The organism is Streptomyces sp. H51 (assembly GCF_035656535.1).
Taxonomy (GTDB): domain Bacteria; phylum Actinomycetota; class Actinomycetes; order Streptomycetales; family Streptomycetaceae; genus Streptomyces.
On record NZ_JAYMHD010000028.1, the window covers coordinates 1 to 55,074 of the forward strand.

Genomic DNA, 55,074 nt, shown 5'->3' on the forward strand with positions numbered 1-55,074 from the left:
ACCCGGCCCTCATGGCAGACGGCGCGTTCGTCCACACGGCGGCCATCTCCGGCCCCGAAGGGAACTCCCCCACCCCCTACGTCCACGCCTACAACGCAGCAGGCCAGGAGATCTACAACCAGCAGACGGAACCCACCGCCAAGCAGTAACACCCGTCACCGCAAGCCCTCACTGCGGCCCCGGCACTCTGCCCGGGCCGCAGCGACCACAACGACCACACCCCCACCCTCAAAACACGGGTCCGGTGCGCCCAGCCCTGCTCCCCATCCCCCTCGGGAGCCACTGCGAAGCTTCGGGCGCCATGGCCTGTCACCGCGACGGTGAACCACCACGCCCCTGCCTCGTGACACCCCGTCACCACACCACAAGAAGTGGACCAGAACCGGAACTCGTGAATAAAGCCATTCTGGACGCCTTCGCCGCGGCGCTGAGCGTGCGCACGGGCGATGCGGACGTGGCCCGACGGCATCCAGTGGATGTACCCGGTGGGCACGTGGGACGAGGCGCACCCGGAGGTGGCGCTCATGCCCGGCGGCGAGGAGGTGTGGCTGCGGATGTCCACCGACCGCTCCAGCGTCGCCGTGTGGACCGTCGAGCAGTGGTGGGCCTTCTCCGGGGAGCTGCCCGGCGCAACGCCGCCGCAAGCCTGAGACGCGAGGCCCACGGCGGTTCGGACGGGGCACGGACGGCGGAGGCCGACGTGGCTCCGGCGGGCCCGTGTCGTTGAGCATCCGGCCGCGCCACAGGCCCTGCGGTGGGCTGGCCGCCGTAGCAACGCGAACGAGGACCGATGTCGCACGCCTCCGGGGACGATCAGGTGGACCACTACTCGAACACGGCGCTGTGCGGGTTCTACTGGGTGAAGGGCGACAGTCCGCGCCGCGTGGAGGGCCTGCCGGACTGCCCGGGGTGCCGGCGCGAGGTCCAGCTCGGTGCCGAACGGCCCCGCGGCAGCTGGTGACTACCGGTTGCCGCCCGGGTGGCAACCGGTGGATACGGCCGTGGCTACGATCGGAAACGCCCTGACCCCGGCAGTTGCGATGCCGGGGTCATAGCGCCTGCACGGGTGGCTGTCCGAGCCGGGTGATGGTGAGGACGGACAGGCGGCGCAGGGGGCGGTTCACCCAGTAGGTGAGTGAGAGCTGGCCGACGGAGGCGTGACGGACGTCCTCGCCCTCGGGGTCGTCGGTGTTCCACTGGCCGAAGCCCCACGGATCGCCGGCGGCGGCGTCCGGGACGTCCCACACCATGTCTTCGACGTGCTCGGGCAGGGTGTCGAGGACCTTCGCGGCCGGGGCGGAGAAGCGAACCGTGTAGGGCTGTCGGGTCACCGGCGCCTTCCCCGCAGCTCCGCCATGTCGATGAAGTCGCTGTCGTCGTAGCCGGAGGCGACGAACGCGTCGACGGCCGGGGCGGAGGCGAGCCGGCACTGCCACTCCTGGACGACCTCGTACAGCCCACCGAGGGAGAACGTGCGCCGGGACTCCTCCAGCGCGGCCGCCCACTCCCGCTCGAAGGCCGGCACCCAGGTGTCCGCGCGCCGGTCGGCGCGCAGCTGGGCGAGGAGTTCGGCCGGAGCTCCCGGGGCGGGAGCGTACGGCGTGACGGGGGCGTGGTCGGGCTGCGCGCTCATCTGGTCCTCCCGGCGGGTCGTCACTTCACGGTACGCGGGCCGGATCGCCGTGGATGCGGGCATGGGCAGATCCCTACGGGGTGAGCGGGCGGCACGAGGGCCGGGCCCCGGCAGTTGCGATGCCGGGGGGCCGTCGGCCGGGGCCGGAGCACCGGTCGGGTTGTAGAACACCTCGCCGGTGCTGCTGCCGGGCAGCGGGGGAAGATCTCCCTGTTGCCGGGCGGTGGGCAGTTGGCCGAGCGCCAGGAGCAGCGGCCGGTCCGCACGGGGAAGGCGCTGCAGGTCGTCCTCGAGCTCGCGCTGGTCGGATGTGGTGCGCAGGTAGATGAACCGGCGCGGTGTGCGGGGTCTGTCGGGCCATTCCGTCCCAGCTTGGCAAAGGAGCCGGCAGCGTCGTGTGATGAGGGACAGCTGTCCACAGCCGTCCCGCGCGGATCCGGCTTTGCTCACCTCGCTGGGCATCTGCTGCAAGAACGCCCGCCCGTATCGGCGAAGACGAGACCGTGGTGGAGTGACGCAACATCGCGGCCTCCTGAGGACTGTTCCCCTGCGGGGGGACGATCTCGTCGCCGATCTGCCGCATCGTGAGCCGCTACGGGCTGGAAGCGAAGGTGTTGCGCTCGTGCTGGCGGTGGCGCAACTGCCCGCCCGCGCATGAGGGCGGCGGTGCCCGGGCCGATGCCGAGGTCTTGCTGAACACGGCCGGACAGGAGGTCCTGGCAGAGCTGTGCGGTGTGGGACAGGACGTTCTGGCGCGGGCGTTGCCGTCATGGGGGCGGGAGGACGCCAAGCTGGCCGCCGGGCAGGACGGGGCGCCGGCGGCGGCGTGGCGGATCGGCGGTGCGGTCGCCGGGCCGGTGGCGTTGGGCTGCCGCCTGTGCGCCGCCCGGCGAACCGGTGCGGCCGTGCGGGTGGTGCGGTACGCGCCGCTCTGGTCCCAGGTGCGTTGCAGCTAGAACGCGCGGGGGCTTGACAACCGTATTGGTCTGGACCAAATTGAGCGCGCTCCACCCCTCCAATTCCCCCATGCCCGGAGGCCCTTGTGGATCGCCCTAGGTCTATCGCGCGCCGGCCCCTCGTCGCGCTGCTCACCGCCACCGCCCTCGCCGTGACCGGAATGACCGCGCTGTCGTCGGCCGCCCGGGCGGCCGACGTGGACCTCGCCAGGAACGGCGGCTTCGAAGCCGGCCTCGACGGCTGGAGCTGTTCGGCCGGTACGACCGTGAGTTCGCCTGTTCATAGCGGGAGTTCGGCTCTCATGGCGACCCCGTCCGGTATGGACAACGCCCGTTGCTCGCAGGTCGTCACCGTCAAACCGGACTCCCAGTACACCCTCTCCGGCCAGGTCCGCGGCAGCTACGTCTACCTCGGGGCGAGCGGCACGGGCACCACCGACGTCTCCACCTGGACCCAGTCCGCGCCCGACTGGCAGCCGCTCACCACCACCTTCCGCACCGGCCCCTCCACCACCCGCGTCACGATCCACACCCACGGCTGGTACAGCACCGGCGCCTACTACGCCGACTCCATCACCCTCGTCGGCCCAGGCGGCGCGACCGGGCAGCCGCCCGCCCCGCCCACCGATCTGCGCGCGGGCACCGTCACCTCGACCAGCGTGGCCCTGTCCTGGTCGCCCGCCGCAGGCGCCACCGGCTACGCGGTCTACCGCGACGGCACCCGGGTCCAGACCGCCACCGGCACCTCGGCCACCGTGTCCGGACTGTCGCCGAAAACCGCCTACTCCTTCCAGGTCACGGCCCTGAACGACGCGGGAGAGTCGTCCCGTTCGGCCACCGTGACCGCGACGACGGGTGACCCCGGCTCGGGCGGCGGCCCCTCCGGCCTCCCGCCGCACGCGCTGGTCGGCTACCTCCATGCGAGCTTCGCCAACGGCTCCGGCTACACCCGTCTCGCCGACGTCCCCGACAGCTGGGACGTCATCGACCTGGCCTTCGGCGAGCCGACCTCCGTCACCTCTGGCGACATCCGCTTCAACCGCTGTCCCGCCTCGGAGTGCCCGGGTGTGGAGAGCGACGCCGACTTCAAGGCGGCCATCAAGGCCAAGCAGGCGGCCGGGAAGAAGGTGCTGATTTCCATCGGCGGTCAGAACGGCCAGGTGCAGCTCGCCACCACCGGCGCCCGCGACATGTTCGTCACCTCCGTTTCGAAGATCATCGACGAGTACGGACTCGACGGCCTGGACATCGACTTCGAGGGCCACTCGCTCTCCCTGGACACCGACGACACCGACTTCAAGAACCCCAAGACCCCGGTGATCGTCAACCTGATCTCCGCGCTGAAGACCCTCAAGGCCAAGTACGGCGCCAACTTCGTGCTGACGATGGCCCCGGAGACCTTCTTCGTCCAGCTCGGGTACCAGTACTACGGCACCGGCAAGTGGGGCGGGCAGGACCCGAGGGCGGGCGCGTACCTGCCGGTCATCCACGCCCTGCGCGACGACCTGACCCTGCTGCACGTCCAGGACTACAACTCCGGACCGATCATGGGTCTCGACAACCAGTACCACACCATGGGCAGCGCCGACTTCCACATCGCGATGACCGACATGATGCTCACCGGCTTCCCGGTCGCGGGCGACGCCAACAACGTCTTCCCGCCGCTGCGCGCCGACCAGGTCGCCATCGGGATGCCGGCCACGACCCAGGCGGGCAACGGCCACGTCTCCCCGGCCGAGGTCACCAAGACCCTGGACTGCCTGACCAAGCGGACGAACTGCGGCTCGTACGCCACGCACGGCACCTGGCCTGCGCTGCGCGGGCTGATGACCTGGTCGATCAACTGGGACCGGTTCGGCGGCTGGGAGTTCCAGCGGACCTTCGACTCCTACTTCGGCTGACGGCCAGCCGCACACCGGTGAGCAGCACCGCGCCGGGGCACCGACTGGCCGCCACGTCCAGCGGCCAGTGGTAGCCCCGGCGCACCAACCCGTACGAGGCGCCCAGGACCAGCGCGTAACAGAGCACGACCGGTCCACGGCGTACGGCCGGCGACCGCAGCAGCGGTAGGAGCAGCAGCGTCGCCGCGCCGTACGCCACGACGGCGGTGGCGGTGTGGCCGGAGGGGTGGTAGCCCACGGCCGGGGTGCCCTGGCGGTCGGGGTCGACGACTTCGCCTTACGCCGCCGGCACCGCTACGCCACGAGCATCATCAACGCCCGAAACAGGCGAGCGCACCGATGTACTGCCCGGCCGCGAGGCCGCCACCCTCACGGCCTGGCTGTGCGGGAAGAAAGGAAGCGAGGCCGTGTGCCGGGACGGCTCGGCCACCCACGCCGAGGCGATCCGCCGGGCACTGCCCGACGCGGTCCAGGTCAGCGACCGCCGGTACCTGTGGCACAACCTCGCCGAGGCCGTCCGCAAAGAAGCCGCCGCGCACAGCACCTGCCGGGCGACTGCGGGCCCGCCTCCGGTTGAGGGGAGACAGGCCGCCACCACCCGCGAGCGCCGGCATCAAGTCCACACCCTCCTCGACTCCGGCGCCGGCCTGCTCGACTGTTCCCGCAGGCTGAACCTCGCCCTGAACACCGTCAAAAGCTGCGCCCGCGCCCCCGAACCGTCCGCGGACCGCATCGCCCCCGCTACCGGCCCACCCTGGTCGACCCCTACCGCGACCACCTGCGCCGGCGCCGGTCCGGCAATCCGGCCGTCCCCGTCACCCACCTCCTGCACGAGATCAGGGAACTGGGCTGCACCGGCAAGGGGAACGGTCCCCCGCACCCTCCCCGCTCCCGGGTGGCCCCGGGGCCGGACGGCCAGTCGTCTCCCGGCGCCTGGCACGGTGACTTCGTCGTCCGTCCCGCCGGACGGTCCCCGGTCATCACGGCTGGATGCCCCGGCCGGGACCGGGCTGCGGGTGCTCGTGCTCCTGGCGGCGCGGATCGACCGGGTCGGCGGCCGGGGCCAGGAGCTCCCAGTCCTCGAGGGCGCGGCGGCAAGCGTCGGCAGCGCGGGTGATGGCGGCGAGCCGCTCCAGGCCGGCCGGTGTGCGCATGCACGTCGCCGGGTCGGTCGTACGGTCCTCCAGGTACTCCTCGGGCATCGCGGCCTGCTGCTGGGTGTGGACGGCGGCGGCCCGGACGGCGGCGGCCCGCTGCGCCGGGGTGAGCGCGGCGTCCCGCCCGGGGTGATCGACGCCGTGCGGCGCGCCGGTGTGGTGGTCGGCGGGCGTGGCGGCTGGCGCGGTGTGAGCGGCACGGATCACGTTCCGCACGGCGAGGCTGGCGGCCCTGGCCCGCTCGTAGCGGGTGGCGGCCCGCGGCGGCTTGCCGTCGGCACCGGCGATCCGCCAGCGGCCGGGCCGGGCGAAGTCGGCAGTGCAGGTCAGCTGGTCGAAGGACGGGGTCCGGCGGCCGGGCTGGGAAACGGTGAGCTGACGGGAGTGGTTCCGCGACATCCTCACACCTGTCCGATGCGGCTTCGCTCGTGCTCCCGCCCGCGCCGCGGTTGCGGCGCGGCTGCGGCGCGGGCGGCGCTGCCGGGCGCGGGCCGTCTCAGGGCCGTCGAGGCGACCCTCAGTGTGTGGCCGACACGGGTGCGGCGGGGTGGTGCGCCCGACGGCTCGGCCGTCTGATCCGCCGCGCTGCGGCCGGCTGGGGCCTGCACGCGGGGCGTGATCCAGGGCAACCCACCGGTGAGTTTAGCTGCTAAACTCACCGCCGTGTCCGAAGACTCCCTCTCTCAGATCCACGGCCTCCTGATCGGCCTGCTCGACTCCGTCCTCTACTTCGACAAGAAGCAGATTGCGGAGGCGGGGGGAACACGGCTCCATCCATCCGAGACGCATCTCCTGATGTGTGCGCTGGACGGTATGAACTTCACCGAGATGACCCGGCGCTTCGGCATCTCCAAGGGAGCCGTCTCGCAGGCGTTCGCGCGGATGGTGGCCAAGGGTGTCGTCACGGTGGAGAAGGACCGGTCGCTGAAGAACGCAGCACGGGTGACCCTGACCCCGCTGGGTGAGGAACTGCGTGTCCGTGTCGAGGCCGTGCGGGCCGAGCTCGGCAGCCGTCTCGGCGAGCACCTGGCGGACTACTCCGAGGCCGAACTGGCGACCGTCATCCGCTTCGTCCACGACCTGCAGGCCTTCATCGACCGCTCGATGAACCCCCCTTCTCACACCCAGAGGTGAACACCCGTGAACAACCCGGTGCGACTGCTGCACATCGCGTACTGGACCGGGGCCGTCGCCGACGGTGCCATGCTCGTTCCGCTGCTGGTACCGAAGGCCGCCGGGGCGATGCTGGGCATCGATCGGTTCGCCCCCGGCTCCGACTACCGGTACGCCACGGCCGTCGGCGCCGCGCTCATGGCCGGGTGGACCGCCCTGCTGGTCTGGGCCGACCGCAGGCCGGTGGAACGGCGCGGAGTGCTCCTGCTCACCGTCTTCCCGGTACTGGTCGGGCTGGTGGCCGCCGGGGTCTACGCCGTCACCAGCGGATTCGTCGAGTTGCCTTACCTCATACCGGTCTTCGGGTTCCAGACAGGTGCCTGCACCCTGTTCGGCGTGGCCTATCTGCGGGCGCGGGGATTCGAGCACGCCGGCCCGCCCGCCGACAACCCCACCGCTCGCGGTTGATCTCCCGGTTGGTGCAGCCGCCGGCCCCGGCCGCGCTACCTCGCTCCTCGGCTCGACGACCCCGCAGAGGCTGAACGCTTGCGGTCACGGGCCATGTCCCCCGTGCCGAGGTGATGGCGGAACCGGTCCCTGTCTCCGCACCAGCACTTCAGGGAGTCCCCATCCCGCAAGGCGTGGACGTCAGCGCGTACCAGTCGTCGTATGACACGGATGGGCTCTCCTTCGCCTTCGTCAAGGCGAAGGAAGGGCGTTCGTATGTGCACCCCGGCTCACCGCCCAGACGAAGACCGCCCGTGAACCAGCGTTCCACCATGTTGAGCCAGGAGGACCCGGTGGGTGTGAAGTGCAGGGGGAAGCGTGGATGGGCCGGCAACCAGGTCTTGATGGCCGGGGTCTTGCGGGTGGCGTGGTTGTCCAGCACCAGGTGCACGTCCGGGCCCTGCGGGACCTCCTGGTCCAGCTTGATGAGGAACTTCTTGAACTCCTCGGCCCGGTGCCAGGCCAAGAAGCCACCATGGACGCGGCCCGCCGCACCGGAGGCCCGGCCAGGACCAGCCAGCCGGTCAGGCGGATCACGTCCCGGAAAAGCCTATGGACCGCTGCACGCCGCCCAGGCAGCCAGACCCACGGCGAGCAGCGGCTCGAAGAGTCACGCTTGTGGCTGCGGCAGCACGCGCCGCCCCAGCCACAAGCGTGCGGATCCTCCTGGGTCAGGAGTAGTCGCCGCGTGCGGCCCGGCGCAGGATGTCGCGTTCCCGGCCGGTCTGGGTCTCCAGTGAGTCCTCGTGGTCGATGACGATGGTGTCGTCGGCCGGTCGGGCTCGTACCTGGGCTCCGTAGGCGTCCGTCGCCGCCAGCGAGGGCAGGTCTGCCGGATCGTCCATGAAGGACGTCACGAGCAGTTCACCAGAAGGGCAGTTGCATGAGATCTCAGCGATCTCTTCCCAGCCCGGGGCAGGGTCGGTCCGCTGGGACCGCCGACACTGCTGCGGCTGAGTCAGCTGTCCTGGCAGCCGTGCCGGGCGCTGGTCAGGCTGGACCGGAAGCCATGGCGCAGACGGCCGCGGAAGACGGAGCCTCGGGATGTGACAGAGCAGCCTGTTCATCGGGGTTGAGCTCGACCGCCGGCTCCAGGGCCGGCGCGCAGGCCGTGTACTGGGCGCCGGGAGTGCCGGCAGCATCCTTCATCCGCTCGTCGCAGGTGACCTGCTGACCGGCGATCAGCCCGGCGCGCTCTCCGTCCTCCGCGGTTTCCGGGGCCGCCGCCGGTTCCCCGACCGCACTGTCCGCCCCAGCGCCGAGTCTTCCGCCGAAGGGACGGTCTCCGGATCACCGTCGATGGCTTCCGGTGCCGGTGGTGATCCGTCAGCGGCTGCATCGGCAGCGCCCACACCCGTGGTCAGTGAGGTGTTCGCAGCCGGGTCCGGGCACGCCCGCCGCCCGCGCGATGCCCAGAAGGCCGCCCAGCAGCCCCGCGAGGTCGGCGGCCGTAGGGGTGGCGGCGTCGCCCTGGCCGACCCTCTCGAGGCATCGCGCACCCGCTCCGTCCCAGCCCGCGCCAACAGTCAAGTGGGGGTGCACGGTCACTCGCAGGTCACCGGAGTCGGCGCCGGAGCGTCGCGTCCTCTTCCGGTCGGGTGCGTGGGGGCCGGTGGAGTTCGGCCACGGCGGTGATCGCGCGGGCGGCATGCCGCACGACCTCCAGGACGGCCGCGGCCGCCCGGTCAAGGAATGCCTGCGGATGCATCCGGGACCTGACGGAGCACCAATAGGACCCGTCCGGCAAACCGTGCCGGGCTCCCCCTGGGCACAGCCGGTGCTGTGGCGCTTGGCGGCGCTCCCGGTCAATTGGGTCGACGCCCGGTTGCGACCTGCGGGAAACTCCTCGCGATGACTCGACGAACCGACACGCCTCCCGCGTGGGACGAGCGTACGCAGCTAGTCACCTTCCTGGACTACGCCCGTGACACCGCGCGGGCCAAGTGTGAGGGTGTGTCCGCCGAAGACGCCCGCAAGGCCCCGCTTGCGGGTTCACCGCTGATGACGTTGTGCGGGCTGATCAGCCACCTGCGCTGGGTCGAGCACTACTGGTTCCAAGTGATGTTTCTGGGCGAGGAGCTCGCGGGGCCGCTCGCTGACGCGACCGATCATGATCCCGATCCTGAGATGCGGACGGCGGTCGACATCCCGTTGCCCCAGCTTCTTGCCGAGTACGAGGAACAGAGCGCCCGCTACCGTCGTCTGGTGTCAGAGCACGACCTGAACTCAACGGCCAAGCGTTCGATCAGCGACGGCCGCCACGTCGACCTCCGCTGGGTGATCCTCCACCTCATCGAGGAGACGTCCCGCCACAACGGCCACCTCGATGTCGTACGTGAGCTCGTCGACGGGCAGACCGGGGCCTGAGACCTGTCGGTCACGTCCGCTGGAGTGGTGTACCGACGGCCACTCGGTGATCTCGTGTCGAGGCCATGGGTGGCCGTTCGTCTGTGCGGGCCTCATCCCGGTGCCGGAGCAAACCTCCGGCCCAGGTCGAACCCGTACACCGCTTCCCCGGACGCAATCCCACGCAGGTCGAGAGAGCCGAAGCCGGTCGCCGTCGGTGCTTCCGTCTCCTGAAGCGGCGGCCCTGAGGCGGGACCAGGACGGGCCCGCGCAGGAATACGGCGATCAGGTGCGGAAAGACGACGGCTTCTCACCGGGACCGCTCAGGGGGCCTGACGCCTGGGCGGGGTGTGGATGTCGAATACGGAGCGGCGTTGCAGGCCCACGTGGCAGGGGGCCTGGCCGGCAGAGACGAGTCCGAGATCGGTGAACACCTGGCTGTGCGCGGATTCCACGTCCGCGCCTTCCAAGGTGAGGGGTTCGTGCCACACCGAATAGCATCCGGTTCCGGTTCCGTCGCGGCGGTCGTACCAGCCGAGGGCGGGATCAGTCAGTATCCGGCTGACCTCGTCGGCGGTGGCGAAGCCGGCCGGCGGCGGCGCCGGCCGACCCGTGCCGCGCAGTGTGACCGCAGCTGCTCCCCAACGGCCGTCAGCGTGCAGTCGCCAGGTGCGGACCTTCTCGTCCTCCCAGGCTGCCTGGACGTCGACGGTTTCGTGGTGCCAGGGCATCTTCCATGCCGTGGCCGGCAGGTGAACAAGTCTGCTGGCCAGTGAGGTCCCGAAGAACCAGACCCCGGTCCGCCCCTTGTGCCGCACGTAGGTGCGGTAGTTCACCTGTCCTGCCGTGAGCCTGATCTGCCGGGCGAAGCGGAAGTGGAAACGGTGGTCGCGAAAGGCCACCAGGGACACCAGTGTGACGCCCTCTCGTACGTCGGGCTCGAATCCGTCCGGGAGTCGGGCCGCGACTCGGTCGGGGTCCGCGGCCCAGCTGACCATCGCGAAGTCGGTGAGGTCGGCCGAAGCATGATGCCATCGGACCTTCGGTCGCTTTTCCACGGTTGTCCTCTTCTCTTCCGGTGCGCTGAGTGCAAGCCCGATGCCCGGCCCGGAGCCGGTGTCGTCCGACACTCGCAGGACCCACCCGCGCTTTCCCTGCCCCGGCTGGGCGCCGGGCGGAAGGCATCACAGGTCGGATTCTTCCCGCGCATCGAAGTCTTCGCGTGCGGCTTCGATGGCGGGCATGTTCTGCGAGGCCCATGCCAGCAGTACGTCGATGGGGTGCCGAAGTGTCTTGCCGAGGGGAGTGATCCGGTAGCTGACCGCCACCGGGCGGGTGGAGACGACCTCGCGCTCGATCACGCCGTTGCGTTCGAGCCGCCGAAGCGTCGACGTCAGGGACTTCTGCGTGACCTGGGGGATGGCCCGGCGCAGTTCGTTGAAGCGGCAGGGGCGTTCACACAGTTCGTTGAGGACGCTGAGGGACCACTTGTCGAGGATCTGGTCGAGCAGTTCGCGGTGTGGGGCATCGATGCGGAGTTCGTCGTCGGTATCCATGGCGAAACCTGGTCTCGTTGAAGTGTCCTTCTTTCACTAGGTATCTTACAGATACCTACTTTGAAGGAGAGGGAGCCATGACTGTTCGGCACTTCACCCCGGAAGGCATGCTGCAGCCGGTCCCGTACCACCACGTCGCCGTGGGCACAGGGACGAAGCAGGTCCACGTCAGCGGCCAGGTCGCGCGCCGGGCCGACGGGACTCCGGTGGCGCCCGGCGATCTGGCCGGGCAGGTCGCCCAGGCTCTGCGCAACACGGAGATCGGACTGGCGGGCGCGGGCGCGTCGTTCGCGGACGTGCTGCGCCTGACGTTCTACGTGACCCGGTGGAGCCCCGAGAAGATCGGCGACTTCATGGCCGGTGTGGAGGCCGTCGCCCACGAGATCGGGCTCCGGCTCCCCATGCCGCCGGCCTCACTCATCGGCGTCGACCACCTCTTCGAGCCGGACGTTCTCGTCGAGGTCGAGGCAACCGCGCTCCTCGACTGATCCCTTCGGGCGAGCGCCTCCCGGACTCCCGGCTTGCCGGCCGCGTGAAGGGGATGACGGGTGGCCCGGACGCTGCCGTGGCCGAGTTCCGTGGATCCCTCGTTGGGGCCCACGAGTTCCGGCTCCACGGCAGCCTCGGCCACGCCGAGGGCCAAAAGGCGTATCAGACGTACAGAGGTTCGTCTTGACCACGGCCGTCACCCGAACCGCTCATCGCAGCGCGGCCGGGCGCTCCTTGCCCAGGTCGCCCGCCGGTCCCAGGAAGCCGCCCGAACCTTCCCGGCCGAGGTCCCTCAGGACGGTGCCCGGTCGAGGAGTCTTTACGAACTCGGCCACTTCCTGACGGCCCGCCGGGGATTGCACAGCTTGTCCTTCGGGCACTCGCTGCACCTCCCGAACACTCACCCCCGTTGGCCCCTTACCGCGCCGGGCCTCTCCGCTGGGACGGAATCCTTGTGGTCTCGGCGGGTCTGCCCGAGCCGGCCGAACCCCCGAGTGTGCTCTGCTCCCCCGGGTACCGGCCCGGTTCGCACACCGCGAAAGGCCGGGGGGATCCCCGCCCCGCCAGTGCGGCGGCCGACTCGTCTGCCACCGCATGGGAAGGCCGGCCGGTCAAGGCTTCGCGGCCACCGGACCAAGCCCTGCCGCCGGGCACCGCCCGGCGGCAGGACCCCGGGATCAGGAGAAGTAGGTCTGCCGGACGCGGTCGAAACGGCGCGCCAGAAGGTCGTCACGGAAAATGGCCCAGCCCACCTCTCCGTCGCCCTGGTCGAAGAGATTGTCCTCGCCGAACTCCAGCAGGTTCAGCCACGCTCCTTCGGGCCCCTCCTTCAGAGCCTTGTCGTACAGGTCGTCGAACCTGTCCGGCTCGGACCTGCATATGACCACCGCTTCCTCGCCCTTCTGCTGGAAGTCCTCCACGTAGTAGTTGCTGTGGTAGGCCGGGTTCAGCTTCACCCCTCGCAATCCGCAGCTCCGGTTCACGAACGGGATGGCCCCGACCCGCTCGGCATACTCCGTGACCGCGTCCAGGAGCGGACGAAGCCGTTCCCTTTCCTCCGCGTGCACGTCCTGGATGTCCGGCATCTTGGCTGCTCGATCCGGATCACCGGTGTTGTCGTTGTCCCACATCCAGTCGAGGACATCCCACGCCGTACCGGGGCGGCAGACCAGCGCCCGTCGTTCGAGGACCTCCGGCCCCTCCATTTCGCCGAAAACCTCTTCTACAGGCGCCGGGCGTTCGGCCGTCTCGGTTCCCGGCGGTATGTAGAGCACCGGCGCCTGTCCGCCATGCTGGTATTCCAGACTCGTGAAGAACAGAAGGCGCCCCTCACGGGGGAGCCCGAGGTCCAGTGGTTGCTCCGGAATCGCGGCCAGGTCGAGATCCGCGACGAAGGTGCCTTCTTCCCACGGGGCGTCGGCAGGCATCTGCGGCAGACCGCCGACGTGACCCACCACGTGGTCTCCGGGGCCGACCGCGGACAGATCGGGCGTGGACAGATGGACGGAGGGCTGCAAGTTCCACATGATGCGGGTGATGGCGTCGTCGGAGACCCCGTGCCGACGGGCGAAGGCCCGGAACTCAGCTGTATATGACATACCGTCATCCTGCCTTGTGCCACTGACAGTCACCGGTCCGGCGGTCCTGCCTCACGCGTCGGAAGCGGGCCGACAGGGCGACGACAGCCGCCCCCGGCACGCTTCACCCGTGGCGGCACGCGCCCTGGAGCAGGCTGGGGCGGCGCACCTGGCACCAGCCCGCGCCCTGGCCCACGGCCCGCCTCGGCGCGCGGATCCGTCAGCCGTGGGTCGGTAATGCGACCACCCTCCGCTCCCGTTGAGGGGGCGGGTGCCGACGGCTGCGACGCAGATCTGTCCGCGAGACGAGGGAGTGCCGCCGAGCAGGATACGCAGCGTCCCGAGGAGCTTGGCCGCCTGGCTCTTGACCGTGCCGGGTCGGCCTCGCAGGATTTCCGCGCTCTCCTCGACGGACAGGTCCTCGAAGTAGCACAGCACCACCACGGGCCGCCGGCCGGGCGAAAGCTGCCGCACCGCGGCAGCCGAGACCAGCTCCAGGTCCACCTGCGCGGAGGAGTCGCCGGCGGCCCGCACGCCTCGACGAACTCCTCGAAGTCCGGTGCGCCGCCGCTGTTGCCTCTCGCGCCGGCCATGCCCGCGTCATCGGCCCTGTGCCGTACGGGTGTCCTTCACACCTGGTCAACCAGATGGCCTTCCGGTCAGGCTGCCTCGCGGCGAGAAAGATCTCGATCAGCCGTTTCGGCCGCCTGGCGCCCAGGATCCGGCGACCGCACAGCGGTCCCCGCCGCGGTGCGTGAATGCCCGGCCCCGCCAGGAGATACGCGGATCGGCGTGAGCGCGCAACAGGAACGCGACCCAGCTGCGGTAGGGCCTCCACCGCTCCGCGACGCGCACCAGACGCGGTACACCCGCCGCTGCGCCCTCGAGGCCGTAGGCGGCGGCCATGGCAGCGTGCAGCCGGGGTTCGTGGCGGGGGAAGAGGTCGGGGTGTCCGGCGCCGCGGATGAGGATCAGCTCGGCGGAGAACGGGCCGATGCCCGGTAGCTCCTGCAGCGCTGCAAGAGCCTCCTGGGCGGGCAGGGCGCGCAGTGCGGCGGCGTCGAGATGACCGGCCTCCGCCGCGTCGGCGATCGCGTGCAGCCGCTGGATCTTCAACTCGGTCAGGCCGGGGAAGCTCGTGACCGTGCGCAGGACGTGCGGAGCGGGGAAGGCGAACAGCTCCTGCCCGGCGACCTCGACACGCTGCCCGTGCCGCTGGGAGACCAGGGCTTTGACGGCGGCAGCGTGACTCATGCGGACCCGGTGGCCGATGACCGCCCACGCCGCTGCCTCGTAGGGGGAGTTGAAGCACACCGGCCGCAGCCCCGGGAACTCCTCCAGGAGACCGGCCACTCCCGGGTCGGCCGCCGCGAGGGCCGCAAAGCGCGACCCGTCGACGTCCAGGGAGAGGATGCGGGCGACCCCGGCGGCGGCTGGCTGCCCGCGGTCGCCGTCGGCGGATGCCTCGGCGCCGGTGCCGGGGGCCGGGTGGAAGGCGATGTCGGCGTGCACCGCGCCCGAGCCGGACTCCTCGGTCCGTGGTTCCTGCCGCACGGCGGCGGTGACGGTGTGGTGGCCGTCGTCCGAGGGGAACGCCAGGCGCAGTACCCCGTCGTGGCCCTGTCGGTAGGGGGCGGGGGTGAAGCCTTCCAGGAAGCGCAGGCTCGCCGCGAGGGAGAACGGGCCCCGGGGGGTGAGGACGACGGCGTTCACGGTCAGCCTCCGTGCACGGTGAGCCGGTAGCCCTCAGGGCCGGTGAAGGAGAACGTCGGCCCGAACGGGCTGTCCTGCAGCGGGGTGACGTCCTGGATACCGGCGGCGAGGAGCTGTTCGCGCAGTGCCGGGGCGTCGGTGGTGCGCAGCCACAGCGCCACGCCCAGGCCGGGGCGTGTGACGGTGTCCAGGTCGACGCCGGGCAGCGGCTCGCGGACGGCGAACGGGATCGGGGTGGTGGCGAAAACGACCGCGTGGGCCGGCCCGGGGGCCCGGCGCAGTCCGAGCTTCTCCTCGAAGAACGCGGCAGCGGCCGGCACGTCCCTCACCTGCAGGGCGACGAAGTCGGGGCCTTCGACGGTGGCGGTCATGGTGTCTCCGAGAGGTTGGGTCTGCCAGAACTTTGATGTCAGAGGTTTGACATGGAGGGACTGTAGGCACCACCTCGCCCACATGTCAAAATGCTGACATGGAAGACCGTGCACCTGTCCCCCCGCCCCATCCAGCCAAGGACGTCACCGAGCACGTGGGATACCGGCTCAAGAAGGCTTCCGCCGCTCTGCGCGGCGCCATGGACAAGGCCCTGCGCGAGCACGACCTCACCGTCCCGCAGTACTCCTGCCTGGAACTCCTCGACGAACAGCCCGGCCTGTCGAACGCCGGCCTCGCCCGGGGCACCTTCGTCACCCGGCAGTCCGCCAACGTCGTCCTGCGCGGCCTCAAGGACGCCGGCCTGATCACCCAGGCGACCAGCACCGACCACGGGCGCGCCCTGCCCATCCACCTCACGGAGGCCGGTCGGCAGCGCCTGCACGCCGCCCGCGGCGCCGTCTACGCCATCGAGGAACGCATGATCGAAAGCATCCCCGCGCGCCGGCTGACGGCGCTCCTGGCCGATCTCGACGCCATGACCGAAGCCCTCGGCACATGACCGCCCGGCCCCCTCCCGCGGGCGGGACGGGGCCGGGCCGGCGCGGATCGCTTCTGCCCGGAGGACCGAAAGACCCCTCCGGGCAGAAGCGATCCGCAGGTCAGCCGGCCTGGGCGGCAGCCCCGGTCTCGGAGCCGACGGCCCCGGAGTCGGTGGCCCCGGCCTGAAACTGTGCGAAGATCCACTTCCGGGCGCCATCCCCGAAAAAGTGGATCTTGAGACACCTCACGGGCACCGGCCGCTACGACCGGATCGACGGTCACGGCCGATTCCCGTCCGCCCGCGGTGAGCAACCGGTGGAGATGAGGGTCAGCCGGCCTGCCCGCGACGTCATCGCCGACATCGAAACCGCCCTCGACCTCACCAGCCACAAATCAGGCACGCTCCCCCGCCACGCTCCTCACCTCCACCAGCGCACCGCCGGCCGCATCGGATCCCTCACCGGGCTCATCCACCAAGCAGCCATCACCGCCATCTGCGACGGCACCGAACGCATCACCAAGGCCTCGCTCGACACCATCCGCCTCGGTCACCTCGCCGAAACCCACCACCGCCCCCGAGGCCGTTAACCCGGCGCGGAGGCCAGGGGGCGGCCAGGCTGCAGGTGCAGTGCAGGGGCAGGGGCAGGGGCAGGGGCAGGACAACGGGTACGGCCTTCACCGGGACGAACCGGGCCACGGCGACGGTGCCGGTGCCGGAGAGGTGCCGTCGCCGAGCGGGGAGCCGACGAGCGGTCCTGCCACTCAGGCCGGTGTCACGAAGAGATCGATCTCGGGTGGCGTGCCGGGAAGCAGTTCGTACTCCGCCAGGTCGGTGTCGGTGGCGCCCTCCTGGCGGAGTATTTCCTCGTCGAGGAAGAAGTTGCCGGTGCACTCGGCACTGGGCCGGGTGAGGACGGCGTGAGCCGCATCCGACATGATGTCGGTGGAGCGGCAGCCGGCCGGGCCGAGTCCGAAGACCGCGGAAGCAGCTGTGAAAATCATCGTCTTCGGCCACAGGGCGTTGACGGCCACGTTGTCCGCGCGCAGTTCTTCGGCCAGTCCCAGTACGGTCATGCTCATCGCATACTTCGACATGGTGTAGGCGGTTCGGCCGGTGAACCAGCCGGGCCGCAGGTCGATGGGCGGCGACAGGGTCAGGATGTGTCCGTTCGGGGAGTTCTTGAGGTACGGGATGCAGGCCTGCGAGGCGGCGAGCGTCCCCCTCACGTTGATGTCGAACATCAGGTCGAAACGTTTGAGCGGGGTGTCCTCGGCCCGTGCGAGGAACACCGCACTCGCATTGTTCACCAGCACGTCGATGCCGCCGAAGTGGTGTGCTGCCGCCTCGACGGCATCCGCGACCTGGCTCTCCTCGCGCACGTCGACCGCCACGGGCAGGGCGCGCCCTCCCGCCTCCTCGATCTCGGCGGCGACGGTGTGGATGGTTCCGGGGAGCTTGGGATGCGGTTCGGCTGTCTTGGCCGCGATGACGACATTGGCGCCGTCCGCGGCGGCCCTGAGCGCTATGGCTCGGCCGATGCCGCGGCTCCCACCGGTGATGAAGAGCGTTCTGTCCTTCAGGGAAGTCATGCTTCCGTCCGATCCGTGGTGCCCGGTTGCGGTACTTGGCTGGTGCGGCTGAGATAGTCGTCGCGAAGCGCGAACTTCTGGATCTTTCCCGACGCGGTCTGCGGAAACTCGGTGACGAATTCCCAGACCTGCGGAATCTTGTAGCCGGCGATCCGGCCGGTGCAGTGGCTGATCAGGTCGCCCTGCGTCAGGGTCGCCCCCTGCCGGACCCGGACGAACGCGGCGGCGATCTCGCCCCATTCCTCGTGCGGCAGCCCTACGACGGAAACGTCGGCGACCGAGTCGTGAGTGAACAGGAAGTCCTCGATCTCGCGGGGGTAGATGTTCTCGCCCCCGCGGATGATCAGGTCCTTGACCCGGCCCTTGATGCGTATGTATCCCGCCGCGTCCATGCTTCCCACGTCGCCGGTGTGGAGCCAGCCGTCCTTGTCGATGGCGGCGTCGGTTGCCTCCGGGTTCTCGAAGTAGCCGCTCATCACGCACGTGCTCCGCGTGCAGATCTCGCCCGGCTCACCCAGGGGCACCGGCTCCCCGGTGTCCTGGTCGGCGATCTTCACCTCCACCTGCGGCAGCGGCCGTCCGACCGTCTCCTGCCACTCCGGATGGGTGTCGCCGGGGAGGGTGTGGGTGATGTAGGGCGCCGCTTCGGTCTGTCCGTAGCCGATGCCCACGTCCACGCCGAAGTCGTTCCCCGCCCGTCGGATGAGCTCGACCGGGACGGGCGCACCTCCCAGCGTCGAGAGTCTCCAGGAGCTGACGTCGCGCGCCGCCTCACGCTGGGCGTCGAGCATCCGGATGAGCATGGTGGGCACTGACAGCAGGACGGTCCCGTGGTGGTACTCGAAGAGGTCGAGCATGAGATCGGCGTCGAACCTGGACGGCAGGACGTGGACGCCGCCCGTCTGCAGTGCGCCCAGGGTGACGAGCCCGCAGCCGGCTGTGTGGAACAGCGGCATCGGGTTGACCCATACGTCCTGGGGCGTCGCTCCGATCGTCTCCGCGTAGAGACGGCTGTTCACGGCGAGTGCGCGGTGCGGCAGCACGGCGCCCTTGGGGAAGCCGGTCGTCCCCGAGGTGTACTGGATCTGGGCCGGATCCGTCGGGTCGACGTTCGGCAGCGCGGTGGTGACGGCCGCAGACCGGGTGGCACCCGCGATCCATTCGCCCAAGGTCTGGATCAGTCTCAGCTCGGGCAGCCGCTCGGCGACCTCCCGCGCTGTCGTCAGCAGGTCGCGGGAGTTGAGCCGCGCCTGGCAGAAGATTCCCTGTGCCCGCGACTGCTTGAGCACGAACTCGAGTTCAGCGGACCGATAGGCGGGGTTGACGGTCACGAGGGTGATGCCGGCCAGGGCCGCACCCAGTTCCAGCAGGATCCACTCGGGGGAATTGGCCGACCACACGGCAACCCGTTCGCCGGGGTGGCAATGCGTCAGGAGGGCATGTGCCACCGCCTCCGCGTCACCGAGGAGTTCGGTGTAGGTCCAGCTGCGCGCGTCGGGCGAGGCGACGCCCTCGACGAGTGCGGTCCGGGAAGGCCAGCGGGCCGCGGCTCTCCGAAGGGCGTCTCCGACCGTGCAGTCGTCGAGGGCTGTGCCGGTGCTCGGCCAGTGTGATGTCCTGGCCCGGTGCTCCGTCGAGGTCACGTCTGCGTCATCCCTTCGCGGCGGCGGGCGGGGCAGCGGTGTCCTGTCCGGTCCGGGGTCCGGGGACGATACGGTCGGTGTTCCCGTCCCACACGCGCAGCGGCGGATAGGAGTCGGGGTCGACCAGCACGTCGAGGACGGTCACCTTCGAGGAGGCCAGAGCCTCCTCCAGCGCGGGCTCCAGCTGGTCGGGGCTGGTGATCCGGGTCCCGGCGGCCCCGACCGCCCGTGCTATCGCGGCGTGATCGACGGGCTGGAAGTCGACGCCCGTGGTCGTCTGCCCGAAGACGAGCAACTCCACGTGCTTCTGCGCGCCGAGAACCTGGTTGTTGAGCACGATCACGGTCAGGGGGAGGTCCTCGCGGATGGCTGTCTCCAGTTCCGACCACACGTGGGCGAATCCGCCGTCCCCGACGACGGCGACCACGCGTGTGTCAGGAGTCGCCAGCTTGACCCCGAGTCCCAGGGGCAGACCCCACCCCAGTCCTGCCAGACCACGGGGGAGGATGAATCGCTGGCCGGCCCGCTTGGCCGTGAGGTGGCTGGCCACCCAGAACGAGGAGTAGCTCGCGTCCGCGACGACGACGTCGTCCGCGGTGAGCGCCGCGTCCAGCTCCCTCATCAGCCTTTCGGCGGCGATGGGGCGAGCGTCGAAGGACACCGTCGCCTCGATCTCCTCCGTCCGGCGTCGCCGCCCTTCGGCGATGCGCCGGCGAAGCCCTTCGCCGGCGTGCTGACGCTGGGTGAGGTCGCATGCTTCCAGGGCGTCGGTCAGGTCGCGAAGAGCCGACCGCGCGTCACCGACGAGCCGCAGCGCTTCGTAGGTGCGGCCGACCTCCAGCGGGTCCATGTCGATGTGGATGTACGTCGCGTCGGGGGAGGTGAGAGTCCACCCCTCCGTTCCGTTCTCGTTGGTCCGCGTCCCGACGAGCAGAACGACGTCGGCCTCCTGGACGAGGGACAGATGGTGGTGCGCCGGGCCGTGCCGGCCCGTCACATTCGCTGCGACTCCCAGCGACAGGGCGTCCAGCTCGCTCACCGCCCCCTTCCCCATGTTCGTCGTCACGACGGGCAGGTGCGCGACGCGCTGGAGCGCGGTCAGTTCCTCCACCGCCCCGGAAAGGTGCACCCCGCCCCCCGCGACCACCAGAGGTGAGCGGGCCTCGGCGATGAGGCGGGCCGCCTGCGACACGGCCGCGGCCTCGGGCCGCGGCCGGTCGAGGGGAAAAGCGCCCAGGTCACGTCTGCGGGGGAAGCGGGACGGCGCCGCCGGTGCCTGCAGGACGTCCTTCGGCAGCAGCAGGACGACGGGCCCCGGCCTGCCGCTGTTCGCGACGGCGATGGCCATGTCGACGTTGTCCTCCACCCGCGAGGGGTCGTCGACGCGGCGCGTCCACTTCGAGACGCCGGCGAAGAGCGCGAAGTGGTCCATCTCCTGGAAGGCGTTCCGGTCCCGGGCCGAGGACGGCACTTCCTGCACCAGGACCAGCATCGGGACGGAGACCTTCTGGGCCTCCGCCATGGGCGGCACCATCAGCGTGGCGGCCGGCCCGTTCTGGGCGGCGACGACCGCGATCCGCCCGCCGACCCGGGCGAACCCGTCAGCCATCGCACCTGCGGCGTTCTCCGTGCGGTACAGGACCTGGCGGATACCGATCCGCTCGGCCGCCAGCATGAAGGCCGTCGGGTTGCTCTGACCAAAGATCGATGTCACGCCGTGCCGGGCCAGGGCGCCGGCGAGTGCGTCGGCAACCGTGTCACTCATGATCTTCCTCCTCGTTATGGCGGTGATGTTTTCACAGTATGAAATACAGGTCAACTATTGAAATACACTCGGCCGACCGTCGAGGCTTCGGTGAGGCCGGGGCCGCTGCCCGACCGGGCCCTGTCCGCGGTGCCGAGGGGCATCTCGCGGGCCGGCCCGTCCGCGGTGCCGAGGGCATCTCGCGGGCCGGCCCGTCCACGGCCGGTCCGTCGGCGGCCGCCGATGACGCACGGTCCCCGCGTGCTAATTTCAGAATGTGAACAAGAGGTCAAGCAAGCAGCCGCCGCTCCAGACCGTGGAGCGCGCGTTGAATTTCCTCGAGTGCGTGGCGGGGCGCGAATCACCGCCGACGGTTCAGCAGGTTTCGGCCGAGCTGGGCTTGAACATCACGACCTGTTACCACCTGATGCGCACGCTGATCGGCCGTGGGTATCTCGACCGGCGTCCCGACCTGACGCTCACCCTCGGCCCGGGCGTCGGGGCCCTGTTCAATCAGTACCGGCGCAGCTTCAACGTCAGCGAGAAGCTGTCCGAGCTCGTGGCCGACCTCACGCGGAAATCCGATGAGACCGCCTTCTACTCGACGCTGGAGCCCGGCGACCGGGTGATCCTCAAGGTGCTCGTCGAGGGATCGCAGCCTCTGAGGGTCAGCGGCCTGTACGTCGGTCTGACGGGCAGGGAGTACACCCGGGCGGCGGGCAAGGCCGTACTCGCCCATCTGGATTCCGAGCGGCAGCGTGACATGGTGCTCAAGGACCTGGGCGACCGCACGAAGGCGCAGCAGGAGGACCTGCTCGCCGCTCTGGACCGGGAATTCGAGGAGATCCGCCGTCGGGGCTGGGCGATGGACGCGCAGACGAAGCAGGGCGTCTCCGCCATCGGCTCACCCGTGTTCGACAAGGACGGGAAGGTGTGCGGCGCCGTCGGCATCGTGGCCCCGACGTCCAGGATGACCGGCGCGGAGTCCGAGCGGGTCCGCGAGGTGCTTGACGCCGCCCGTCAGGCGACCGAACTCATCAGCAGCTGACACGAGGGGCACGTGCGGGGCCGCGCGCCTGGCGGGTGCGCGGCCCCGCGTGTTCCTCCACCGCCGCAGACGGCTCCTCGCGGTGCGCGGCCGCTCAGAGCCCGACGATCACCGACTTCGTCTCCAGGTACTGTTCGAGCACCTCGTCGCCCTTCTCCCTCCCCCAGCCGCTCTGCTTGTAGCCGCCGAAGGGCGTTTCGGCCGCGAAGACGTGGTACGTGTTGACGTGGACCGTGCCGGCCTTGAGTCGCCGCGCGAGGCGGTGGGCCTTGGAGATGTCGTTCGTCCAGATGCCCGCCGCGAGGCCGTAGATCGTGTCATTGGCCTGCTCGGCAAGGTCGTCGATGTCATCGAACGGCAGAGCGGTCACCACGGGACCGAATATCTCCTCGCGCACGAGCCGGTGGTCCGCGTGCGGCCGTGCGATCACGCTGGGCTGCACGAAGAAGCCCGGGCCCGCCATCGGCTTCCCGCCGGCGAGTACCTCACCGCCGCAGTCCTCACTCAGCTCCAGGTACCGGCTGACGCGCTCCAGGTGCTCCTTGGAGACGAGAGGTCCCATCTGGGATTCGGGATCGAGTCCGTATCCCACCTTGATGCCCGAGGCGTACGAAGCCAGTGCGTCGACGACCCGGTCGAACTGCGACTGCTGCACGTACAGCCGGGATCCCGCCGAGCACACCTCCCCCTGGTTGTAGAAGGCGCCCAGCGCGGCACCCTCGATGGCGGCGTCGATGTCGGCATCGGAGAAGACGATGTTCGGTGACTTCCCTCCGAGCTCCAGCGAGACTCTCTTCAGATTGCCGGCCGAGGCGCGGATGATCTCCTTGCCGATCCCGGTCGAGCCCGTGAAGGCGATCTTGTCAACGCCCGGGTGCCGGGCCAGGTGGGCGCCGGCCGTCTCCCCGAAGCCCGGCACGATGTTGACGACCCCGGGGGGAATGCCGGCTTCGAGGAGCAGTTCGCCCAGGCGGAGCGCGGACAGGGGGGTCTGCTCCGCCGGCTTCAGCACCACGGTGTTCCCGGCCGCGAGGGCGGGGGCGAGCTTCCAGGAGGCCATGAGGAGGGGAACGTTCCAGGGAATGATCTGCCCGACGACTCCGACGGGCTCGCGCAGGGTGTAGGCGTGGAACTCCTTGCCCGGCATGTAGGGGACCGACGGCGTCATCGTGGCGCCTCGCAGGCGCGTCGCCGCGCCGGCCATGTAGTGGAACATGTCCGCGGACAACGGCACCTCGACGCCGAGCGCGGCGCTGAAGGGCTTGCCGTTGTCGAGGCTCTCCAACTGCGCGAACTCCTCGGCATGTTCGATCAGCAGATCGCCCATCCGATGGATCATGCGGCCACGCTCGCTGGGCGACAGGCGCGACCAGGGGCCGTCGAGTGCCCGGCGTGCCGCCGCGACGGCGCGGTCCACGTCGGCTGCCGATGCCTCGGCGACCTCGGCGAGGGGCTCGCCGGTCCCCGGATCCACGGTCGTGAAGGTGCGCCCGTCCGCGGCGTCGACGAACTCGCCGTCGATGAGCAGCCTGACAGGCTTGGACAGGAAGGGCGTCCGTCGGGCCGCTGCCAGCGTTTCTGACATCCTCGTCTCCTTACCGCGACAGCACGGTGCCGTCCTGGGCGCCGACCGTACGTCCGAGATGTTGGCGGAGTGTTGGTGCGGGGGACGACGCGGCCGACAGCCGCCCCATCAGCAGGGGGATGGCCGGATCCCCCTGCGGTGTGCGGTCCATCGCCGTGCGCAGCACCTCGTCGTCCCAGGGGAAGATCTCGGCGTACCGAAGGGCATCGACGGCGCACCCTGTGAGCAGCAGACGGTTGCGCAGTGAGACGCACACATGGGTGCAGACCTCCCGCAGATACGGCGAGGCCGACCCGGGCAGCGGTTCTCCGTGGAACAGGTCGAGGACCTGGCGCGTGTCTCCCGCCGCCAGGTACGAAAGAGCCCGGGAGAGGTCCAGATCCACCTGGGCGTTCAGCCGGTAGGGCCGGCTGACCAGCAGGTCTTCTCCCAGGATCGCCCGCAGCTTCGACAGTTCGGCCCGCAGTGTCGTGGCGGCGACGCGCCGGTCGCCGTACAGGTGCGTGTGCAGTTCGTCGAACGAGAAGCCCTCGGGTCTCATCGCGAGGATGGCGACGATCTCCGTCTGCCGTGGGGAGAGCTGAACGGGCACTCCTCGCAGGGTGACCCGGACCGGGCCGAGCAGGCGTACGGACAATCGGCGCGGTTCCGGGCGGGCGGGGAACCCCGCCCTGTCCATGGCGTCCTCGGTCAGGAGGGAGACGCTTCGGGCCAGCGTCGTACCCATGGGTGAGGAGTGGTCCCACGGGGCCGAGATGTTGACGACCCCGCACACGGCACCCGTCGTCCGGTTGTGGACGGGCACCGCCCAGCAGGTCCAGTCGTGGAGCTGCCGAGCGGCGTGCTGGGTGGCGAACACCCGGGCGGGACGCCCGGTGCGCAGTGCGAGGCCCAGGGCGTTGGTACCCATCACGTGCTCCGCCCAGACGCTCCCGGGCACGGCGTTCACGCGCTCGGCCTGGTCGAGCATCTCCCGCCCGGCCGAGACATGGATCAAGGAGGCCGTCGCGTCGGCGACCGCGATCAGGTAGCCGGACTCGCTGGACAGTTCACGGATGCTCGGTGCCGCCTGCCGTACCGCCTCCGACAGTGCCAGGCCCTCGTCGCCGTCGGCGGGCAGGTGCGCCGCCGCCTTCGTCGCCAGTGGTGCGGCGGACGCCAGGGTGCGGCGCCAGCTGTCGAGGAGGGCTCGCGGCAGGGCGGGCGGCGCTTCTTGGCCGTCCGTCTGGAAGAACCTTGTCCAGTGCGCGGCCCAGGTGTCACGCAGCGCGCGCAGCTCCACCGCTGAGGCCATTGGCCGTCCCATGACCGCCCCTCATTTCACTATATGAAATCAATGGCATATATTGACCTGTCAGGAGGCGTGACCCTACTCTGCCAGGGGCGTGGTGAAAACCACCCAACACGCACCAAAGGCCGGGCGCCCGAGTGATCAGGAGCGTGAGGGCCGTCCGCAACGGGCCGGTTCCGGCTTCGTTTCCGGCCGCCCGAACGCGGACGGGAACCGGGCCGGCGGATTGCCGTCGCCCCTCCGTCGTGTCGCGTATCGGGCGATGCTTCGAAATTGCCCCGCAATGCCCACTCTTGGTCGCCGCGGGCCCGGATTCCCGGTCCGTCGGCCCACCGCAGCAGCGACTGATCGACGCAGAAAGAAGCGCACCATGAGCACAGCTGGAACTGTCCAGGTGGCAGGGACCTCTCTGCATGTCGACGACACCGGTGAGGAGTCGCTGGACGCGGTCGTCTGCCTCCATTCGCTCTTCCTCGACAACCGGATGTTCGACGGCCTCGTCGAGGCGGCGGCAGGTTCGTTCCGGCTGATCCGCCCGGACTTCCGAGGTCAGGGCCGGAGTGCCGGTGCGGACGGTGCCGAGGTGATCACGATGGAGCAGTGTGCCGGCGACATCGCGGCTCTGCTGGACCGGCTGGCCGTCGCCCGGGCCCACGTGGTGATGTCCTCCATGGGCGGAGACGTCGGTGCCCGGCTCGCCGCCTACCGTCCCGACCTGGTGAAGTCCCTGGTGTTCGTCGGCTCCTCGGTACGGTCCGAACCGGCCGAGGCGGTCGACGCCTACATGACGTGGATCGAGGACGTCACCCGGAACGGCTTCACCGGGGAACGGCTCGCGTTCCTCCAGCAGGTGATGCTCGGAGAGTCGACACGTACCTCGGAGGAGATGAAGGAGACGGTCGCGTTCTGGACCGACCGCCTGGCCCGGCTCCCGATCGCCCTGCGGCCGGCCATGGTCGGTGTCGCGCTGCGGGGCGACGCCACGGGCCTGCTGAGTGAAGTGCGGGCTCCGGCACTGGTCATCAGCGGCGAGGAGTGCCCGGTGCGGCCGAAGCCCTGGGCCGAGGAACTCGCCAGGGGCCTTCCCGGCTCGGAGCTGGTGATGGTTCCGGCCGCCGGACACAGCCCCCTGCTGGAGCGGCCGGACTTCGTCACCCCGAAGGTGCTGGACTTCCTGAAGGCGCACAGCTGAGTCCCGGCCCGCACCCGGCCGAGGAGTTCTCGATCGTCATGCCGTACAGACCACCCGTCGAGGTGGCCGGCCGCTGACCGAGGACCGGGGTGCGGGCTGCTGTCCGCTCGCCCAGAGACAACGGGCCGCGCCATCCCCTCCGGGCCCGGCCCGGGTGGTGTCACCCGACCGACAAGGACGATGTCATGACAACAGAGATACACACAGCAGCCGGCCCGATCCGCCCCGAGGAGCTCGGCAGGACACTCGTCCACGAGCATGTCTTCGTTCTCGGTGAGGAGTTCCGCAACAACTACCAGGCGGACTGGGACGAGGAGGAGAAGGTCGCCGAGGCAGTGCGCGACCTGAGTGAGCTCAAGACGCTGGGGATCGACACGATCTTCGACCCGACCGTGCTCGGTCTGGGCCGCTACATCCCGCGCATCCAGCGGATCGCCGAACAGATCGACCTCAACATCGTCGTCGCGACCGGGCTCTACACCTTCAACGACGTCCCGCACCAGTTCCACTACCAGGGCCCGGGGCTCATGTTCGACAGGCCCGAGCTCATGACCGAGCTGTTCATCAAGGACCTCACGTCCGGTATCGCCGACACCGGCGTCCGCGCCGCGTTCCTCAAGTGCGCCATCGACGAGCCCGGCCTGACACCGGGCGTCGAGCGCACGATGCGCGCGGCGGCGCGAGCGAGCGTCGAGACGGGAGCGCCGATCACCGTGCACACGCACGCGGCAAGCCGGTCCGGCCTGGTGGCGCTGGAGGTCCTGGAGCAGGAAGGCGTCGACCCGTCGAAGGTGATTCTCGGTCACTCCGGGGACTCCGACGACATCGACTACCTCACCGGGCTCGCGGAACGAGGCACACTGCTGGGCATGGACAGGTTCGGCCTCGACCCGTTCCTGCCCCTCGACCGGCGCCTGGACACGATCGCCGAACTCGTGCGCCGTGGTTTCGCCCAGAGCATCGTGATCTCGCATGACGCCCACTGCTTCATGGACTTCTGCGATCCCGTCGAGGAGCGGGCCATGCTGCCCAACTGGAACTACCGCCACATCAGCCAGGACGTCATACCCGCTCTGCTCGACCGAGGGCTCAGCGAACAGGACATCGACACCATCCTCGTCGCCAACCCCCTGCGCCACCTGACCGGCTGAGCCGACGCCGGTTTCCTCAAGAGCCTGCGTGGCGACGGTCCCGCATCACCTCCCCTTGCCAGGAGACCTCCCTGGCACACCCGCCGGGGACCCCGCGTCCCGGAGCGGCGACCGGGTCACCACACGCAGGCCGAGGTGACACTCCGCACCACCAGAACGGAACGAGCGCACCAACGCACTGCACATTCCGCCCTCGGACACACCGCGGCCCCCGACTCGGCTGCCTCCTGGCCGCGCTGCCGTGCCCCCCTCTCGGCAGCGCTGACGCGGCGACTCGCAGCCGCGCAAGCGTTCCTGACGCACACCTCAGCTGACCAGCGCGCCCCGATCTGGCTGCTGCAATGCCGGGGGCGGGGCGTTTTGACCAGCTGGCTGTCCGAGCCAGACGATGTTCAGGACGGTCAGGCGGCGTAGGGGGCGGTTCACCCAGTAGGTGAGGGAGAGCCGGCCGACGGACGCGTAGCGCACGTCCTCGCCCTCGGGGTGGTCGGTGTTCCACTGGCCGAAGCCGCACGGGTCACCGGCGGCGGCGTCCAGGACGTCCCACACGGTGTCTTCAACGTGCTCGGGCAGGGTGTCGAGGACCTTCGCGGCCTGCGCGGAGAGGCGGACCGCGTACGGCTGTCTGCTCACCGGCGCCGTCGCCTTCCCCTCAGCTGCGCCATGTCGATGAACTCGCTGTCGTCGTAGCCGGAGGCGACGAACGCGTCGACCGCCGGGGCGTGGGCGATGCGCCCCTGCCAGTCTCGGATGACCTCGTACAGCGGCGCGAAGGAGAACGTCCGGCGGGATTCCTCGAGGGCCGCCGCCCACTGCCGCTCGAAGGCCAGCGCCCAGGTGTCCGCGCGCCGGTCGGCGCGCAGCTGGGCGAGGAGTTCGGCCGGCGCCCCGGGCGCGGGGGCGTACGGGCTGACGGGTGCGTGGTCGGGCTGCGCGCTCGTCGTGTCCTCCCGGCGGGTCGTCACTTCACGGTACGCGCGCCGGGTGGCCGTGGATGCGGTCAGGGGCGGATCCCCTCCTACTGGGTGCGCAGGGTGCGGGCGATGGCCTGGGCGTGCTCGCGCAGCGGGTGGTCCTGCTTGTCCCGGGTCGCGGCCACGTAGTTGAGGAGTTCGGCCGTGGCGCGCTCCGCGTCGCTCGGGACGCCGGCGAGCAGCTTGCCGGCGGCGAGGGCGGCGTCGACGGCCGGGGTGGACAGGTCTTCTGGGGCGAGGGCGTTGCCGCGGTCGGCGTCCAGGACCAGGAGGTGGCGCAACGACGACCGCCGGCGCCTGGCCGTCAGCGCCTACATCTGGACCCGCGTCACCGAAGGCGAGCCCGACTTCGTCCCCTGTCCGCCGCGCATCGCCCCCGACCCGGAACTGCGCTCCGTCTGGACCCGGGAGCGACACAACGTCTTCCACTGGCTCCGCAAAACCGACCACCAGCCCTGCTACGGCGCTCTCAGGCCGCTGCTCGAAGACCACGCCGAGCACCTGGCCAAGGAGATCGACAGCCGCTGAGCCTGAGCGTGATGGGCAAGGTCAGGACCGCGCGGTCCGGAACGCCAGATACCGGCTGAAGGCTTCGTTGCTGTCGGGAGTGAAGCGCCACTCCAGCAGGGCCGACCGCAGCTCCGGCTCGGTCAGCCAGCCATGCCAGGCGACCTCGTCGGGATCGGGGACCACGGCGTCCGGCACCACGGCTTCGTGCACGCCGAGCCAGTGAGGGCTCAGGCCGCTGCGGTTGATGAACGTGAACAGCAGGCGCGGCAGCGCACGAATGCCAAGCTCTTCGGCCAGCTCCCTCGCGGCGGCCTGTTCGTAGGACTCGCCGACATTTGCGGCGCCACCGACCTCGACCTCATAGAGCCCGGGGAAGCGCGATACCTGCTCCGACCGTCGGTGGACGAGGATCCGTCCACGCTCATCACGACACACCGTCACGGCGACTCGGTGCAGCCAACCCTCCTGGATGGCCTGCCGGCGGCTGACCACCATCCCCAGCACACGATCTTGATCGTCGACATGCTCCACCAGTTCGTCCACGACGCACACCCTGGCAGAGCCCACTGACACAGACGCTTCTCCGAGCCCGCAGAGGCCGACCCAGGAGAACCAGAACTGGGAGGCCGGACACGGATGACCACAGTTGTCGACCTGTCGCGCTCAGGCTCAACCGCCCACACCACCGTCGGTGACAACCATCGTGCTTCGGCACATCGGGTGTGCCGAAGCACGATGGTTGTCACCATCGGCATCCGCTGGCCTGCGGCTTCAGCAGGACAAAGCATGGTGGTTGCCACCGATGCGGCGCGCTACCTGTCACCAGCGGCAAGCGAAGCAGGGGCGATGCCACCGCGTTCGGCTTCTGGTGGGTGCCGGGCGGCGGCCCTCGGCGATCACGGGCCATACTTCGCGCGCCCTACGCGAACCCCGCCCCTACGATCACCTGGTACGACTGCTTGAGGGGCGGGAATGCTTGAGGACGTGGAGGACGGGACAGCGGCAGCGATGCGGCTCGCGGGCGGTGCGCCGCTTCACAGCACGCTGGATGTCGCCGACCCCGCTGACTGGCTCGCGCTGGACGCAGGAGTGCGCGAGGTGGCCTGGCACCGCCCGCAGTTCCTGCCGGGGTGGGAGCACTCCGCCCCACTGCCCGCCGACCTGACTCAGCTCGGCGAGTCTCGGCTCGCACTCGCCCTCTGCCACCGCGACGGGCGGATCCGTCAGGAGGCGGTGCGCCAGTCGGCCCGATACCCCGGTCTGCTGCCGTTGGTCGTGATCCGCTGCGCCGATTGGGCTGGCCCTGTGCGCGAGCACGCCCGGCAGTTGCTGCGCGAGGCCCTGAACACGGACTCCGCCCTCGACCTCGCGCCGCTCATCCTCCGCGTCGGCCGCCGCTGCAGAGGTGCCTTCGGCGTCGATGTGCTCGGCCGGATCCTGCGCCAGGCATCCCACGGGCAGCTCGCTGTTCTCTTCGCTGACCCCGACCGCATCGTCCGGCGGTTCGCGTACCGGCTGGCCATCGAGGGCGGGCTGCTCCGTCCCGCCGAGCTGGCCCGTGCGGCTGCCGGGGACCAGGACACCGTGGTCCAGGACCTGTGTGCCACAGCGGCGCTCACGGCTCTGGGGGATGAGGACGCCTACGAGGGTGTGCTGCCTCCACTGCTGTCCGCACGCAGCCCGCGTACCCGTTCGGCCGGCGTCACCGCGCTGAGACGGACGGGGCGGTCAGAGCAGGCGGAGCCGTTTCTCAGCGACCGTTCCGCGCTCGTGCGTGCTTGTGCCCGGTATGTCGTACGACAGCAGGGTGGTGACCCGGCGGCCTGGTACCGGGAGCGGTGCACGGCACCGGACGACCCCGAGTTGCCGCCCGGTGCGGTCATCGGGCTGGCCGAGTGCGGGAACCGCGCGGACGCCGGGCTGCTGCAGCCGCTGCTCGCGCACCCGGCGGCCGGGGTGCGGGCGCGAGCGGTGGCAGGGTTGCGGGCGCTGGACTGCGCGGATGCGGAGCAGATGCGGCCGCTCCTCGACGACCCTGCCGCCGGGGTCGTCCGCGAGGCCACCGCCGCCCTGTTGCCCTCGGCCGAGGAACTGCCCGCCGACTGGCTATTGGAGCGCACCAGCTCCGAGCGGCCGCGGCACGTCCGCGTCGGTGCCTTCCGGCTGCTCGACGCGCGCGGCGGCATCGTGACGCTACGGGCGGCGGTCGGTCTGTTGGAGGACCCCGATGTGAAGCTGCGCACCTGGGCCGCGCAATCAGTGCAGCGCTGGCGTCCGTCGCCGGACGGGCGGCGCGGCGACGCGGAGGTGGGTGAACTGCTCGACCGGAGCCGACACCTCTTCAGCGACCACATGCTGCGCCGGCTCAAGTGGGAAGCCGGGGTGGACAGCTGAGGCTGCACCGCGGTCCAGAACTCTGCTCAGCACTCGCCGCCCGGTGGCCCTGGTGACAGCATGCCTGCCTTGGTGACCAACTATGAGTAATTGTCAAAAGCTGAGTAGCTGTTCACGCTGTACTCGTGGTTCAGGTGGGTGAGCCCTTCGACGGAGTCCAGGCGGACCTGCAGGGCGGGGTCCGGGGCCGGTGTGGTGATGAGCAACAGCACTCGGGCCGCCGGGTGTTCCGGGGCGTAGAGGTCGTCTTCATCGTCGTCGCCGGGGATCGGGTTGGGCTGGATCTCGATCCGCCCGTTGGGGATGCCGGCGAGGTGGTAGACGCCCCGGTAGTCGCTGTCGCGTTCGGTGAAGACCAGCCCGAGGCGGTCACTGACGAGCCGGACCAGCTCGCCGGCGGTGTGGGTGCTGGTGCCGTAGGTGTGGTGGTCGCTCATGATGCACCAGACCCTATGCCGCAGCAGTGGCGGGGCGCTCGACCGGCTGGCCGCGTTCGAAGCGGGCTCCGGCACGGACGAGGGCGACGAGGTGGGGTGCGTTCACGGCTCGCCACCGGGCCTGGGCGGACTCGACGAGCTTGAAGACCATCGCCAGGGCAGCGGTCGGGAGCCGGCGCCACGGGTGACCTCGGTGCGCAGGCGGACGGTGGCGATCGTGGACTCGATGGGGTTGGTGGTCCGCAGGTGGATCCAGTGCTCGGCGGGGAAGCCGTAGAACGCCGGCAGCTCGGCCTCGTAGTCGGTGATCTTCTTGACGGCCTTGGGGAGCTTCGCGCCGTAGAGCCGGGTGAACATCTTGATCGCCTTGACCGCAAGGTCGCGGTCCTCGGCGTTGCAGATGTCCTGAAGCGCCTTGCGGGCGCCGGGCTGGGCCGACTTCGGCAGAGCGTTGAGCACATCGGCGGTTTTGTGCACCCGGCACCTTTGATGACGGGAGGCAGGGAAGACCTCGGCCAGTGCCTTCCAGAAGCCGAGAGCCCCGTCGCCGGCCGCCAGGACCGGGGCTCGCATCCCTCGGCGGGCGCAGTCACGCAGCAGGTCCGCCCAGGACTCGCCCGACTCGCGGTAGCCGTCCTTGAGCGCGACCAGTCCCTTGCTGCCGTCGGCGCGCACGCCGACGAGGACCAGGGCGCAGGCTTTGACCTCTTCCCGGCGGACGTCGAGGTGGATGCCGTCGGCCCACATGTACACGTAGTCGTGGCTTTGTTCACGAGCGCAAGCCGCTGCCGCCGCGGCCGTCGGCGCTGGATCCGTACAAGGCGGTGATCGACGGTGCAGGACTCGAAGGCCGGATTGCTCGGGAAGAGCACGTAGCCGCCGTTGGCCGCGAGTTCCTCCTTGGTCGCCGGGCCGGTGCCCGGGCGGAGCAGGAACACAAGCGGAACAGGGATCGCCAATCTCCCAAACGTCTCAATTTCGCCTCAAATACACCTTGGGAACCATCCCCCACGCCTGCTAGCTTTCCCGTTTGATTCCGAACTGCCGTGACACAGGGGCAACTTCGGACGACAGGCATGTCTTCAGACATGGGAGGCCCCATGAAAAGAAGCGCCGCCGTGCCCCTCGGCGCGGCCTTACTCCTTCTCCTCGGCACGGCCGTGCCCGCCGCCGCGGGAGCCCCCGGCGACGGGGCGGCCACCGACGGGGCGACGCTCTACCGCGACAACACGGTCGACGTCTCCTACCGCCAGGTCGCCCCCGGCGACGCGGCGTGGAGCCAGGTCCCGGCCGCCCTCCGCGGCCAAGCGACGGAGGGCTCGTACGTCGCCCGGCTCCAGCTCGAGAACGTCTCCGGTCACCCCGTCTCCAAATGGTCGCTGACCTTCGAGCTGTCTGACCGCATCACGGACACCTCCGCCGCGAAGCTCGCCGCCCCCCAGGACGCGCGCACGACGCTCCAGGGCGTCGGCCCCACGAACACCCTCCAGCCGGGCAGGACCGAGACCGTCTGGTACCGCGCCGAGCCCGGCGCCGAGGCCGATGCCCCGACCTGGGCGTCCTTCGCCGAGCACGGCATCTCGCCGACGGAGGACACCGACGGCGACCGCCTCCCCGACGACCTGGAGGTGCGCGCCGGGCTCGACCCCAAGTCCGAGGACACCGACGGCGACGGCCTCTCCGACTTCGCCGAGCTCGGCTACCGCTTCAGCAGCCCGCTCAAGGCCGACACCGACGGCGACGGCACCGAGGACGGCGCCGAGGACCCCGACAAGGACGGCCTCACGACCGCCCGCGAGCTCAAGCTCCGCACCACGCCCACCCGCGCCGACACCGACCAGGACGGCCTCGCGGACGCCCGCGAGCTGACGCTGCGCACGGAGCCCACCAGGGCCGACACCGACGGCGACGGCGTCCAGGACGGCGAGGAGACGAGGCTCAACACCTCCCCCCGCGCCAAGAACTCCGCCTTCGACGTGACCCGCCGCGCGGACGGCGGCACCACCGCCGCCGAGGCCACGCTCAACGGCCTGCGCGCCAAGCAGGTCGGCGGCTTCCAGGTCACCAGGCTCCCCGCCGAGCAGCGGGAGTTCCCCGAGTCCACTCCGGGCTACCTCGGCAACGGCTTCCAGGTCTCCGCCCCCGCGGACGGCGCCGCAAGGCTCACCTTCCGCCTCGACCCCGACCGTACGGAGGGCACCGCACCGGCCCTCTACCGCTACGACGAGAAGGCCCGCCACCTCGTCAAGCAGCCGGGCCAGCAGCGCAGCGGCAGCACGATCACGGCCACCGCCACGGCCTACGGCTCCGCCAAGTACGTCGTCCTCGACAGCCACGCCTTCGACAAGGCAGGCCCCAGGGCCCCTGGCAAGCGAATCCTCTCCGACGGCCCCGGCGACGGCGGAGACCCGGGTGACCCGCCCCCGACCGACATGCTGATCCACCAGTCGTCCTTCCGCGAGGGCCGCCGCAAGGCCCCCGACCCCCAGCACCCGCCCGTCCCGGCCGACCCGCGCGTCGCCGACGACCTCACCTTCAACGACTACGACTTCGACGAACTCACCGACCTCGGCTGGGAGTTCTGGGTCGCCCGCATCACGCCCGAGTCCTGGATGTGGGCCGAGTTCAACGACATCATGAACTTCGGCAAGCTCGGCGCCGGCACCGACTACGCCCAGTCCGTCGACGACCTCCGCAACGCCTTCCGCTACGGCCGCGGCGGCCAGAGCGCGGGCACGGTCACCGTCGACGACAACTTCGACCCCGGCCGCTACCTCTACCGCGGCTCCGGCACGGCCCTCTCCCGCGCCGTCGGCGCCTCACCGCAGGAGAAGGCGTACACCGACAAGGCCGGCCAGATCATCAAGCAGTCCCTCATCGACAACAAGGGCCGCACCGATCAGCTCAAGGTCCAGGAGGACCTCTCCAAGAACTTCCTCTTCCAGGAGTTCCTCCGCCAGGACGTGAAGTACCCGGTGTACGACTTCTCGCTCTGGGACGCCGACCAGCGCGCCCTCTCCATCGCGGTCCACCAGTTCCACGGCCACACGATCGCGCTGAAGGACTACAAGGTCGAGGGCAACTCCTTCTCCGGCAAGCTCGTCTTCCACTCCTACGACCACTTCGGTCTCGACCCGGACGACGAGATCACGGAGTACGGCTTCATCGACTGGTTTACGCTCCAGCACTATGACCGGTTCGACGGGAAGTACCCCCCGCCGATCGCGCAGGCGGACATCGAGATCCCCATCAGCGGCACGTTCTGACCTCGCCGGCCTGATGCCCCACAGGCGCTCGCCGGTCCGGGTCCTGGTCGTCACGCTGCTCGTCGTGACGGCCGGGTACCTGGCCTGGTGGGTCGCCGTCCTCGCGGGCCTGGAGGCCCCCTTCGGCAGCGGCCTCGACGAGCAGCGCTTCAACCGGCTGCAGCAGGAGTACGACCGCCGCGAGGACGCCTTCGCCCGGGCCGACGCCCGGATGCGGAAGCTGATCGCGGAACACCCCCGCGCCGAACGCATCGACTGGAGCCTGTACCGGACCTGCGTCCGCGAGCCCGGCCGCCCCTCCGACACGTGCACGACGACGCCCCCGCGCGACCAGAAGGTGTACGACGCCCTCTGGGGCGTCAGCGTGATCCTCTACCAGCGCAAGGACGAGGGCCGCACGTTCTACCGCTTCTACCACGAGGATCCCCCGCGCTACACGATCATGCGCGCCCCCGAGGACACCGCGGAGGAGGCCGAGGAGTACGCGGACGCCCACGGCTTCCGCTCCACCCGCGCCCTCGGGCCCGGCTGGACGATCCTCGGCCCGATCGACGACATCGGCCGCGAGGAGAAGCAGTTCCCGTAGGAGGGCCGACCTGGATCGAGCGCACCTGTCACCGGCGCCGACGGCAAAGGCGCCTGGGCCGATCGACCCCCGTCGAGTACGAGACCGTCATGACCCCACCCGCAGCCCCGGCCGCACAGACCCGCTGGCACCCCGCCCTGCAGCAGTCCCTGTGGCCGACAGCTGGTGACCGAGTCTCAGCGACACGCCGTGTACGAGGCGTGCCGCTGAGACCGAACGCGCACGTGGCTCGCGCTCCCGCCCGCGCTGCCGGAGGACCGTCAGAACAGCCCCTTGGCAGTGTTGAGGCCGATCTTGACGCGGGTGCCGTACCCGCCCTTGCCGTCGCCGGACTGGCGGTAGAGGTTGCCGGCGGTGTCGCGGGCGATCAGGTCGTTCTTGCCGTCGGCAGTGATGTCGCCGACGCCGACCACCACGTTGTAGGAGCCGCCCCAGCTACTGGCGATCTTGACGCGGCCGGCGAAGGTGCCGTCGCCCTTGCCGTAGTAGCGGTACAGGTTGTTGGAGGTGTCCTGGGCGATCAGGTCGCCGATGCCGTCGCCGTTGAGGTCGCCGGCGCCGACGACCTTCTTGTACGTCTTCCAGTTGGCGTACAGCTTCACGCGCGCGGAGAGGGTGCCGGTGCTGGTGCCCTTGTAGAGGTAGACCGCGCCGGTGGAGGAGTTGCGGGCGATCAGGTCCGGGCGGCCGTCCTTGGTGATGTCACCGGGGTGGGTCAGGATGTCGTACTGCTTCCAGCCGGTCGTGGAGACCGTCTTGTACGGCGTGCCGGCGGCCGACGGCGCGTTGCCGCAGCCCGGCCGGTAGGCGCGCAGGGCGTCGCCGACGCGGACGAGGAAGTCGTTGCAGCGGTCGCCGTTGAGGTCGCCGAACGGCACCGCCTTGATGCTCGTCGACCAGCCGCCGCCGATCTCGCCTCCCGTCAGGTTGCCCCGGCCCGTGCCCAGGAGCCACTGGAGCCTGCCCGAGGTGTCGAGTTGGAGCAGGTCGCCGAAGCCGTCGGAGACGATGTCCGCGCCGCCGCTGAAGTCGCGGAAGGCCGGGCGGCCGCCGGCCACCGCGATGGTGCCGGTCTGCAGCGTCGACGGGGTGCCGGAGCCGTACTGGACGGCCTTGAGCGTCCAGGTGAGCCTGCCGTTGACGGCGATCGCGCCGGTGGTGGTGCGGCCGTTCCAGACCGGGGCGATCGTCGTGGCGGAGCCGGGGTTGCCGGTGAGGGTGCGGACGGTCCGCCCCGCGGTGTCCTTGAGCGTGAGCGTCCAGGAGGCGACGGCGGAGTTGGTGGTCCAGGAAGGCGTCCAGGCGGCGCTGGAGGAGGTGGTGCCGTTCAGGAACACCTTCGCCGGGACCGTGCTGTCGGTGACCTTGAGGGTGGGCCAGGCCATGGTGGAGGCCATCACCTCCGTGTCGGAGGAGATGGTGGACGACGGCCCCCAGACCGCGGTGGCGGAGCCGGCGGCGTCGGCCGCGATCTCGGTGTGCACCGACAGTCCGCCGCCCACGCGGCGCGCGGACGTCCACTCCCCGCCGGCCAGGGTGGACTCCCACACGGACTCGTGCTTCTGGTCGGCGTCGAGCTCGGGCCACAGCACATGGACCGAGCCGTCGGGGGCGATGACCGCGTCGGAGGTGTACTGGGCGTCACCGGAGGACAGCGTCCTCGGCGCCGACCAGGTGCCGCCGGCGCTGTCGAAGGTGGTGGTCCGTACGGCGCCCGCGCCCGTGGTGGCCTGGTCGGTCCAGACGAGGGTGACGTCGCCGTCGGGCCCGACCAGCGGCTCCGGAACCTCGGCGGGCTTGCCGACGGCGGTCGCGGCGGTCTGCGGCTGGCTCCACGCGGAGGCCGCGTCGGCACGACGCATGATCTGGAAGGTGCCGTTCGCGTCCTGCCACACCAGGTGGACCGAGCCGTCCGGGGCGGAGGCCAGCGTGGGAGCGTGGCTGGCCGCGGTGATCTCCTGCGGGGTCGGCCAGGTGTAGGTGTCGAACGGCCTGGTGTTGGTCATCACCCGGTAGTACTGGGAGTTCACGCTCATCCAGTAGGAGACGACGAGCCCGCCCTGTCCGTCGTAGGCGATCTGCGGGTGCCCGACGGTCCCGTAGCCGGAGACGCCCGCGTAGGTGGCGGCGTTGCTGACCTGCGCCGGGGTGGACCAGGTGCCCTCCCCTACCAGGGTGGCGGCGTACGCCTCGCTCCTGCCGGTCCGCCACACGCGCTGGCTCCACACGGCGGCGATCGTCCCGCCCGGCCCCACGGCGAGGTCGGGGAAGTCGAAGTCCGTGCTCTGGTCCGAGGCGATCACCGTGGGCTGCGACCAGGCGGACTGTCCGGCGCCCAGGGTGGCGGAGGCGATGTGGTCGGTCGTGGTCCACACCACGGCGACCGAACCGTCCGGCCGGGCCGCGAGGCGCGCCTCGCTGACCGTCTCGGAGGCCAGGACCCCGGTGGTCCACGTCTCGCTGTTGGCGGGGCGCGTCGCCCAGTGGAGGAGGCCGGTCGTGTACTGGGTCCACACGGCCACGGCGGTGCCGTTCTTGGCGATGACGACGTCCTGGACCGCGGACTTGTAGCCGTACAGCGATACCGGGCTGCTCCAGGGCGGCTGCACGGTCGCCGCGGCGGCCGGTACGGCCGGGAGGGTGCTGCCCGAGAGGGCGAGCGAGACGGTGACGAGTGCGGCGGCCGCGGTACGACGGCGCGACGGCAGCGCTGATCTGCCCATGTGTGTGGATTCCCCTCCCCGTAGGGGCCGTTCGCCCCCCCATGTGCACCTTAGGGGATGCGTGAGCAAATCGTGAAGGCGGTTGGTTGAACGGCGGAGAGGGGCGAAGGCGAGTCTTTCAACGGCGGCAGCCCTTCACGGTCCGGCGGCCACTGACAGGGCGTGAACCCGCTCCGCCCCGTGAGGAACCCCGAGGCAGAGGCTTCCACCGCCATGCCGTTCAGGAACACCTTCGCCGGGACCGTGCTGTCCGTGACCTTGAGGGTGGGCCAGGCCATGGTGGAGGCCGTCACCTCCGTGAGGGCGCCGGCCGGGACGGTGATCGTGGTGGGAGTGCCGCTCGACGTGCCGTCGGCCACGTCGGCGGTGAAGGACTGCGAGGCGGTGCACGCCGGGCATCGGCCGGTGCGGTCACCGCGCCGAGCGTCGGCCGGTGCGGTCACCGCGCCGAGCGGGCACGGTGCGCAAGCTGCCTACGTGGTGCTCCGGGGCCGGGTTCCTCGGGCTCGGCACGTCGTTGTGCGGCCTCGCCCTTGCCGCTGAGCACGCTGCCGGGCCCTGCGCGCCCGGTGAGGAACCCGCGTGGGGCCGACGCGTGCACGCGCGCCGGCGACCGACGAAGGCCGGGGCACCGACCGGGGGCAAGGACCGCCATGTCACAGGTCCGTCCCGGCGGGCCGTGGCCGCGCGCGGGACGGAGCGGTGCGCAAGCCCCGTCCCGTCGGGCCTGTGGCCCGGTGGCCGGCTTCGTCTGTAACAGGCCTGTACGGGCGGGTGGTTGGGCGAAACGCACCACGGAGGGGACGGCTCTTGATGTGCAGAACGGCCCGGACTCAACGGGCCGTCACACCGACCGACATCGAGGAAGACATCATGCGCGCAAGCAGGATGACCATCGCCGCCCTGGCCGTCGTCGCGGGTCTCTCGCTCACCGCCTGCCAGAACGACGACGCCGCCACCGACCGCAACGACTCCGGCGCCTCGTCCGCCGCTTCCGCCCCGTCCTCCGCGAACGGTGGCTCGAGCTCCGGCGACTCGGCGCAGGACCAGGGCACCGCGAAGGACTCGAACCAGGACCAGGGCACCGTCGCCGGGACCGGCTCCAACAGGGGCGGCACGGTCGGCAAGTGCCGCACCGACGAACTGGAGGTCACGGCGAAGGACGCCACCGTCGGCGGCGACACGGACGGCACCGTCGCGGTGGAGTTCACCAACGGCGGCGGCCGGGACTGCGCGATCTCGGGTTACGCCGGTGTCGACCTGAAGACCAACGCGGGCTCGCTGTCCGCCGAGCGCACCGGGGAGCAGGCCCCCTCGGTCGTCCTCAAGGACGGCCAGTCGGTGTCCTTCGCCGTCACCTACCCGGTCAACGACTCCGGTGGCTCCGGCGTCCGCATCACCGGGCTGGTGGTGACCCCGCCGGACGAGACGAAGTCGGTCTCGCTCGACTGGCCCGGCGGCGCCTCCCTGCCCGTCACGGACGGCTCCGGCACCCCGGTGAAGGTCGGCCCGATCGGCAGTGCCGGCCAGGGCGGCTGACCCGCGCCCCGGCCCCCGCCCGACCCACAAGATCAAGGTGAGCGTGCGGAGGGTGCCCGGCCGACCAGGGCCGGGCCGCGGCCGAACCGCTCGCGCAGGCCGGCCGCGACGGACGACGTCCCCCGGGGGGCGCTGATACCGCGCGGCACGATCAGCCGGGTGTCTTCGCCGCCCACCATCACGGCGATCACGCTGTCGCTCGCCGTGACCGCGCCTGGGCGTTCCGGGACGCCGCCGGCACCGACGTCCGGACGGGTGACGTGCGCCGGTGCCGGTCATCGGCGCAGTGGCCGGGTTCGTCGAGCAGGCCCGTGTGCGCAGCAGTGAGCGGGGCCGGGGAGGAGGCCGCGGTGGGACGCACGACACGGGATGCCGGCCGGCCCGGAATGCGGCTGCACCGGTACCCGGACAGGCACCAGGCACCGAACGGAACGCGTCGGCGGGGCCGGCCCGTCCGGCGGGCGAGGGTCACGGTCCCGCGCCGAACGGTCACAGGGCCACGTCGATGACGACCCGTGCGTGCGCTGCGCCGGCCTCGATGTCGGCCGTGCCCCAGCACGGCTCCGGACGACGGCAATCCCTTCGATGACGGCGAACGCAGCGGGAGAAGACCTGTCCTCGGTAACGATGACGCACGGCTCCAGGAACTCCGCGGGCGTCGTGGTGGGGGCGTCATCCGTGTCGCCCCGGTACCGCTTCGGCATCTCCGGGTCGGTGTGCAGGATGCGCCGGGTCCGTCCGCACCGGCTCCGCGACGGCCACCCCCGCGACGGCTACCAGCGGCGACGGATCGCCGAACCGGCCGAACCGGCCGGGCCGCCGGGCGAGGCCGGGCAGGCCGGGACGGACGGCCCGTCGGGGGAATCCGGGCCGTCCGTCGCCGCTTCCCGGGGTGTTCCGGGAAGCGGGTACCGCGTACCGGCCTCCGGCGCGGTGGGCGGTGGCGCGGGGCGGCGGCGGTCTTCGTGGCGGTCGCCGTGGTTCAGCAGCCGTCGATCCCGCAGGCGTTGCCCTGGCTGACGGCCAGGAAGGCCTGCTCGTCGAGGACCGCCTTGCGCAGCTGGGCCGCGTTCGGCACGCCCTCGATGCGGTGCCGGTCGTTGACGATGATCGTGGGAACGGCGGAGATGCGGTACGCCTGTGCGGTGCGCAGGGCCTCCTGGTGGGTCTCCCGGTAGGTGCCGTCCTTCAGTGCGCGTGCGTAGTCGTCGGCGTCGAGGCCGAGTTCGGAGGCGATGGCGGTGAGCACCTCCGGCCGGCCGATGTCCTGGTTTTCCTGGAAGAACGCGCGCAGCATGCGCGGGGTGTACTCGGCCGCCTTGCCGTGCTCGGCGGCGTACTGGTAGCCCTCGAACGCCAGCCGGGTGTACGGCTGCGGCGAGACGGTGGGCAGGGTGATGTCCACCCCCATCCGGCGGGCCATGGGGTAGACCGAGCTCGCCCACACCGAGGGCAGGTAGTCGTCCTCGGGGCGCAGTGTCGGCTTCGGGTAGGGCCGCAGTTCGAACGGCATCCACTCGATGTCGACGTCGAGGTCGTGCGTGGCCTCGTGCAGAGGTCCCTCGGCGAGCATGCAGTACGGGCAGACGTAGTCCGACCAGACCTTGATGTTCACCCGGTCGTCGGTCGCGTCGTTCATCGCAGCTTCCCCTTGTTCATGAGGTACACCTCGAACGGCTTGGTCGCGTCCGGCACCTGCAGGTGCGTCACCTCCACCGGCCAGTCGGCCGGGTCCTTCGCGAAGATCGAGTACGAGCCCGAGTAGTCGAAGCCGTACTGTGCGGCCGTCTTGCGGTCGACGGCGTAGACGATGTGGCTGACGTTGAAGTACAGCGACGCCATGTAGCACAGGGCGCACGGCTCGCCGGAGGCGATCAGTGTGGCTCCGGCGGTCGCCCACACCCCTCGTTCGGCCGTGGCGTTGCGCAGTGCGACGACCTCGGCGTGGGCGGTGGGGTCGTCGTCCTCGCGCACCCGGTTGAATCCGGTGGCCAGGATCTGCCCGTCGTTGACGACGATCCCGGAGAAGGGGATGCCGCCTGCGGCGACGTGCTCTGTGCTGATCCGCACCGCCTCTTGGACGTGTTCGGCCAGCCGGCTCTCGGCGGGTGTCATGGCTGCACTCCTGTCAGAGGATGGTCGGGCGGAGCGGAAGGGCGCCGCCTGTGGTCGGGCCGGAGCGGGCCGGCCGGGACGGTCTTGCCGGTACAGGCCCCGGCTGTACAGGCCCCGGCTGTGCGGGTCCCGGCTGTGCGGGTGCCCGACGGGGCCTGGACTGGTCCCGGAGGGCGGGGGCGGCCGGGCCGGCGGGCCCTGCCCCGGTGGACGGGACCGCCCGAGGGATGCGCGCCGCGTCCTCCGGCGCGGAGACACCCCTTCCCCGCTTGCTTGTACTTACAAATGATCGCTCTGCGGACACCCCCTTGCAAGTTCGGAGGACCGGAGCAGAAGATTGCATGAACATGTATCTTGTTGTCAACGCCGCTCGGGAGGAGCCAGTACCCCATATGACAGTCATCCCTCAGGCGCCCACCGCGTCCTCCGATCAGGCCATGTGGAACAAGGTGCTCACCTTGCATGCGCATGTCGAACGCCGGCTCACCCAGGTGCTGCAGCGCAAGCACGGTATCGGCCTGTCCGAATTCCGCGCCCTGGAATGCCTGGTCCAGGCCGCCGAGGGCGAGTTGCGCATGCAGGACCTGGCGGACAAGGTGGGTCTCGGCCAGAGTTCGGTGACCCGCCTGGTGGGCCGCCTGGACACGGCCGGGTTCGCCTTCCGGGACCTGTGCCCCGACGACAAACGCGGTGTGTACGCGGTGATCACCGACGAGGGCCGGCAGCGCTACGCCGTCGCCCGCGGCACCTACGGCGAGGAGCTGAGCGCGGCACTGAACGCCGCGGGAGCCGTCCCCGAACTCACCCGCACCGTCCAGGCGCTGCGCAGCGGCGCCTGACCTGCGCTTTCTCCGGCATCCGCGAGCCCGGCCCCGGCAAGGGGCCGAACGAGAGCCGCCCGGTCCCCCGGGCGGCTCTCGGCGTTTCCCGGCTCCGGCGCGGCGGACGGCGGCATACGCCCGGTTCCTGAGGCGAAGCGCCCCGTGCGCCTGCGATGCCTCGGCCGTACGTCCCTCACACCTTCGAGTGAACAGTCGATGAAGCAATTCCGTCACTCCGGGGGGAAGTGAACTCTCTCACACCCGTCACAGACGGTACATGCTTGACTCTGCATACATTCCCGCTACGGTGAATGACCGAACGACCACGGGGGGCGTAAACGGAGCCGGCTCGATCCGGTGTGCCCCGGGCTCCGGACACGTGCTTTCCGGCGCACCTCATGTGCCGTCACCCCCTTGGGGCCGCAGATCGCTGTTCCCGTCGTATCCGGGATGAACAAGGGGGGACCCATGCCATCCTCACGTCTGTGTGACGCGCTGGCCGCGCATGCCCGGCACCGGCCCGAGGCCGTGGCCCTGGTGTGGGGCGGGCGGCGCACCACGTATCGCCGGCTCGCCGGCCTCGCCGGGGAACTGGCCGCCGCGCTGGACCGCCTGGACCTCGACCGCAGCCGCCCGCTGTGCGTACCGGCACACAAGACGCCGGAGACGATCGCCCTGCTCATCGGGGCCTTCCGGGCGGGGTACGCCGTCCTCGCCCCGTCTCCCGGGCTGGGCGCCGCGGTGCTGGAAACGCTCACCGCGCAGGCCCGGTGCTCGGCGGTCCTCACCGTCGACGACCGGGGCGGCCTGCACCACGACGACGTCCCGCAGGACGAGGCGGCCGCCCGCGGATTCGACGCCGTGGACCCCGCCGCCGCCCGCCTGCTGCTCACCACCTCCGGGTCCACCGGAACGCCCAAGACCGTGCCCATCGCGGCCGGCGCCTTCGACCGCTTCGCCGCATGGGCCGCCGTACACTTCCGGCTCACCGAGCGGGACACACTGCTCAGTCACGCCCCGCTCAACTTCGACCTCTCGCTGCTCGACGTCTGGACGGGGCTCCTGCTCGGCGCCACGGTCGTGCTCGTCGAGCAGGACTCCAGCACCGACGCCCGGCACCTGCAGGACCTGCTCGCGCAGCACGAGGTCACCTTCGTGCAGGGCGTCCCCATGCTGTACCGGCTGCTCGCCCAGGACGACGCCCGGCACCCGCATGTGCGCACGGTGATCTTCACCGGGGACGCGATGCCCCGTCCGCTGCTGGCCCGGCTCGGCGCGGCCTTCCCCGGCGCCCGCTTCCACAACGTCTTCGGCTGCACCGAGACCAACGACAGCTTCCTGCACGAGGTCGACCCCGCCGCAGCGGCGGACAAGACCCCGATCGGCCGGCCGCTGCCCGGCGTGCGGGCCCTGCTCCTCGACGGCGAGGGGAAGGTCCTCGACGGGCCCGGCACGGGTGAACTCTTCGTGTCGACCCCGTTCCAGACGGCGGGATACCTGCAACGGGAGCGCAACGAAGGGGTGTTCGTTCCCGCGCCCGACGGCGGACCCGAGGTGTTCTACCGCACCGGCGACATCGTCTCCCGGGACGCCGAGGGCCTGCACTGGCTCGACGGGCGGACCGACTTCCAGGTCAAGGTCCGCGGTGTGCGCACCAACGTCCAGGAGGTCGAGAACGTCCTGGCCGCCCATCCGGACGTCGCCGAGGCCGCCGTGGTGGCCCTCCCCGACCCGGAGGCCGGCTACCGGCTGCACGCCCAGGTGACCCGGCGGCCCGGCACCGCACTCACCTCCCTGCGCCTGCGCACCCACAGCGCGGCGCACCTGCCCCGGCACGCCATCCCCTCCTCGGTCCAGGTGAGCGACACACCCCTGCCGCGCACCGCGACCGGAAAACCCGACCGCAACCTCATAAAGGCACTGCGTCAGAAGGGAAACCACGCATGAGCACGCTGACGGACGAGATCCGCGGCTACGTCGTCGCCGAATTCCTCGACGGAGAGGACGCCGCCGACCTGACCACCGAGTTCGACCTGATCGCCAGCGGAGTCGTCGACAGCCTCGGGCTGGTCCGGATCGTCTCGCACCTCTCCACCGCCTACGCGATTCCCGTCGACGACATCCCGCTGAAGCCGGAGCACTTCCGCAGCATCGGCGCCATCGTCGCCTTCGTCGAGAACGCGACCCGGGCCGCCGCCGCCTGATCTTCCGGGCCAACCCCGGAGACGGAGAAACGAAAACCCTCACATCCCAGAAGGAGTTTTGCGGTGATCGTTCGGAGCATCAGTGACATCGCCCCCGTGGAGTGGGGCAACGGTACCAGCCACCGTCTGCTGACCGAGACCGACGGCATGGGTTTCACCGTGTGCGAGACCCTGGTACGCAAGGGCACGTCGAGCGCGCTGCAGTACCGCCGGCACCTGGAGGCCTGCTACTGCATCAGCGGTTCCGGCGAGGTCGTCACCACGGACGGGGCGCGCTTCAAGATAACGGAAGGCACCATCTACGCCCTCGACAAGAATGACGCGCACCACCTCGTGGCGTCCGACTACGAGGACCTGAGACTGATATCCGTCTTCAGCCCCGCCCTGCGCGGCGACGAGAAGCACACCCTGTCCCCCGACGGCTTCTCCCAGTACTGAGTCCCGTGTTCCGGGGCCCGCCTACGGGCCCCGGCCCCTCACTCACCACGTACCGGAAGGCCGACACAGTCATGACATCCGCACCCGCGCAGTCCGCTCCGCAGACCCCCGACCCCGGCCCCGACCCGTATGAACTCGCCGCCCCCTGGGCCGGGGAACTCAACCGTGACGTCGAAGAGTTCGACGCCCGCGCCGAATTCCCCTGGGACAAGTGGAAGACGATCCGGCGCTCGGGAATCCTGGCGGTCCCCTTCGAGACACGTTACGGCGGCCGCGGCGGCACCCTGACCGACACGATGCGCGCCCTGGAGGGACTCGGCCACACCTGCCGGGACGCAGGCCTCGGCTTCAGCGCCTCCACCCAGATCGTCAGCGTCGGCGTGCCGCTCCAGGCGTTCGGCGGCGAGGAGCTCAAGTCCCGCTTCCTGCCGCGGATCATCTCCGGCGAGCTGATCACCGCGCATGCCATCACCGAGCCGGAGAACGGCTCGGACGCCATGAACATCACCACCACCGCGCGGCGGGACGGCGACGACTACGTCATCGACGGCGGCAAGACGTTCATCACCAACGCGCCGATCGCCGATCTGTTCCTGCTGTACGTGCGCACCGGCGACCCCGGCCCGTTCGGCCTGAGCGTCTTCCTCGTCGAACGCGGCACCCCCGGCCTGCGGATCGGTGAACCGCTGGCCAAGATGGGCCTGCGCACCTCCCCGCTGAGCGAGGTGACCTTCGAGGGTCTGCGGGTGCCCGCCGCCCGCCGCATCGGCCAGGAGGGCGCCGGCTTCCTGATCCTCGACCACGTGATGAAGCGGGAGATCCTGTTCTCCTTCTCCCTCACGCTCGGCGAGATGAGCCACCGCCTGGAGCGGGTGATCCGCCACGCCAGGACGCGCCGCCAGTTCGGCCGGCCGGTCGGCCGGTTCCAGGGCGTCTCGCACCGGATCGCGGACATGAAGATCGCGGTGGAGACCTCGCGCAAGTGGCTCACCGACACCGGCGCCAAGGTCGAGGCCGGCCAGGACGCGGCGCTCGACATCGCCGCGACCAAGACGGTGGTCAGCGAGGCCAACAAGACCACCGCTCTGGACGCGGTGCAGATCTTCGGCGGCCAGGGCTATCTGACCGGCACCGGCATCGAACGCGACGTGCGCAACGCCGTCGGCGGAACCATCTACTCCGGCACCAGCGAGATCCAGCGCAACCGCATCGCCGCCCTGCTGGGCCTGTGAGCGGCGCCGACGAAAGGGTGACCATGAACGCCATCACGAGCGCCGAGCACGCCCGGCTCACCGCGCCCACCGAGTTCCTGGACCACGACACCGACGCCGTCCAGGCCTTCGTCGACCACGCGGTCGCCGACCGGGCCGCCGACAAACGCCGCCTCGCCGTCGAGCTGTACTACGCGGTCCGCGACGACGTCTTCTACGAGGTGTACGGGGCCGATCTGTCCCCCCGGGGACTGCGGGCCAGCCACATCGCGACCACCAGGAAGGGCTTCTGCCTGCACAAGTCCGTACTGTACGCGGCGGCCTGCCGGGCCGTGGGCATCCCCGCCCGTCTGCACTACGGCGACGTGCGCAACCACCTCGCCTCCGACCGGCTGCGCGCCCACATCGGCGGAGACGTCTTCTTCCACGGCCTCAACTCCGTTTACCTGAACGGAACATGGGTGAAGGCCACCCCGGTCTTCAACAAGATTCTGTGCCGCCTGTACGGGATGACACCGCTGGAGTTCGACGGCACCGCCGACAGCGTGCACCACCCCTTCGACGACCAGGGCAGGAAGAACATGGAGTTCGTCGCCGACCACGGCGGCTTCGACGACGTGCCCTACGAGTTCGTCATGTCCCAGATGCGCCGCAAGCACCCCCGCTTCCTGGACGGCAGCGGCACGGTCCGCGGCGGCTCGCTGGCCGCCGAGGCGACGGCCTGACCCCGAGAGGAGTCGACCATCATGAGCAACATCCAGGCCGAGAAGGACGGCTGGGAAGCCCGGGCACGGATCGGCGTGGTCGTACCGCACGCGGACGTCGGCCCGGAGTCGGAGTTCCAGGCGATCGCCCCCGACGACGTCTTCGTCCACGGCTCACGCGTGCACTTCGCGGCGATGCGGCCCGGCGGCGAGATGGACCCGAAGATCCCGCACGACCCCGTGCGCGCCTTCGTGGAACCGCCGCACATCGACGACGCGGTGGAACTGCTCGCCGCCTCCCCCATCGACGTGATCGCGCTCGGCTTCACCAGCTCCGCCTACGTACTCGGCGCGAGCGGCGAGAAGGAACTGTTCGACCGGCTGGCCGACCGTACCCGGGGCATCCCGCTCACCGGCACCACCGCGGCCGCCGTCACCGGCCTCACCGCGCTCGGCGCCCGCAAGGTGGCGATCGTCAACCCGCCGTGGTTCGACGACCGGCTCTCCCGGCTCGGCGCCGGCTACTTCACCGAGCAGGGCTTCACCGTCGTCCACCACGGCCCGTGCGGCCTGCCCAGCAACCAGAAGCTGATCACGCCCGAGGCCCTGTCCGACTGGATCCGCACCACCGTTGCCGGCCACCGGCCCGACGCCGTCCTGGTCGCCGGCAACGGCATCCGCGCGGTCGGCGTCATCAACGCCCTCGAAAAGGAGCTGGACTTCGCCGTCCTGACCGCCAACCAGGTGCTGTTCTGGCACGCCCTGCACCTGGCCGGCGCCGGCGAGACCGCAACCCGGATCACCGGCTACGGACGGCTGTTCGGCACGGCACCCGGCAGCGGCGCGTCATGAGCCTGCTGGCGGCCGACGGCCACATCGCCCTGTTCGGCACCCCCGAGGGAGACTCCTACAGCCTGCCCCTGGTCTGCTGGCGCGACGACGGCACCACCGTCCACGGCATGGTCCTGCACCGCGGCGCGCTGCGCCAGGCCGAACTCTTGTCCGGCTTCCGCCGCTACGCGCACAGCAGCGAGACCATCCCCTCCTTCACACCGGAGCAACCGCAACGGCGCTACGCCGGCACAGCCGGCTGAAGCCACCCTGGGCCCGTCCGGCACCACCCGCACGGGCCCGCCAACACCCACACCCACGGCACCGGCACCGGCACCGGCACCGGCACCGGCACCACGACGACGGCGTCCCCCTCACACGCACCCGGACAACCAGCGGCAGACACCCCCTGCCGCCACCCCGGACAGCACGGACCCGCGAACCGCCCCGGCCCGGCCCGGCCGTGCCGGCCGGCGCGCAGGGCGTGTCCCCCGGCCCGCGCCGGTCACTCCCGGCGCTCTCCCCAGCGAGATTGACAGCAAGATACATGTTCATGCAAGCTTTATCTGCCTTCGCGAAGGCTCGCGACGCAGCCTTATGGGCGTGATTAGCATGCACGTACAAGCAAATTCTGTGGGGGAAGTGCGGCCTGGCCGCTGTTCCTGCCGCCGCCACGGGCCACCGCCGCCCCACGGCGGCCCGGCCCCTGACCAGGCCGGCCCCCACCGGACGAAAGGACCGCCATGCAGTGGCTCTACCTCGCCATCGCGGACATCTTCGAGATCGTCGTCGCCATCGCGGCCGGCAAGGCCGAAGGCTTCAAGAACCGCCGGTGGACAGCCGTCACCCTGATCAGCGGTGCGCTCGGGACCTACTTCCTCAGCAGGGCACTGCTGACCTTCGACGTCGGCGTCGGCTACGCCATCTGGACGTCCATCGCCGGCGTCGGCATCACCGTTCTCGGAGTGCTGCTCTTCGGCCAGCGCCTGAACTGGCGCAAGGCCCTCGGCATCGCCGTCATCATCGCGGGAGTCGTCGGCCTCCAGCTCAGCGGTGCCGCCTAGAAATCCCGCCCACACCTGATCCGCATCCCCCGAAAGGACCCCGGTACATGTCCCGCACCGAGCGCTCCTCCGCCAACTCCTGGCTCATGCTCCTCCTCGCCGGAGGGTTCGAAGTCGGCTACGCGCTCTCCGTCGGCGGCAGCCACGGCTTCACCCGCCTGTCGTGGTCACTGGTCGCCGTCGTCTTCTTCCTCCTGACCCTCTGGGCCCTGAGCGTCGCACTGCGCACCATCGACGTCGGTATCGGCTACGCCGTCTGGGCGGGAATCGGAGCAGCCGGCGCGGCCCTGCTCGGCCCGGCCTTCTTCGACGAGACCCTCACCCCCGTCCAGGCCCTGTGGCTCGGGGTGATCATCGTCGGAGTGGTCTGGCTCAAGCTCGCCGACAGGCCGCAGGAACCCCAGCAGGCCGCTGTCAGGCCGCGGGAAGTCCAAGCCGCAGAGCGCTGAAGGGTCTCCAGCCCGGCAGTCCCCCACCCCGGTCCCCTGTGACGGTCCGCCGGCGGAGTCCCTGTCCGCAGAACCCGCCCGCGGTGCCGTGGCCGGTGGCCGGGCAGCCGGGTGCCGAGGACCCGTCGGTGGTGAAGCGGTACACCGGGCGGCGCGCGCTGCCGGCACAGCACGGACAGCGCCCACCACCCCCGCCAGGAGGGCGCGACAGGCACCTCGCGGGCGGAGTTCGCCGCCGGGCACGGCGAATCCGATGATCTGCCCCACGGCTTCGTGATGGCCACACGCGCCGCTCCCGCCCCGCTTCCTCAAGGGCTCCGGGAGGGTCATCGGCGGCTTTCCGCGCCGGTGAAGTCGGCACCCGAGCCTGATCCCCCGCCAGAGAGGAGAATCATCATGCTCCGTACCACCCCCACCAGCGTTGCCGGAGCCGACCCCGCGCTGCTCGCCGTGGACGAGGAGGTCGCCGAGGCCCTGCACGAGGGACGGCCGGTCGTCGCCCTCGAGTCCTCCGTGATCCCGCACGGTCTTCCGTATCCGGCCAACCTGGAGTTGGCCCACGACATCGACGCGGCCGTGCGAGCCTCCGGTGCGGTTCCCGCCCGCGTCGGCATCCTCGACGGCCGGATCGTCGTCGGCATGAGCAAGGAGCATCTGGAACGCTTCGCCTCGGACCCCGGGATTCCCAAGGTCAGCACACGCGACCTGGGCATCGTCCTGGCCGGCGGGGGCGCCGGGGCCACCACGGTGTCCTCGTCGCTGGTCGCCGCCGGCCTGGCCGGGATCCGGGTGTTCTCCGTGGCAGGCATCGGAGGTGTGCACCGCGACGCTCCGCACAGCTTCGACATCTCCGCGGACCTGGTCCAGTTCACACGGAGCCGTACGGCCGTGGTGTGCGCCGGCGCGAAGTCGATGCTGCATCCGGCGTGGACCCTGGAGTGGCTGGAGACCGCCGGCATACCCGTGATCGGCTACCGCTGCGACGAGTTCCCCGCCTACTTCAGCGTCAGCAGCGGTGTCCGCAATCCGCACCGGCTCGACGACCTCCGGCAGATCGCGGCAGCCGCCGTGGCCCACTGGGACACGGGCGCGGCCACATCGGTCCTGGTCACCCACCCGATCGCGGAAGCCGACGGGATTCCGTCCGAGGACGTCGAAGCGGCCCTCGCCGAGGCCACGACGCTGGCGGAACGCGACGGCGTCACGGGCCCCGCCATCACGCCGTACCTCCTCAAGGCGATCGCCAAGGCCACCGAGGGCCGCACCTCCGCGGCCAACCGTTCGGTGCTGCTGTCGACCACGGCGCTGGCCGGCGAGTTCGCCGTGCAGCTGTCCCTCGAACTCGCCGCGCGTGAGGAGACCGGCCGGTGACCCGGCAGGCGACCGCACCGGTCCTGTTCGACCTCGACGGCACCCTGCTGGACACCCCTCGGGCCATCGTGTCGGTGCTCGACCGGGTCCTGGCGGAGTCGGGCCGTCCCGCACCACCGCGAAAGCAGGTGCGGGCCACCGTCGGAAGGCCCCTGGCCGCGGCCTTCGGTGAACTGCTGGACCTGCCGCACGAGCACGCCGAGGTGGAAGCCGCCGTCGCACGCTTCCGAGAGCTGTTCCGGGAGACCGTCGTGCCCGAGGCGAAGTCCATGGTCTTCCCCGGCGTACCGGAACTCCTGGAACGACTGCGCGGTGAGGGCCGTCCCCTCGCCATCGTCACGAGCAAGATCCGCGCCAGCGCGGAGGAACTGCTCGAACCGACCGGTCTGGCCGGCCACTTCGATGCCGTCGTGTGCCACGGTATGGCCCCACGGGGCAAGCCCCGTCCTGACCTCGCCCTGCTCGCCGCACGACAGCTGGGCCGAGCCCCCGAAGAGTGCCTCGTGGTGGGCGACGCCGTCGACGACATGCGGATGGCCCACGCGGCGGGCATGGGGGCGATCGGGGTGTCCTACGGGGTCGCGACGGCCGGGCAGCTGCTCGGCGCGGGAGCGCGGGCGGTGTGCGACACCGTGCCGGCGCTCGGCGAGACGCTGGGGGTTCTCCGGTCTTCCGCGGTGACCGCGCCTCGCGGCTGACCCGCCGCGTCGGGCCCGGACCACACCGCGCCACAACATGCACCTCCTCGCCAGCACGAAGACCTGAAAAGGCGGTTGGAAAAAGACATGGCATCACCGACGACACCCGACACGGCACCGCCGAGAAGTCCCTTGGCAGGTCTGGTCACGCTGTCCGCGGCCCAGTTCCTCATCGCGCTCGATTTCTCGGTCATCTTCGTGGCCCTGCCCAGCATGGGCTCGGACCTCCAGCTGTCCGGCAGCACCATCCAGTGGGTGGTCAGCGCCTACGCCGTCTTCTTCGCCGGATTCCTCATCGTCGGCGGGCGGGCCGCCGACCGTATGGGCGCGCGCAACATGTTCATCGCCGCTCTGCTGCTGTTCGGCGTCGCCTCGCTGGCCGGCGGCGTCGCCGGGAATGCCTCCCTGCTGCTGATCGCCCGAGGGGCGCAGGGCGTGGCCGCCGCCACGCTCCAGCCCTCGATCCTGGCCCTGGTGAACACGACCTTCCGGCCGGGACGCGAGCGCACGCGCGCCCTCGCCGTCTGGGGGACGGTGGGCGCCAGCGGCCTCGCCGCCGGCGTCGTCATCGGCGGCCTGCTCACCACGGTGTCCTGGCGCTGGGCGTTCTTCGTGAACCTGCCGTTCGCCGCCGTGTGCGCGCTGGCCGCGCCGCGGCTGCTGCCCGGCAAGACCGACCGGGGGAAGGCCGTCCCCCTCAACGTCCTCAGCGCCGTGCTCTGCACAGCGACCGTGCTCGTCTCGGTGCTGGGGCTCACCCTGGCCGCGGATGTCGGCTGGACCGATCCGCTCGCGCTGGGCAGCTTCGTCGCAGCCGTGGTCCTGCTCGCCCTCTTCGTCACCCGGGAGCGCGGCAGTGCTCAGCCGCTCGTCGAATCCTCGCTGCGGGGCACTCGTACTCTCCTGGTCGGGTGCGGCGCCTCGGCGCTGTACATGGCGAGCGTGGCGGGATCCGAGTTCTACCTGGTCACGCTCCTGCTCCAGGAAGGGCGCGGGTTCGAGCCGCTGGCCGCGGGCATCGCCTTCCTGCCGCTGGCGGTGTGCATCACGCTCGGCAACATGATCGCCGGCCGTCTGCTCGGCTCACTCGGCGTACAGCGCACGCTGCCGCTGGCCTTCGCCATCGGAGCGGCCGGCCTCGTGCTGCTCGCCGTCTCGGTGCACGACCACTCGTATCTCGTGGGCCTGCTTCCCGGCCTCCTTGTGAGCGGCATCGGCCACGGCATGATCTACACCTCCATGTTCGTCGGCGGGACGCGTGACGTCGCCGACCACAACCAGGGCGTCGCCGGTGCCCTGATGACCACGACCCAGTACGCAGGCGGCGCGTTCGGAGTGGCGGTCCTGGTCCTCGTCCTGGGCACCGACCCCGGTGACGGCCGCTTCCTGCCCGCGTTCCTGCTGGCCGCCGCCATCGCGCTCGCCGGGATCGTGTGGTCCTGGGCGGGATTCCGCGCACCCGCGGCCCGGGCCGGAGCGCCGGAGCCGTCCGCGATCGGCGAACCCGCCGCGGCGCCCGAGGAAGAGAGGGCCGGATGACCACCGCGGCCCGGCTGGGAATTCTCGTCATCCACAACGACCCCATGCCCGAGACGGAAATCTGGGGCATGGCTCCGGCAGGCGTCTCCATCCACACAGCTCGCTTCGAGTGCCCTCGTCCCGCCGACACGGAGTACGTCGGCAGCCCTGCTCGCGCCTTCGCGTCGTCCGCCGAGGTCGCCCGGGGTCTGGACCACCTGGGCCGGCTGGGCACCGACAGCATCGCCCTGTGTTTCGGATCGAGCAGTTTCTTCGGAGGACCGTCCTTCGACACGGACTTCGTCGCGGAGGCCGAGTCGCACTCCCACGGCACGCCGGTCTACACCGCAGCGGTGGCCATGACGGCCGCGCTGAAAGCCGCCGGTGTCCGTCGGCCACTGGTGATGATGCCTCCCTGGTTCACTCCCCCGACCTTCGAGGCGACCGAGAGGTACCTCACCGCGGTGGGCATCGAGCGCATCCGCATCGCCCAGTTCGACCTCGGTCCGAAATGGGCGGCCGTTGCCCGGTACAACGCCTTCGACGAGGGCGCCCGATGGGCCGTGGATCCGGACGACGTCCGCCGGCAGACACTCGCGGCGTTCAAGGACGCCGAGGACACCGCTGTCGACGGCATCCTCGTCCCGGGCAGCGGGTTCCGCGCCCAGGGTGCGGTGGTGCCGCTCGAGCAGGAACTGGGGATCCCCGTCATCACGGCGAACCAGTCGGTCCTGTGGTACGGCCTCAACCGGGCCGCTCCCGAGCCGCGGGCGGACACGGGACAGTCCCTCCACGGCAGCCTCTTCAACCTCCGCCTTCCGACGGGCGGTCAGCGGTGACGGGAGCCGAGGCCGCCCGGAGGGCCTGTCCGCCGGCACGTCAGGAAACAGTCCTCGGGATCGTCCGAGGCCGTGGTCGGCCGGCTCGGCGAGGACGCCGCCGGGCGGTTCCTTCCGGGAGGTCCCCCCTTTCTTTCGCCGCTCCGGCGGCGTGCCGGTGGGCCGGCGGACGGTGGCGCCGACGCTGACGTCCCGGCTGATCAGGGCCTTCGCATCCGCCTCGGCCCGGGGCTCGGTGGGGATCCTTCGCTCAGGTGCCGTCCCGCTGCCCGCGCCGGAACAGGTCATGGGCCCCGTTCCACGGCCCATGACGTATGGCGTCCCGGCAGCGGCGTGCTCGGGCGGCGGCCCAGTTCCTCGGACCGGGTTGGGAGTGAGGCGGCGAGGCTGAGGTTGTCCCCCGCGGCTCACGGTCCGGAACCGCGGGGCGTACACGGTCGCTTCGATGCCGAGGCCGACCGGGCTGCCCAGGACGGGGAAGACGGCGCGGACACGGGCGGGGGCGTCCGGCTGCAGCAGCGGGGCACCGTGCAGAAGCTGTGGGGCCCGGGCACGTCGGCGCTCGCCCGGGCCGGCTTCAGGAAGCCGGCGGACTCGGCCGGGCTGAGAACCGAGTGGACGTACGGCGGGATCCGGCCGTATGTTCCGGTGTCCGCGCGCGTCCTCGCACGCGCGCCGGCACCAGTTGCACGCGCCGGTTCGGGGAGAACCGCGTGCCGGCTCGGATCTCGTCTTCTCGGGGGGACTTTCTCATGACCACGCCCATGCCGGATCCGCCGTCCGCTGCCCCGCCCGGCGCCTGGCTGCGCTCGCCGGCCGCGCTCGGCCGCGCCACCGCCGTGCTGCTCGGCCTCGTCATCGCCACCGACCTGTTCGCCTGCTACGCGGACCTGCTGGAGATGGACGTCACCGGCGACCTGGCCGACGGCGTCACCGGCGCCGAGGTGATCGACCGGGCGGACCACGCGGACGCCCTCTACGGCATCGCCGGCATCGCGCAGGGTGGCGCGCTGGTGGCCACGGCCGTCGTCTACCTGTGCTGGCTGTGGCGGATCCGGGTGAACGCCGAGGTGTTCGACGCCTCCCGGCATCGCATGAAGCGCGGCTGGACCATCGGGGCCTGGTTCTGCCCGGTGGTGAACCTGTGGTTCCCGCGCCGGATCGTCGCGGACAGCTGGGACGCCAGCGCTCCCTGGGGCTCGCGGTCCAGGCACACGCCGGTCAACGCCTGGTGGACGCTGTGGCTCGTCAGCTTCTTCGTGGGCCGGTTCGCCGAGC

At 70.7% G+C, this 55,074-nt stretch carries 57 protein-coding genes and 5 pseudogenes (1 of these 62 only partly in view); 34 read left to right on the plus strand and 28 right to left on the minus strand.

Going from position 1 to position 55,074, the window contains the following annotated elements; all coding sequences use genetic code 11:
• Positions 1-446 precede the first annotated feature (446 nt).
• Positions 447-650, plus strand: a complete 204-nt coding sequence (locus tag VKA29_RS08420) for a hypothetical protein (protein ID WP_324784617.1) — start codon at positions 447-449, stop codon at positions 648-650.
• 140 nt (positions 651-790) lie between these two features.
• Entirely contained in the window at positions 791-961 is a 171-nt protein-coding gene (locus VKA29_RS08425) for a hypothetical protein (protein ID WP_324784618.1), read from the plus strand.
• 88 nt (positions 962-1,049) lie between these two features.
• Here VKA29_RS08425 and VKA29_RS08430 read toward each other — a convergent pair whose 3' ends face one another.
• Together VKA29_RS08430 and VKA29_RS08435 are read right to left on the minus strand one after the other, a co-directional pair.
• Positions 1,050-1,331 (minus strand): hypothetical protein, encoded by a 282-nt coding sequence (locus tag VKA29_RS08430; RefSeq protein WP_324784619.1) that lies wholly within the window; start codon positions 1,329-1,331, stop codon positions 1,050-1,052.
• Positions 1,328-1,633 carry a DUF6247 family protein gene (locus VKA29_RS08435; RefSeq protein WP_324784699.1) on the minus strand — a complete coding sequence of 102 codons (306 nt, stop codon included), beginning with the start codon at positions 1,631-1,633 and terminating at the stop codon, positions 1,328-1,330. The genes VKA29_RS08430 and VKA29_RS08435 overlap by 4 nt, the downstream gene beginning before the upstream one ends.
• Positions 1,634-2,217: 584 nt before the next feature.
• On the opposite strand from VKA29_RS08435, the gene VKA29_RS08440 reads away from it, so the two are divergent.
• Both VKA29_RS08440 and VKA29_RS08445 read left to right on the plus strand, forming a co-directional pair.
• The gene (locus tag VKA29_RS08440) at positions 2,218-2,589 is read left to right on the plus strand and encodes a hypothetical protein (protein WP_324784621.1); all 372 of its coding nucleotides are present in this window, start codon (positions 2,218-2,220) and stop codon (positions 2,587-2,589) included.
• Positions 2,590-2,675: 86 nt separating this feature from the next.
• Positions 2,676-4,490: a glycoside hydrolase family 18 protein gene (locus VKA29_RS08445; protein ID WP_324784623.1), complete on the plus strand. Its 1,815-nt coding sequence runs from the start codon at positions 2,676-2,678 to the stop codon at positions 4,488-4,490.
• Here the strand turns inward: VKA29_RS08445 and VKA29_RS08450 are convergent.
• Positions 4,429-4,749: pseudogene (locus VKA29_RS08450) on the minus strand (phosphatase PAP2 family protein); the annotation flags it as partial. The gene VKA29_RS08445 and the pseudogene VKA29_RS08450 overlap by 62 nt on opposite strands.
• On the opposite strand from VKA29_RS08450, the pseudogene VKA29_RS08455 reads away from it, so the two are divergent.
• A pseudogene (locus VKA29_RS08455) lies at positions 4,747-5,358 on the plus strand (transposase); the annotation flags it as partial. The pseudogenes VKA29_RS08450 and VKA29_RS08455 overlap by 3 nt on opposite strands.
• Positions 5,359-5,470: 112 nt before the next feature.
• Here the strand turns inward: VKA29_RS08455 and VKA29_RS08460 are convergent.
• A complete protein-coding gene (locus tag VKA29_RS08460; RefSeq protein ID WP_324784625.1) occupies positions 5,471-6,046 on the minus strand; it encodes a hypothetical protein in 576 nt (191 codons plus the stop codon).
• Between the two features lie 264 nt (positions 6,047-6,310).
• On the opposite strand from VKA29_RS08460, the gene VKA29_RS08465 reads away from it, so the two are divergent.
• Together VKA29_RS08465 and VKA29_RS08470 are read left to right on the plus strand one after the other, a co-directional pair.
• Positions 6,311-6,781, plus strand: coding sequence for a MarR family winged helix-turn-helix transcriptional regulator (locus VKA29_RS08465; protein WP_324784627.1), 471 nt, complete (start codon positions 6,311-6,313; stop codon positions 6,779-6,781).
• 6 nt (positions 6,782-6,787) lie between these two features.
• A complete protein-coding gene (locus tag VKA29_RS08470; RefSeq protein ID WP_324784628.1) occupies positions 6,788-7,228 on the plus strand; it encodes a hypothetical protein in 441 nt (146 codons plus the stop codon).
• A gap of 295 nt (positions 7,229-7,523) precedes the next feature.
• Here the strand turns inward: VKA29_RS08470 and VKA29_RS08480 are convergent.
• Positions 7,524-7,727, minus strand: a pseudogene (locus VKA29_RS08480) (transposase); the annotation flags it as partial.
• Positions 7,728-7,938: 211 nt separating this feature from the next.
• Complete coding sequence (locus tag VKA29_RS08485; RefSeq protein WP_324784701.1) at positions 7,939-8,124, minus strand: hypothetical protein; 186 nt, start codon at positions 8,122-8,124, stop codon at positions 7,939-7,941.
• A gap of 994 nt (positions 8,125-9,118) precedes the next feature.
• Between VKA29_RS08485 and VKA29_RS08490 the strand changes: the two genes are divergently transcribed.
• Positions 9,119-9,634, plus strand: coding sequence for a DinB family protein (locus VKA29_RS08490; RefSeq protein ID WP_324784629.1), 516 nt, complete (start codon positions 9,119-9,121; stop codon positions 9,632-9,634).
• A gap of 302 nt (positions 9,635-9,936) precedes the next feature.
• On the opposite strand, the gene VKA29_RS08495 is transcribed toward VKA29_RS08490, so the two are convergent.
• Together VKA29_RS08495 and VKA29_RS08500 are read right to left on the minus strand one after the other, a co-directional pair.
• Positions 9,937-10,743: a DUF2071 domain-containing protein gene (locus VKA29_RS08495; RefSeq protein WP_324784630.1), complete on the minus strand. Its 807-nt coding sequence runs from the start codon at positions 10,741-10,743 to the stop codon at positions 9,937-9,939.
• 54 nt (positions 10,744-10,797) lie between these two features.
• On the minus strand, positions 10,798-11,169 hold the full coding sequence (locus VKA29_RS08500) for a helix-turn-helix domain-containing protein (protein ID WP_324784631.1): 372 nt from the start codon (positions 11,167-11,169) through the stop codon (positions 10,798-10,800).
• Positions 11,170-11,246: 77 nt separating this feature from the next.
• On the opposite strand from VKA29_RS08500, the gene VKA29_RS08505 reads away from it, so the two are divergent.
• Positions 11,247-11,657, plus strand: coding sequence for a RidA family protein (locus VKA29_RS08505; protein ID WP_324784634.1), 411 nt, complete (start codon positions 11,247-11,249; stop codon positions 11,655-11,657).
• A gap of 678 nt (positions 11,658-12,335) precedes the next feature.
• Here VKA29_RS08505 and VKA29_RS08510 read toward each other — a convergent pair.
• The 4 genes from VKA29_RS08510 to VKA29_RS08525 form a co-directional block, all read right to left on the minus strand.
• Positions 12,336-13,184, minus strand: a complete 849-nt coding sequence (locus VKA29_RS08510; protein ID WP_324784635.1) for a DUF1963 domain-containing protein — start codon at positions 13,182-13,184, stop codon at positions 12,336-12,338.
• Positions 13,185-13,307: 123 nt separating this feature from the next.
• A complete protein-coding gene (locus VKA29_RS36935) occupies positions 13,308-13,769 on the minus strand; it encodes a sigma factor-like helix-turn-helix DNA-binding protein (protein ID WP_420718460.1) in 462 nt (153 codons plus the stop codon).
• A 156-nt stretch (positions 13,770-13,925) separates the two neighbouring features.
• Positions 13,926-14,948, minus strand: coding sequence for a DNA-3-methyladenine glycosylase 2 family protein (locus tag VKA29_RS08520; RefSeq protein ID WP_324784636.1), 1,023 nt, complete (start codon positions 14,946-14,948; stop codon positions 13,926-13,928).
• A 2-nt stretch (positions 14,949-14,950) separates the two neighbouring features.
• Positions 14,951-15,319: a VOC family protein gene (locus VKA29_RS08525; RefSeq protein ID WP_324784637.1), complete on the minus strand. Its 369-nt coding sequence runs from the start codon at positions 15,317-15,319 to the stop codon at positions 14,951-14,953.
• A 98-nt stretch (positions 15,320-15,417) separates the two neighbouring features.
• Between VKA29_RS08525 and VKA29_RS08530 the strand changes: the two genes are divergently transcribed.
• On the plus strand, positions 15,418-15,879 hold the full coding sequence (locus tag VKA29_RS08530; RefSeq protein WP_324784639.1) for a MarR family winged helix-turn-helix transcriptional regulator: 462 nt from the start codon (positions 15,418-15,420) through the stop codon (positions 15,877-15,879).
• Positions 15,880-16,094: 215 nt separating this feature from the next.
• Positions 16,095-16,448 (plus strand): hypothetical protein, encoded by a 354-nt coding sequence (locus tag VKA29_RS08535; RefSeq protein ID WP_420718461.1) that lies wholly within the window; start codon positions 16,095-16,097, stop codon positions 16,446-16,448.
• A 174-nt stretch (positions 16,449-16,622) separates the two neighbouring features.
• On the opposite strand, the gene VKA29_RS08540 is transcribed toward VKA29_RS08535, so the two are convergent.
• Genes VKA29_RS08540 through VKA29_RS08550 form a run of 3 tightly spaced genes read right to left on the minus strand, consistent with a single transcriptional unit; the run spans position 16,623 to position 20,858 of the window.
• The gene (locus VKA29_RS08540; protein WP_324784640.1) at positions 16,623-17,450 is read right to left on the minus strand and encodes an NAD(P)-dependent oxidoreductase; all 828 of its coding nucleotides are present in this window, start codon (positions 17,448-17,450) and stop codon (positions 16,623-16,625) included.
• Positions 17,447-19,093 carry an AMP-binding protein gene (locus VKA29_RS08545; protein WP_324784641.1) on the minus strand — a complete coding sequence of 549 codons (1,647 nt, stop codon included), beginning with the start codon at positions 19,091-19,093 and terminating at the stop codon, positions 17,447-17,449. The genes VKA29_RS08540 and VKA29_RS08545 overlap by 4 nt, the downstream gene beginning before the upstream one ends.
• 7 nt (positions 19,094-19,100) lie before the next feature.
• The gene (locus VKA29_RS08550; protein ID WP_324784643.1) at positions 19,101-20,858 is read right to left on the minus strand and encodes an acetolactate synthase catalytic subunit; all 1,758 of its coding nucleotides are present in this window, start codon (positions 20,856-20,858) and stop codon (positions 19,101-19,103) included.
• Between the two features lie 256 nt (positions 20,859-21,114).
• On the opposite strand from VKA29_RS08550, the gene VKA29_RS08555 reads away from it, so the two are divergent.
• Positions 21,115-21,885, plus strand: a complete 771-nt coding sequence (locus VKA29_RS08555; RefSeq protein WP_324784645.1) for an IclR family transcriptional regulator — start codon at positions 21,115-21,117, stop codon at positions 21,883-21,885.
• Positions 21,886-21,979: 94 nt separating this feature from the next.
• Here VKA29_RS08555 and VKA29_RS08560 read toward each other — a convergent pair whose 3' ends face one another.
• Positions 21,980-23,470, minus strand: a complete 1,491-nt coding sequence (locus tag VKA29_RS08560; RefSeq protein ID WP_324784646.1) for an aldehyde dehydrogenase family protein — start codon at positions 23,468-23,470, stop codon at positions 21,980-21,982.
• A 10-nt stretch (positions 23,471-23,480) separates the two neighbouring features.
• Positions 23,481-24,776, minus strand: coding sequence for a hypothetical protein (locus VKA29_RS08565; RefSeq protein ID WP_324784647.1), 1,296 nt, complete (start codon positions 24,774-24,776; stop codon positions 23,481-23,483).
• Between the two features lie 355 nt (positions 24,777-25,131).
• On the opposite strand from VKA29_RS08565, the gene VKA29_RS08570 reads away from it, so the two are divergent.
• Positions 25,132-25,953, plus strand: coding sequence for an alpha/beta hydrolase (locus tag VKA29_RS08570; protein WP_324784648.1), 822 nt, complete (start codon positions 25,132-25,134; stop codon positions 25,951-25,953).
• A gap of 185 nt (positions 25,954-26,138) precedes the next feature.
• Complete coding sequence (locus VKA29_RS08575) at positions 26,139-27,104, plus strand: phosphotriesterase-related protein (RefSeq protein WP_324784649.1); 966 nt, start codon at positions 26,139-26,141, stop codon at positions 27,102-27,104.
• A 306-nt stretch (positions 27,105-27,410) separates the two neighbouring features.
• Here the strand turns inward: VKA29_RS08575 and VKA29_RS08580 are convergent, their stop codons facing one another.
• From VKA29_RS08580 to VKA29_RS08590, 3 genes are read right to left on the minus strand one after another with little or no spacing between them, the layout of a single operon-like run.
• Positions 27,411-27,737, minus strand: a complete 327-nt coding sequence (locus VKA29_RS08580; RefSeq protein WP_324784650.1) for a hypothetical protein — start codon at positions 27,735-27,737, stop codon at positions 27,411-27,413.
• Positions 27,734-28,069 (minus strand): DUF6247 family protein, encoded by a 336-nt coding sequence (locus VKA29_RS08585; RefSeq protein WP_324784651.1) that lies wholly within the window; start codon positions 28,067-28,069, stop codon positions 27,734-27,736. The genes VKA29_RS08580 and VKA29_RS08585 overlap by 4 nt, the downstream gene beginning before the upstream one ends.
• A gap of 53 nt (positions 28,070-28,122) precedes the next feature.
• On the minus strand, positions 28,123-28,359 hold the full coding sequence (locus tag VKA29_RS08590) for a hypothetical protein (RefSeq protein ID WP_324784652.1): 237 nt from the start codon (positions 28,357-28,359) through the stop codon (positions 28,123-28,125).
• Here VKA29_RS08590 and VKA29_RS08595 point away from each other — a divergent pair.
• Complete coding sequence (locus VKA29_RS08595; RefSeq protein ID WP_324784653.1) at positions 28,322-28,606, plus strand: hypothetical protein; 285 nt, start codon at positions 28,322-28,324, stop codon at positions 28,604-28,606. The two genes, VKA29_RS08590 and VKA29_RS08595, sit on opposite strands and share 38 nt — an antisense overlap.
• Before the next feature lie 21 nt (positions 28,607-28,627).
• On the opposite strand, the gene VKA29_RS08600 is transcribed toward VKA29_RS08595, so the two are convergent.
• Positions 28,628-29,131 (minus strand): NUDIX hydrolase, encoded by a 504-nt coding sequence (locus VKA29_RS08600; protein WP_420718462.1) that lies wholly within the window; start codon positions 29,129-29,131, stop codon positions 28,628-28,630.
• Between the two features lie 429 nt (positions 29,132-29,560).
• Here VKA29_RS08600 and VKA29_RS08605 point away from each other — a divergent pair, with 429 nt between their 5' ends.
• On the plus strand, positions 29,561-30,982 hold the full coding sequence (locus VKA29_RS08605) for a hypothetical protein (RefSeq protein ID WP_324784654.1): 1,422 nt from the start codon (positions 29,561-29,563) through the stop codon (positions 30,980-30,982).
• Positions 30,983-31,062: 80 nt separating this feature from the next.
• Here VKA29_RS08605 and VKA29_RS08610 read toward each other — a convergent pair whose 3' ends face one another.
• Complete coding sequence (locus VKA29_RS08610) at positions 31,063-31,419, minus strand: hypothetical protein (protein ID WP_324784655.1); 357 nt, start codon at positions 31,417-31,419, stop codon at positions 31,063-31,065.
• Positions 31,420-31,432: 13 nt separating this feature from the next.
• Positions 31,433-32,178 (minus strand): annotated as a pseudogene (locus VKA29_RS08615) (IS256 family transposase); the annotation flags it as partial.
• A gap of 341 nt (positions 32,179-32,519) precedes the next feature.
• On the opposite strand from VKA29_RS08615, the gene VKA29_RS08620 reads away from it, so the two are divergent.
• Positions 32,520-34,685 (plus strand): DUF3289 family protein, encoded by a 2,166-nt coding sequence (locus VKA29_RS08620; RefSeq protein ID WP_324784656.1) that lies wholly within the window; start codon positions 32,520-32,522, stop codon positions 34,683-34,685.
• A gap of 13 nt (positions 34,686-34,698) precedes the next feature.
• A complete protein-coding gene (locus VKA29_RS08625) occupies positions 34,699-35,271 on the plus strand; it encodes a hypothetical protein (RefSeq protein WP_324784657.1) in 573 nt (190 codons plus the stop codon).
• 260 nt (positions 35,272-35,531) lie between these two features.
• On the opposite strand, the gene VKA29_RS08630 is transcribed toward VKA29_RS08625, so the two are convergent.
• Both VKA29_RS08630 and VKA29_RS08635 read right to left on the minus strand, forming a co-directional pair.
• Complete coding sequence (locus tag VKA29_RS08630; RefSeq protein ID WP_324784658.1) at positions 35,532-37,994, minus strand: FG-GAP-like repeat-containing protein; 2,463 nt, start codon at positions 37,992-37,994, stop codon at positions 35,532-35,534.
• 50 nt (positions 37,995-38,044) lie between these two features.
• Entirely contained in the window at positions 38,045-38,437 is a 393-nt protein-coding gene (locus VKA29_RS08635) for a hypothetical protein (protein WP_324784660.1), read from the minus strand.
• Positions 38,438-38,867: 430 nt separating this feature from the next.
• Here VKA29_RS08635 and VKA29_RS08640 point away from each other — a divergent pair, with 430 nt between their 5' ends.
• Positions 38,868-39,533, plus strand: a complete 666-nt coding sequence (locus VKA29_RS08640) for a DUF4232 domain-containing protein (RefSeq protein WP_324784661.1) — start codon at positions 38,868-38,870, stop codon at positions 39,531-39,533.
• Between the two features lie 56 nt (positions 39,534-39,589).
• Here the strand turns inward: VKA29_RS08640 and VKA29_RS08645 are convergent.
• The 3 genes and pseudogenes from VKA29_RS08645 to VKA29_RS08655 all read right to left on the minus strand — a co-directional run.
• Positions 39,590-39,712: pseudogene (locus VKA29_RS08645) on the minus strand (kinase); the annotation flags it as partial.
• Between the two features lie 803 nt (positions 39,713-40,515).
• Positions 40,516-41,172, minus strand: coding sequence for a DsbA family oxidoreductase (locus tag VKA29_RS08650; protein ID WP_324784662.1), 657 nt, complete (start codon positions 41,170-41,172; stop codon positions 40,516-40,518).
• The gene (locus VKA29_RS08655) at positions 41,169-41,648 is read right to left on the minus strand and encodes a nucleoside deaminase (RefSeq protein WP_324784663.1); all 480 of its coding nucleotides are present in this window, start codon (positions 41,646-41,648) and stop codon (positions 41,169-41,171) included. Before VKA29_RS08655 ends, VKA29_RS08650 begins: the two co-directional genes overlap by 4 nt.
• Positions 41,649-42,040: 392 nt before the next feature.
• Here VKA29_RS08655 and VKA29_RS08660 point away from each other — a divergent pair, with 392 nt between their 5' ends.
• The 15 genes from VKA29_RS08660 to VKA29_RS08730 all read left to right on the plus strand — a co-directional run.
• Positions 42,041-42,487 carry a MarR family winged helix-turn-helix transcriptional regulator gene (locus VKA29_RS08660; RefSeq protein WP_324784664.1) on the plus strand — a complete coding sequence of 149 codons (447 nt, stop codon included), beginning with the start codon at positions 42,041-42,043 and terminating at the stop codon, positions 42,485-42,487.
• Positions 42,488-42,937: 450 nt separating this feature from the next.
• Complete coding sequence (locus tag VKA29_RS08665) at positions 42,938-44,416, plus strand: AMP-binding protein (RefSeq protein WP_324784665.1); 1,479 nt, start codon at positions 42,938-42,940, stop codon at positions 44,414-44,416.
• Positions 44,413-44,673, plus strand: coding sequence for an acyl carrier protein (locus VKA29_RS08670; RefSeq protein ID WP_324784666.1), 261 nt, complete (start codon positions 44,413-44,415; stop codon positions 44,671-44,673). The genes VKA29_RS08665 and VKA29_RS08670 overlap by 4 nt, the downstream gene beginning before the upstream one ends.
• 63 nt (positions 44,674-44,736) lie before the next feature.
• A complete protein-coding gene (locus tag VKA29_RS08675) occupies positions 44,737-45,111 on the plus strand; it encodes an ectoine synthase (RefSeq protein WP_324784667.1) in 375 nt (124 codons plus the stop codon).
• Positions 45,112-45,182: 71 nt separating this feature from the next.
• Positions 45,183-46,343, plus strand: coding sequence for an acyl-CoA dehydrogenase family protein (locus tag VKA29_RS08680; RefSeq protein WP_324784669.1), 1,161 nt, complete (start codon positions 45,183-45,185; stop codon positions 46,341-46,343).
• 23 nt (positions 46,344-46,366) lie between these two features.
• The gene (locus tag VKA29_RS08685) at positions 46,367-47,047 is read left to right on the plus strand and encodes a transglutaminase-like domain-containing protein (protein WP_324784671.1); all 681 of its coding nucleotides are present in this window, start codon (positions 46,367-46,369) and stop codon (positions 47,045-47,047) included.
• A gap of 21 nt (positions 47,048-47,068) precedes the next feature.
• On the plus strand, positions 47,069-47,878 hold the full coding sequence (locus tag VKA29_RS08690) for a maleate cis-trans isomerase (RefSeq protein ID WP_324784672.1): 810 nt from the start codon (positions 47,069-47,071) through the stop codon (positions 47,876-47,878).
• Positions 47,875-48,120: a DUF6253 family protein gene (locus VKA29_RS08695; protein WP_324784673.1), complete on the plus strand. Its 246-nt coding sequence runs from the start codon at positions 47,875-47,877 to the stop codon at positions 48,118-48,120. Before VKA29_RS08690 ends, VKA29_RS08695 begins: the two co-directional genes overlap by 4 nt.
• 480 nt (positions 48,121-48,600) lie before the next feature.
• Positions 48,601-48,921, plus strand: coding sequence for a DMT family transporter (locus VKA29_RS08700; RefSeq protein WP_324784674.1), 321 nt, complete (start codon positions 48,601-48,603; stop codon positions 48,919-48,921).
• Positions 48,922-48,968: 47 nt separating this feature from the next.
• Positions 48,969-49,370: a multidrug efflux SMR transporter gene (locus VKA29_RS08705; protein ID WP_324784675.1), complete on the plus strand. Its 402-nt coding sequence runs from the start codon at positions 48,969-48,971 to the stop codon at positions 49,368-49,370.
• A gap of 396 nt (positions 49,371-49,766) precedes the next feature.
• Positions 49,767-50,741, plus strand: a complete 975-nt coding sequence (locus tag VKA29_RS08710) for a pseudouridine-5'-phosphate glycosidase (RefSeq protein ID WP_324784676.1) — start codon at positions 49,767-49,769, stop codon at positions 50,739-50,741.
• Positions 50,738-51,439: an HAD family hydrolase gene (locus VKA29_RS08715; protein WP_324784677.1), complete on the plus strand. Its 702-nt coding sequence runs from the start codon at positions 50,738-50,740 to the stop codon at positions 51,437-51,439. The genes VKA29_RS08710 and VKA29_RS08715 overlap by 4 nt, the downstream gene beginning before the upstream one ends.
• 132 nt (positions 51,440-51,571) lie before the next feature.
• Positions 51,572-52,978 carry an MFS transporter gene (locus VKA29_RS08720; protein WP_324784678.1) on the plus strand — a complete coding sequence of 469 codons (1,407 nt, stop codon included), beginning with the start codon at positions 51,572-51,574 and terminating at the stop codon, positions 52,976-52,978.
• Positions 52,975-53,796 (plus strand): hypothetical protein, encoded by an 822-nt coding sequence (locus VKA29_RS08725; protein WP_324784679.1) that lies wholly within the window; start codon positions 52,975-52,977, stop codon positions 53,794-53,796. Before VKA29_RS08720 ends, VKA29_RS08725 begins: the two co-directional genes overlap by 4 nt.
• A gap of 752 nt (positions 53,797-54,548) precedes the next feature.
• On the plus strand, positions 54,549-55,074 hold the 5' portion of the coding sequence (locus tag VKA29_RS08730; protein ID WP_324784680.1) for a DUF4328 domain-containing protein. Its footprint extends 179 nt past the window's final position; only the first 526 of its 705 coding nucleotides appear in the window; its start codon is at positions 54,549-54,551; its stop codon lies beyond the right edge, outside the window.

Excerpts from the sequence above, each read along its gene's own strand:
- VKA29_RS08435 (WP_324784699.1), bottom strand. The coding sequence starts at position 1,633 with ATGAGCGCGCAGCCCGACCACGCCCCCGTCACGCCGTACGCTCCCGCC.
- VKA29_RS08640 (WP_324784661.1), top strand. The coding sequence starts at position 38,868 with ATGCGCGCAAGCAGGATGACCATCGCCGCCCTGGCCGTCGTCGCGGGT.
- VKA29_RS08665 (WP_324784665.1), top strand. The coding sequence starts at position 42,938 with ATGCCATCCTCACGTCTGTGTGACGCGCTGGCCGCGCATGCCCGGCAC.
- VKA29_RS08500 (WP_324784631.1), bottom strand. The coding sequence starts at position 11,169 with ATGGATACCGACGACGAACTCCGCATCGATGCCCCACACCGCGAACTG.
- VKA29_RS08575 (WP_324784649.1), top strand. The coding sequence starts at position 26,139 with ATGACAACAGAGATACACACAGCAGCCGGCCCGATCCGCCCCGAGGAG.
- VKA29_RS08530 (WP_324784639.1), top strand. The coding sequence starts at position 15,418 with ATGGAAGACCGTGCACCTGTCCCCCCGCCCCATCCAGCCAAGGACGTC.
- VKA29_RS08710 (WP_324784676.1), top strand. The coding sequence starts at position 49,767 with ATGCTCCGTACCACCCCCACCAGCGTTGCCGGAGCCGACCCCGCGCTG.
- VKA29_RS08565 (WP_324784647.1), bottom strand. The coding sequence starts at position 24,776 with ATGGGACGGCCAATGGCCTCAGCGGTGGAGCTGCGCGCGCTGCGTGAC.
- VKA29_RS08490 (WP_324784629.1), top strand. The coding sequence starts at position 9,119 with ATGACTCGACGAACCGACACGCCTCCCGCGTGGGACGAGCGTACGCAG.
- VKA29_RS08420 (WP_324784617.1), top strand. The coding sequence starts at position 447 with ATGCGGACGTGGCCCGACGGCATCCAGTGGATGTACCCGGTGGGCACG.
- VKA29_RS08610 (WP_324784655.1), bottom strand. The coding sequence starts at position 31,419 with ATGAGCGACCACCACACCTACGGCACCAGCACCCACACCGCCGGCGAG.
- VKA29_RS08690 (WP_324784672.1), top strand. The coding sequence starts at position 47,069 with ATGAGCAACATCCAGGCCGAGAAGGACGGCTGGGAAGCCCGGGCACGG.
- VKA29_RS08680 (WP_324784669.1), top strand. The coding sequence starts at position 45,183 with ATGACATCCGCACCCGCGCAGTCCGCTCCGCAGACCCCCGACCCCGGC.
- VKA29_RS08525 (WP_324784637.1), bottom strand. The coding sequence starts at position 15,319 with ATGACCGCCACCGTCGAAGGCCCCGACTTCGTCGCCCTGCAGGTGAGG.
- VKA29_RS08570 (WP_324784648.1), top strand. The coding sequence starts at position 25,132 with ATGAGCACAGCTGGAACTGTCCAGGTGGCAGGGACCTCTCTGCATGTC.
- VKA29_RS08660 (WP_324784664.1), top strand. The coding sequence starts at position 42,041 with ATGACAGTCATCCCTCAGGCGCCCACCGCGTCCTCCGATCAGGCCATG.
- VKA29_RS08625 (WP_324784657.1), top strand. The coding sequence starts at position 34,699 with ATGCCCCACAGGCGCTCGCCGGTCCGGGTCCTGGTCGTCACGCTGCTC.
- VKA29_RS08725 (WP_324784679.1), top strand. The coding sequence starts at position 52,975 with ATGACCACCGCGGCCCGGCTGGGAATTCTCGTCATCCACAACGACCCC.
- VKA29_RS08510 (WP_324784635.1), bottom strand. The coding sequence starts at position 13,184 with ATGTGGAACTTGCAGCCCTCCGTCCATCTGTCCACGCCCGATCTGTCC.
- VKA29_RS08655 (WP_324784663.1), bottom strand. The coding sequence starts at position 41,648 with ATGACACCCGCCGAGAGCCGGCTGGCCGAACACGTCCAAGAGGCGGTG.
- VKA29_RS08705 (WP_324784675.1), top strand. The coding sequence starts at position 48,969 with ATGTCCCGCACCGAGCGCTCCTCCGCCAACTCCTGGCTCATGCTCCTC.
- VKA29_RS08685 (WP_324784671.1), top strand. The coding sequence starts at position 46,367 with ATGAACGCCATCACGAGCGCCGAGCACGCCCGGCTCACCGCGCCCACC.
- VKA29_RS08560 (WP_324784646.1), bottom strand. The coding sequence starts at position 23,470 with ATGTCAGAAACGCTGGCAGCGGCCCGACGGACGCCCTTCCTGTCCAAG.
- VKA29_RS08670 (WP_324784666.1), top strand. The coding sequence starts at position 44,413 with ATGAGCACGCTGACGGACGAGATCCGCGGCTACGTCGTCGCCGAATTC.
- VKA29_RS08700 (WP_324784674.1), top strand. The coding sequence starts at position 48,601 with ATGCAGTGGCTCTACCTCGCCATCGCGGACATCTTCGAGATCGTCGTC.
- VKA29_RS08460 (WP_324784625.1), bottom strand. The coding sequence starts at position 6,046 with ATGTCGCGGAACCACTCCCGTCAGCTCACCGTTTCCCAGCCCGGCCGC.
- VKA29_RS08620 (WP_324784656.1), top strand. The coding sequence starts at position 32,520 with ATGAAAAGAAGCGCCGCCGTGCCCCTCGGCGCGGCCTTACTCCTTCTC.
- VKA29_RS08540 (WP_324784640.1), bottom strand. The coding sequence starts at position 17,450 with ATGACTTCCCTGAAGGACAGAACGCTCTTCATCACCGGTGGGAGCCGC.
- VKA29_RS08630 (WP_324784658.1), bottom strand. The coding sequence starts at position 37,994 with ATGGGCAGATCAGCGCTGCCGTCGCGCCGTCGTACCGCGGCCGCCGCA.
- VKA29_RS08550 (WP_324784643.1), bottom strand. The coding sequence starts at position 20,858 with ATGAGTGACACGGTTGCCGACGCACTCGCCGGCGCCCTGGCCCGGCAC.
- VKA29_RS08695 (WP_324784673.1), top strand. The coding sequence starts at position 47,875 with ATGAGCCTGCTGGCGGCCGACGGCCACATCGCCCTGTTCGGCACCCCC.
- VKA29_RS08505 (WP_324784634.1), top strand. The coding sequence starts at position 11,247 with ATGACTGTTCGGCACTTCACCCCGGAAGGCATGCTGCAGCCGGTCCCG.
- VKA29_RS08650 (WP_324784662.1), bottom strand. The coding sequence starts at position 41,172 with ATGAACGACGCGACCGACGACCGGGTGAACATCAAGGTCTGGTCGGAC.
- VKA29_RS08605 (WP_324784654.1), top strand. The coding sequence starts at position 29,561 with ATGCTTGAGGACGTGGAGGACGGGACAGCGGCAGCGATGCGGCTCGCG.
- VKA29_RS08425 (WP_324784618.1), top strand. The coding sequence starts at position 791 with ATGTCGCACGCCTCCGGGGACGATCAGGTGGACCACTACTCGAACACG.